This window comes from Ralstonia sp. VS2407 (assembly GCF_052950655.1).
Genome location: NZ_JBRFVG010000016.1, coordinates 1 through 57,671, shown reverse-complemented (window position 1 = coordinate 57,671; position 57,671 = coordinate 1). Strand labels below are relative to the sequence as shown.

Annotated in this window: 50 protein-coding genes (1 of these 50 running past the window's edge); 25 read left to right on the top strand and 25 right to left on the bottom strand. The window is 65.5% G+C overall.

Annotated features, from left to right (window positions below):
• A protein-coding gene (locus ACU8YE_RS21320; protein ID WP_440077750.1) for a YetF domain-containing protein crosses the window boundary here: on the bottom strand, positions 1-221 show its start. Its footprint begins 271 nt before the window's first position; the window shows 221 of its 492 coding nt (coding positions 1-221); the start codon lies at positions 219-221; the stop codon falls past the left edge of the window.
• 157 nt (positions 222-378) lie between these two features.
• Here ACU8YE_RS21320 and ACU8YE_RS21315 point away from each other — a divergent pair, with 157 nt between their 5' ends.
• Entirely contained in the window at positions 379-1,239 is an 861-nt protein-coding gene (locus tag ACU8YE_RS21315; RefSeq protein WP_260803503.1) for an SDR family oxidoreductase, read from the top strand.
• A 22-nt stretch (positions 1,240-1,261) separates the two neighbouring features.
• Here ACU8YE_RS21315 and ACU8YE_RS21310 read toward each other — a convergent pair whose 3' ends face one another.
• The 6 genes from ACU8YE_RS21310 to ACU8YE_RS21285 form a co-directional block, all read right to left on the bottom strand.
• A complete protein-coding gene (locus ACU8YE_RS21310; protein WP_446929541.1) occupies positions 1,262-2,398 on the bottom strand; it encodes a porin in 1,137 nt (378 codons plus the stop codon).
• Positions 2,399-2,513: 115 nt separating this feature from the next.
• Entirely contained in the window at positions 2,514-3,734 is a 1,221-nt protein-coding gene (mhpT, locus tag ACU8YE_RS21305; protein ID WP_260803505.1) for a 3-(3-hydroxy-phenyl)propionate transporter MhpT, read from the bottom strand.
• A 29-nt stretch (positions 3,735-3,763) separates the two neighbouring features.
• Positions 3,764-5,512 (bottom strand): tannase/feruloyl esterase family alpha/beta hydrolase, encoded by a 1,749-nt coding sequence (locus tag ACU8YE_RS21300; protein ID WP_260803506.1) that lies wholly within the window; start codon positions 5,510-5,512, stop codon positions 3,764-3,766.
• A gap of 60 nt (positions 5,513-5,572) precedes the next feature.
• Complete coding sequence (locus ACU8YE_RS21295; protein ID WP_446929558.1) at positions 5,573-7,477, bottom strand: feruloyl-CoA synthase; 1,905 nt, start codon at positions 7,475-7,477, stop codon at positions 5,573-5,575.
• Positions 7,478-7,558: 81 nt separating this feature from the next.
• Complete coding sequence (locus ACU8YE_RS21290; protein ID WP_446929540.1) at positions 7,559-9,022, bottom strand: aldehyde dehydrogenase; 1,464 nt, start codon at positions 9,020-9,022, stop codon at positions 7,559-7,561.
• A 33-nt stretch (positions 9,023-9,055) separates the two neighbouring features.
• A complete protein-coding gene (locus ACU8YE_RS21285; RefSeq protein WP_027679713.1) occupies positions 9,056-9,889 on the bottom strand; it encodes a p-hydroxycinnamoyl CoA hydratase/lyase in 834 nt (277 codons plus the stop codon).
• A gap of 189 nt (positions 9,890-10,078) precedes the next feature.
• Here ACU8YE_RS21285 and ACU8YE_RS21280 point away from each other — a divergent pair, with 189 nt between their 5' ends.
• The 4 genes from ACU8YE_RS21280 (at position 10,079) to ACU8YE_RS21265 (ending at position 16,677) form a co-directional block, all read left to right on the top strand.
• Complete coding sequence (locus ACU8YE_RS21280; RefSeq protein ID WP_316879810.1) at positions 10,079-10,552, top strand: MarR family winged helix-turn-helix transcriptional regulator; 474 nt, start codon at positions 10,079-10,081, stop codon at positions 10,550-10,552.
• A 161-nt stretch (positions 10,553-10,713) separates the two neighbouring features.
• The gene (locus ACU8YE_RS21275) at positions 10,714-13,920 is read left to right on the top strand and encodes an efflux RND transporter permease subunit (RefSeq protein WP_446929539.1); all 3,207 of its coding nucleotides are present in this window, start codon (positions 10,714-10,716) and stop codon (positions 13,918-13,920) included.
• Complete coding sequence (locus tag ACU8YE_RS21270) at positions 13,913-15,226, top strand: efflux RND transporter periplasmic adaptor subunit (RefSeq protein WP_433868355.1); 1,314 nt, start codon at positions 13,913-13,915, stop codon at positions 15,224-15,226. The genes ACU8YE_RS21275 and ACU8YE_RS21270 overlap by 8 nt, the downstream gene beginning before the upstream one ends.
• The gene (locus ACU8YE_RS21265; protein WP_446929557.1) at positions 15,226-16,677 is read left to right on the top strand and encodes an efflux transporter outer membrane subunit; all 1,452 of its coding nucleotides are present in this window, start codon (positions 15,226-15,228) and stop codon (positions 16,675-16,677) included. The genes ACU8YE_RS21270 and ACU8YE_RS21265 overlap by 1 nt, the downstream gene beginning before the upstream one ends.
• A gap of 3 nt (positions 16,678-16,680) precedes the next feature.
• Here the strand turns inward: ACU8YE_RS21265 and ACU8YE_RS21260 are convergent, their stop codons facing one another.
• On the bottom strand, positions 16,681-17,595 hold the full coding sequence (locus ACU8YE_RS21260; protein ID WP_446929538.1) for a hypothetical protein: 915 nt from the start codon (positions 17,593-17,595) through the stop codon (positions 16,681-16,683).
• 359 nt (positions 17,596-17,954) lie between these two features.
• On the opposite strand from ACU8YE_RS21260, the gene ACU8YE_RS21255 reads away from it, so the two are divergent.
• Positions 17,955-19,547 carry an N-acyl-D-amino-acid deacylase family protein gene (locus tag ACU8YE_RS21255; RefSeq protein ID WP_446929537.1) on the top strand — a complete coding sequence of 531 codons (1,593 nt, stop codon included), beginning with the start codon at positions 17,955-17,957 and terminating at the stop codon, positions 19,545-19,547.
• A 31-nt stretch (positions 19,548-19,578) separates the two neighbouring features.
• On the opposite strand, the gene ACU8YE_RS21250 is transcribed toward ACU8YE_RS21255, so the two are convergent.
• The gene (locus ACU8YE_RS21250) at positions 19,579-20,232 is read right to left on the bottom strand and encodes a helix-turn-helix domain-containing protein (protein WP_260803514.1); all 654 of its coding nucleotides are present in this window, start codon (positions 20,230-20,232) and stop codon (positions 19,579-19,581) included.
• 94 nt (positions 20,233-20,326) lie between these two features.
• Between ACU8YE_RS21250 and ACU8YE_RS21245 the strand changes: the two genes are divergently transcribed.
• From ACU8YE_RS21245 to ACU8YE_RS21230, 4 genes are read left to right on the top strand one after another with little or no spacing between them, the layout of a single operon-like run.
• A complete protein-coding gene (locus ACU8YE_RS21245) occupies positions 20,327-21,619 on the top strand; it encodes an MFS transporter (RefSeq protein ID WP_433868358.1) in 1,293 nt (430 codons plus the stop codon).
• Between the two features lie 11 nt (positions 21,620-21,630).
• The gene (locus ACU8YE_RS21240; RefSeq protein ID WP_446929536.1) at positions 21,631-23,154 is read left to right on the top strand and encodes an amidase; all 1,524 of its coding nucleotides are present in this window, start codon (positions 21,631-21,633) and stop codon (positions 23,152-23,154) included.
• Positions 23,155-23,178: 24 nt separating this feature from the next.
• Positions 23,179-23,535 carry a RidA family protein gene (locus tag ACU8YE_RS21235; protein ID WP_147218740.1) on the top strand — a complete coding sequence of 119 codons (357 nt, stop codon included), beginning with the start codon at positions 23,179-23,181 and terminating at the stop codon, positions 23,533-23,535.
• A 13-nt stretch (positions 23,536-23,548) separates the two neighbouring features.
• Positions 23,549-24,802 carry an NAD(P)/FAD-dependent oxidoreductase gene (locus ACU8YE_RS21230; protein ID WP_446929535.1) on the top strand — a complete coding sequence of 418 codons (1,254 nt, stop codon included), beginning with the start codon at positions 23,549-23,551 and terminating at the stop codon, positions 24,800-24,802.
• On the opposite strand, the gene ACU8YE_RS21225 is transcribed toward ACU8YE_RS21230, so the two are convergent.
• Genes ACU8YE_RS21225 through ACU8YE_RS21205 form a run of 5 tightly spaced genes read right to left on the bottom strand, consistent with a single transcriptional unit; the run spans position 24,799 to position 31,126 of the window.
• Positions 24,799-26,280, bottom strand: a complete 1,482-nt coding sequence (locus ACU8YE_RS21225; protein ID WP_440839884.1) for an NAD-dependent succinate-semialdehyde dehydrogenase — start codon at positions 26,278-26,280, stop codon at positions 24,799-24,801. The genes ACU8YE_RS21230 and ACU8YE_RS21225 overlap by 4 nt on opposite strands.
• A 20-nt stretch (positions 26,281-26,300) precedes the next feature.
• On the bottom strand, positions 26,301-27,386 hold the full coding sequence (locus tag ACU8YE_RS21220; RefSeq protein WP_260803519.1) for a tartrate dehydrogenase: 1,086 nt from the start codon (positions 27,384-27,386) through the stop codon (positions 26,301-26,303).
• A gap of 29 nt (positions 27,387-27,415) precedes the next feature.
• Positions 27,416-28,219, bottom strand: coding sequence for a 4-hydroxy-2-oxoheptanedioate aldolase (gene hpaI / locus ACU8YE_RS21215; protein ID WP_446929534.1), 804 nt, complete (start codon positions 28,217-28,219; stop codon positions 27,416-27,418).
• Positions 28,188-29,528, bottom strand: a complete 1,341-nt coding sequence (locus ACU8YE_RS21210; protein ID WP_440839886.1) for an MFS transporter — start codon at positions 29,526-29,528, stop codon at positions 28,188-28,190. The genes hpaI and ACU8YE_RS21210 overlap by 32 nt, the downstream gene beginning before the upstream one ends.
• 50 nt (positions 29,529-29,578) lie before the next feature.
• Positions 29,579-31,126, bottom strand: coding sequence for a UxaA family hydrolase (locus ACU8YE_RS21205; RefSeq protein WP_433868363.1), 1,548 nt, complete (start codon positions 31,124-31,126; stop codon positions 29,579-29,581).
• A gap of 161 nt (positions 31,127-31,287) precedes the next feature.
• Between ACU8YE_RS21205 and ACU8YE_RS21200 the strand changes: the two genes are divergently transcribed.
• Complete coding sequence (locus tag ACU8YE_RS21200; RefSeq protein ID WP_322017964.1) at positions 31,288-32,340, top strand: LacI family DNA-binding transcriptional regulator; 1,053 nt, start codon at positions 31,288-31,290, stop codon at positions 32,338-32,340.
• 3 nt (positions 32,341-32,343) lie between these two features.
• Here the strand turns inward: ACU8YE_RS21200 and ACU8YE_RS21195 are convergent, their stop codons facing one another.
• The 7 genes from ACU8YE_RS21195 to ACU8YE_RS21165 all read right to left on the bottom strand — a co-directional run bounded on the left by ACU8YE_RS21195 (position 32,344) and on the right by ACU8YE_RS21165 (position 39,664).
• Entirely contained in the window at positions 32,344-33,822 is a 1,479-nt protein-coding gene (locus ACU8YE_RS21195) for a M81 family metallopeptidase (protein ID WP_446929533.1), read from the bottom strand.
• A gap of 19 nt (positions 33,823-33,841) precedes the next feature.
• The gene (locus ACU8YE_RS21190; protein ID WP_414563211.1) at positions 33,842-35,104 is read right to left on the bottom strand and encodes a Zn-dependent hydrolase; all 1,263 of its coding nucleotides are present in this window, start codon (positions 35,102-35,104) and stop codon (positions 33,842-33,844) included.
• Positions 35,101-35,814: an ABC transporter ATP-binding protein gene (locus ACU8YE_RS21185; protein ID WP_446929532.1), complete on the bottom strand. Its 714-nt coding sequence runs from the start codon at positions 35,812-35,814 to the stop codon at positions 35,101-35,103. The genes ACU8YE_RS21190 and ACU8YE_RS21185 overlap by 4 nt, the downstream gene beginning before the upstream one ends.
• Complete coding sequence (locus ACU8YE_RS21180) at positions 35,811-36,581, bottom strand: ABC transporter ATP-binding protein (protein ID WP_446929531.1); 771 nt, start codon at positions 36,579-36,581, stop codon at positions 35,811-35,813. Before ACU8YE_RS21180 ends, ACU8YE_RS21185 begins: the two co-directional genes overlap by 4 nt.
• On the bottom strand, positions 36,578-37,546 hold the full coding sequence (locus ACU8YE_RS21175; RefSeq protein WP_446929556.1) for a branched-chain amino acid ABC transporter permease: 969 nt from the start codon (positions 37,544-37,546) through the stop codon (positions 36,578-36,580). The genes ACU8YE_RS21180 and ACU8YE_RS21175 overlap by 4 nt, the downstream gene beginning before the upstream one ends.
• Entirely contained in the window at positions 37,546-38,403 is an 858-nt protein-coding gene (locus ACU8YE_RS21170; RefSeq protein WP_316657288.1) for a branched-chain amino acid ABC transporter permease, read from the bottom strand. The genes ACU8YE_RS21175 and ACU8YE_RS21170 overlap by 1 nt, the downstream gene beginning before the upstream one ends.
• 61 nt (positions 38,404-38,464) lie before the next feature.
• Positions 38,465-39,664, bottom strand: a complete 1,200-nt coding sequence (locus ACU8YE_RS21165) for an ABC transporter substrate-binding protein (RefSeq protein ID WP_446929530.1) — start codon at positions 39,662-39,664, stop codon at positions 38,465-38,467.
• Between the two features lie 356 nt (positions 39,665-40,020).
• Here ACU8YE_RS21165 and ACU8YE_RS21160 point away from each other — a divergent pair, with 356 nt between their 5' ends.
• A complete protein-coding gene (locus ACU8YE_RS21160) occupies positions 40,021-40,860 on the top strand; it encodes a FadR/GntR family transcriptional regulator (protein WP_446929529.1) in 840 nt (279 codons plus the stop codon).
• Positions 40,861-40,864: 4 nt separating this feature from the next.
• Here the strand turns inward: ACU8YE_RS21160 and cynS are convergent, their stop codons facing one another.
• Complete coding sequence (cynS, locus tag ACU8YE_RS21155; RefSeq protein WP_232038881.1) at positions 40,865-41,308, bottom strand: cyanase; 444 nt, start codon at positions 41,306-41,308, stop codon at positions 40,865-40,867.
• Between the two features lie 145 nt (positions 41,309-41,453).
• Positions 41,454-42,533 carry a porin gene (locus ACU8YE_RS21150; RefSeq protein WP_446929528.1) on the bottom strand — a complete coding sequence of 360 codons (1,080 nt, stop codon included), beginning with the start codon at positions 42,531-42,533 and terminating at the stop codon, positions 41,454-41,456.
• A gap of 339 nt (positions 42,534-42,872) precedes the next feature.
• Between ACU8YE_RS21150 and ACU8YE_RS21145 the strand changes: the two genes are divergently transcribed.
• The 5 genes from ACU8YE_RS21145 to ACU8YE_RS21125 all read left to right on the top strand — a co-directional run bounded on the left by ACU8YE_RS21145 (position 42,873) and on the right by ACU8YE_RS21125 (position 47,920).
• Positions 42,873-42,989 carry a carbohydrate porin gene (locus ACU8YE_RS21145; RefSeq protein ID WP_446929555.1) on the top strand — a complete coding sequence of 39 codons (117 nt, stop codon included), beginning with the start codon at positions 42,873-42,875 and terminating at the stop codon, positions 42,987-42,989.
• 14 nt (positions 42,990-43,003) lie between these two features.
• A complete protein-coding gene (gene xylF / locus ACU8YE_RS21140) occupies positions 43,004-44,014 on the top strand; it encodes a D-xylose ABC transporter substrate-binding protein (protein WP_232038879.1) in 1,011 nt (336 codons plus the stop codon).
• 70 nt (positions 44,015-44,084) lie between these two features.
• Complete coding sequence (locus ACU8YE_RS21135) at positions 44,085-45,632, top strand: xylose ABC transporter ATP-binding protein (RefSeq protein ID WP_232038878.1); 1,548 nt, start codon at positions 44,085-44,087, stop codon at positions 45,630-45,632.
• 6 nt (positions 45,633-45,638) lie between these two features.
• On the top strand, positions 45,639-46,841 hold the full coding sequence (locus ACU8YE_RS21130) for a sugar ABC transporter permease (protein ID WP_232038877.1): 1,203 nt from the start codon (positions 45,639-45,641) through the stop codon (positions 46,839-46,841).
• A gap of 152 nt (positions 46,842-46,993) precedes the next feature.
• Positions 46,994-47,920, top strand: coding sequence for an NAD-dependent epimerase/dehydratase family protein (locus ACU8YE_RS21125; protein ID WP_446929527.1), 927 nt, complete (start codon positions 46,994-46,996; stop codon positions 47,918-47,920).
• 27 nt (positions 47,921-47,947) lie between these two features.
• Here ACU8YE_RS21125 and ACU8YE_RS21120 read toward each other — a convergent pair whose 3' ends face one another.
• Entirely contained in the window at positions 47,948-48,991 is a 1,044-nt protein-coding gene (locus ACU8YE_RS21120) for a LacI family DNA-binding transcriptional regulator (protein WP_446929526.1), read from the bottom strand.
• A 114-nt stretch (positions 48,992-49,105) separates the two neighbouring features.
• The gene (locus ACU8YE_RS21115) at positions 49,106-49,999 is read right to left on the bottom strand and encodes an EamA family transporter (RefSeq protein ID WP_433868372.1); all 894 of its coding nucleotides are present in this window, start codon (positions 49,997-49,999) and stop codon (positions 49,106-49,108) included.
• Between the two features lie 98 nt (positions 50,000-50,097).
• Here ACU8YE_RS21115 and ACU8YE_RS21110 point away from each other — a divergent pair, with 98 nt between their 5' ends.
• From ACU8YE_RS21110 to ACU8YE_RS21075, 8 genes are all read left to right on the top strand, one after another.
• A complete protein-coding gene (locus ACU8YE_RS21110) occupies positions 50,098-50,913 on the top strand; it encodes an AraC family transcriptional regulator (RefSeq protein WP_446929525.1) in 816 nt (271 codons plus the stop codon).
• 265 nt (positions 50,914-51,178) lie between these two features.
• Positions 51,179-51,712: a hypothetical protein gene (locus ACU8YE_RS21105; protein WP_446929524.1), complete on the top strand. Its 534-nt coding sequence runs from the start codon at positions 51,179-51,181 to the stop codon at positions 51,710-51,712.
• The gene (locus ACU8YE_RS21100) at positions 51,709-52,206 is read left to right on the top strand and encodes a hypothetical protein (protein ID WP_343621350.1); all 498 of its coding nucleotides are present in this window, start codon (positions 51,709-51,711) and stop codon (positions 52,204-52,206) included. The genes ACU8YE_RS21105 and ACU8YE_RS21100 overlap by 4 nt, the downstream gene beginning before the upstream one ends.
• Before the next feature lie 260 nt (positions 52,207-52,466).
• Entirely contained in the window at positions 52,467-52,823 is a 357-nt protein-coding gene (locus ACU8YE_RS21095; RefSeq protein WP_232038870.1) for a hypothetical protein, read from the top strand.
• A 168-nt stretch (positions 52,824-52,991) separates the two neighbouring features.
• Positions 52,992-53,276, top strand: a complete 285-nt coding sequence (locus ACU8YE_RS21090; RefSeq protein ID WP_440818760.1) for a hypothetical protein — start codon at positions 52,992-52,994, stop codon at positions 53,274-53,276.
• Entirely contained in the window at positions 53,273-53,539 is a 267-nt protein-coding gene (locus ACU8YE_RS21085; protein WP_260803540.1) for a hypothetical protein, read from the top strand. The genes ACU8YE_RS21090 and ACU8YE_RS21085 overlap by 4 nt, the downstream gene beginning before the upstream one ends.
• 7 nt (positions 53,540-53,546) lie before the next feature.
• Positions 53,547-55,169 (top strand): PepSY-associated TM helix domain-containing protein, encoded by a 1,623-nt coding sequence (locus tag ACU8YE_RS21080; RefSeq protein WP_446929523.1) that lies wholly within the window; start codon positions 53,547-53,549, stop codon positions 55,167-55,169.
• A 119-nt stretch (positions 55,170-55,288) separates the two neighbouring features.
• Positions 55,289-57,475 carry a TonB-dependent siderophore receptor gene (locus ACU8YE_RS21075; RefSeq protein ID WP_446929522.1) on the top strand — a complete coding sequence of 729 codons (2,187 nt, stop codon included), beginning with the start codon at positions 55,289-55,291 and terminating at the stop codon, positions 57,473-57,475.
• The last annotated feature ends 196 nt before the right edge of the window (positions 57,476-57,671 follow it).

Genomic DNA, 57,671 nt, shown 5'->3' with positions numbered 1-57,671 from the left:
ACCGTGGCCACAAACGGCGACGCGCCGACAATCGCGCGACTCAGCGTCGCCCCCAACAACACGGCGACAACGAAGTCGAACGGCGCACGCTGCCCGAAAGAGCGCCGGCCCGACAGGCGCACCAGCGCCAGCCCAATGGCGAACACGACCACCGCTCGCATCGCGGTTTGCAGCGGGTTGAGATCCTTCCCTTCGCCAAACAGGAACAGCAGCGTGTCCATGGCGCCTCCCGTGGTCGATGTGGAGTCTGTTCCACCAGCAGAGCAAGCGGCGTGCCGCACGGCATGCGCACGCGAGTGCATCTCACGCCGCGTTCAGGCGCAATGGCATGCCGTGTGCTGAAAGCCGGTGTATCCACCCTCTCAAAGCGAGCCCGCCATGCCAGACCAGCCACAGCAGCAACCGCCACAGCATCAAGACCGCCAGCCCGGCGCCGAGAGCGACATGACGCCACGCCCGCGCGCCGAAATGGAGAACTACATCGGCAGCGGAAAGCTGGCAGACAAGGTGGCCATCGTCACCGGCGGCGACAGCGGCATCGGGCGCGCCGTTGCCATCGGTTTTGCCAAGGAGGGCGCGGACGTGCTGATCGCCTACCTGGACGAACACGACGATGCCAACCAGACCTGCCGCCTCGTCCGCGCGACCGGCCGCCGCTGCGAAGCCATTGCCGGCGACCTGGGCGACGAAGCGCATGCCCGCGCGGTGGTCACGCAGGCGGTGGCGATGTTCGGCAAGATCGACCTCGTGGTCAGCAATGCCGCAGAACAGCACCCGCAGCAAAGCCTGGCAGACATCGATGCCGCTCAACTGGAGCGCACGTTCCGCACCAACGTCTTTGCGATGTTCTATTTGATCCGTGCCGCGCTGCCGCACCTGCATGAAGGCGCGCGCATCATCACGACCACGTCTGTGACGGCGTTCCGCGGCAGCGGCCATCTGGTGGACTACGCCGCCACCAAGGGCGCGATCGTGGCGTTCACGCGCTCATTGGCGCAGCAATTGGCGGACAAGGGCATCCTGGTGAACGCCGTGGCGCCGGGGCCGATCTGGACACCGTTGATTCCGTCCACCTTCGATGCCGAGCACGTCGCCAAATTCGGCAGCAAGGAGCCACTAGGCCGGGCCGGTCAGCCGGATGAAGTGGCACCCTGCTACATCTTTCTGGCGTCTGCCGATGCGAGCTACATGACGGGGCAGACGCTGCATCCGAATGGGGGGGAGATCGTCAATGGGTGACGGAGCGCCTCCCCTCCCTTCATCAAAACGCCGTCCGCATCCCCACCATCGCGCCGAGTTGGTTCACGCCCTTGGCGGGCGTGGTGCCGCCGCCTCCGCCGCTGACCGAATATTGCGCGTTAGCGCTGTTCCAGAGATAGCCCGTCTGCGCGTACAACGCGGTCCGCTTGGACAACGCATAAACGCCGCGCACCACAGCCATCGTCGTGCTGCGGCTCTGGTCGGCGTTGACGAGGCGGATCAGCCCTGCATCCAGCGTGAGCGCGCCCGAGAGTGGATAGCTGCCGTTGACGAAATACAGGTTCGAGCGCACGTCGCCGGCAACGGCCTGCACGTGGCGACCGATCCAGCCGACGCCAAGCTTGGCGTTACCGAGTTTCACGTAGCCGTTGGCGACGATGCGGCGGTCCTTGTCGCCCGCATCGGTAAGCGCGATGGGCGCGCTGCCGTTAAAGAACGATGCGGTGGCGCCGGTGCCGCCGCGCTGCTCTTCATAAGCGCCGGCCACGCCAAAGGTGGCCGCGTCGTATTTCACCATCGCCGACATGGCACGGCACGCCGATGCGTTGCCCGCCGCTTCCCCCGCACAGGTTCCGGACGCCGGCACACCGCCCGCCGCATCACGCCCGAACGAATACGTAGCGCCCACTGTCAGGCCGCTGAAGGTGCCTTTGTAAGCGATGGTGTTGTCCGTGCGCGCGTTGGGAATGTACGCGTCCAGTGAGCCGATGGCGTACTGGCTGGGGCCAAGGATGTCGGCGTCGGCCAGCGACAGAAACACCATGCTGTACTGGCGACCCAGCGTGACGGTGCCATAATCGCTTGCGAGCCCGACCCATGCCTGCCGACCGAACAGGCGGCCGCCCTGGCCGGAGGTGCCGGTGTCGGTGTTGAAACCGCTTTCCAGCGTGAACACGGCCTTCATGCCGTTGCCCAGGTCTTCCGCGCCGCGCAAGCCCCAGCGTGAGGGCAGCGTGCCCGTGACCGACGGGATGCGCGTGAGGCCGTTGCCGTTGGCATTGGCGTGGCTCACGTATTCGATGCCGGTATCAATCAAGCCGTAGAGCGTGACGCTCTGCGCGTTGGCCGCGCCGCTGGCGAGTGCGCTCGTGGCCGCTGCCAGTGCGAGACAGTGCGTGCGCAAGGTGGTGGTTTGCATGTGGGGCCCCTCCTAGGGTCGAGCCGGTCCCGCCCCCCATGTCTGGCGAGCCGGCAGTTTGGAATACGTGGGAAGGCGCCATCCGGGCGGACGGCGCGGAAAATGAATCGCTGTGTCAGTCCTGCACGCGCGGCCGCTTGAGCAGCAGCAGCGCAGCCAGCGCCGCGATGATGGTGACCGGGATGCTGGCGCCGATGATGGTGGTGGCGTGCTGCCCCATCGCCAGCAACTGGCCCGCCAGCAGCGGCCCTGCGATCGAGCCGAGCCGGCCCACCGCCACCGCCGCGCCCACGCCGGTGCCGCGCACGACGGTGGGGTAGTAGGCCGCTGCCAGTGCATACAGCACCGACTGCGCGCCGATCACGAACAGCCCGGCCATGAAGGCACCGGCCGACATCGACGCCATACCGCCCGCAGCGGCCAGCAACGACAGCGCCGCGATGATGCCGACATACATGCCCGACACCACCCAGCGTGGGCGCGCCGCGTCCATCAGCATGCCGATGCCCAACGCACCTGCGCCACCGCCGATGTTGAACAGGATCTGCACCATGCCCACCTGCGGCCGGCTCAGCCCCTGCGCGGCCATCAGCGAAGGCAGCCAGTTGAGCAGGAAATACAGCACGATCAGCGTGAAGAAATAGCTGACCCACAGGAACAGCGTGGCGGCCGTGCGGCGCTCGCCAAACAGCGCCCATGACACGGGCGGTGGCTGGATGGCGCCACGCTGTGCGCTGTCGAACCGGCGCGATTCCTGCAGCGTCAGCAGCAGCGGCACCACCACCAGCGGGCCGAAGCCGCCCACGTAAAAGATATGGCGCCAACCGGAATCGCCCGCGCTCAACATGCCGACCACCGCGGCGATGGCGCCGCCAAACGGGATGCCGCAATACATGACGCTCACGGCGGTGTTGCGCAGGCGTGTGGGTACTGCCTCAGCACACAGCGCGATCAGGTTGGGCATGGCGGCACCCAGGCCGATGCCGGTGGCCACGCGGATCATCAACAGGCTGTTGAAATCCCACACGTGCGCGGTGGCGATCGAAAAGATGCCGAACAGCGCCGTCGCCAGGATCAGCACGCGCTTGCGGCCGATGCGATCGGCCAGGCGGCCGCCCAGCATGGCCCCCGGCAACAGGCCGAACGTGCCGGCGCTGAATGCCAGGCCCATCTGCCCGACCGACAGGCCGAACTCACGCGCCATGCGCGGCGCGGCCACACCGATGGATTGCAGATCGAGCCCTTCAAGCAGCGCAACGATGAAGCACAGCGCAAGGGTCATGGCGACACCGGGGCCGACGTTCTCCCGGCTCAACGTCGTGGTGGTGGTTTGCATGGCGTCTCCTTCCGGATGTTGGGCGGCCGTCATTGGCAACTGAAGCTCGAGGCGTCGTTGATGTTGCCGGTGCCCGTATAGCGGGCGTTCTTCGGGTAGGCGCACAGCGGGCGCGTGCGGTCGTGGCCGGTTGCATTCCAGTCGCTGGGCACTTCGGCATTGGGCACGGCGTTGGCAGGGCCGCGCGCGGTGGCGACCACGCTGTCGGGCGCCACGCCGTGTTCCACCCAGGCCACCAGCGGCGTGAGCATGTCGAACTGGTCGGCGGTCGGCCCGCCCGCGCAGTGGTTCATGCCGGGCACCGGATAGAAGCGCGCGAAGTTGCTGGCATCGCCACCGTTGGCTGCGGCCAGGCGCTGGTACCAATCCGTCGTGTCGTCGGACGAGAACACCGGGTCGCTCGTGCCGTGATAGACCATCAGCTTGGCGCCGCGCCCCTTGAGCGTGCCGAGGTTGGTCTCATCGGGCGGCGTCATGAACGACCAGGCGGATTCGGTGTACGTGGCGTCGGTGGCGAAGATCTTCGGCGCGTCGGTGTCCATGTTGAACGCCAGGCCATACGCGGTGAGCGACGTGATGGCCGACGCCGGCTGCGGCGTGGTCGTAAACACGAACGCCAGGGCGGCGGGGTCGAGCTGGATCGAGTTGCCTTGCTTCCAGGCCGCCCAGTTGCTGCCGCTGATGCCGGCGTCAAATGAAAAGCCCGAGTACAACGCCTGCCCTGCGCTGTTGTGCGCGCCGGCAAACAGGTTGGCCATTACCGTCTTCTGCGCGGCGGTGAGGCAGGTGCCGTCACGGGCGCCGGTGCAGGTCGGCACATCGTTGGCGAGGCTGAAGGCGGTCTGGCAGGCCTTGAGGTTGTTGATCATGCCGTCGGTCGTGCCATCCAGCGCATCGCACTTGGCGAGCACGTGGCTGGCCACCATGGCGCGCTCGGTGGCGGTCAGAGACGTCGTGATGTCTGGAAAGCCAGCACTGGTGTTGGCTGTCGCCACCGTCGCCAGTTGCTGCGCGCTGTACACCTCGTTGATGGCCGCCTTGGGCAGGTGGAAGCCCGGGTCGCCCGCCACGATGCCGTCATACGCATTGGCCGAACGTGCAGCGGCCACCATCGCGTGACGCCCGCCGTTGGAGCACCCGCCAAAGTAGCTGCGGTCGGGCGCCTTGCCGTACACCTGCGCGATCATCGACTTGGCCATCGGCGTAAGTGTGGCGACGGCGTTGTAGCCGTAGTCGAGGCGGGCCTGCGGATCGCGCCCGAACAGCGGCACCTGGCTGCCGTTATGCCCCGCGTCCGAACTGATGACGGCAAACCCGGAGCCCAGCGCACTGCTGATGGGACCGCCGCCGAGCGTGCCGAGCGCAGTAACCACCGAGCCATCCAGCCCGCCGTTGGCCTGGTAGTAGAACCGGCCGTTCCACGCCTTGGGCAGGCGCATTTCAAAACCGATGGCGTAGGTCTTGCCATCCACCGGGCTCACCCGCGTGTTCATGGTGCCGGTGATCAGGCAGTGCTCGGGCACGGCGTTGCCGCCCACGCTCAACGTGCCTGCCGCCACGGTCGAGATGGCGGTGATGCTGGTGTTGGCAAAACTGAGCTTGCCGGCAAAACTCTCGCACGCGCTGGCGAGATTCAACCCCGTGGCGGGCGTGAGCTGTGGCAGTTGCGATGCCTGCGACGTTGATGCGTCGCCTGTGCTGTCGTCGTTGCAGCCGGCGCAGCTCAGCGCGAGGGCGAGCGCGGCCAGCGCCATGCCCCGTGACATGACGGTCTTCATGTGTCTTCTCCTGGGTGGATGAACCGGTCTTTGCCGGCTGGTCGGATTGCTGCGTTGGAATCAGCCCGCGCGGATGACAGCGGGATCGCCATCGCGATACAGCGTGTCGACCTGCGCGGCACGGTGGGCCAGCACGGCGCGCTGGTTGAGCGTGCCCTTGTCGGTGACCTCGCCCCGGTCCAGCGATGGGGGAGCGTCAAGCAAGAGCAGCCGCGCCACGCGCGTCGCACTGCCGGTGGCCGTGGCGTTCAGCTCGTGCAGCAGCGCGGCAAATGCGGCGCGCACGGCGGGGGCGGCCAGCACTTCGGCTGTGCTCGCGGTGGGCGGCAGGCCAGACAGGCCGCGGCATCGCTCCATTTGCGGAAACACCAGCAAGCCGATGTCGTCACGGTTCATGCCGGCAATCACCACGTCCTGCACATACGGCGCGCCCGCCGCGATCACGCGGGCGCGCAACGGCCCCACGCTCACGAAGGTGCCGGAGCTGAGCTTGAAGTCCTCCGCGATGCGGCCATCGAAGACGAGGCCTTTCTCGGGGTGCTCCGGATCGTAGAAACGCAGCGCGTCGCCGCTGCAGTAATAGCCGTCTTCATCGAAGACCGGCGCGGCAGGCTCTTCGCCCAGGCGCCAGTAGCCACGCATGACGTGCGGGCCGCGAAAGCGCGCCTCCAGCTTGTCGCCCACGGGCACGAGCTTGAGTTCGCAGCCCGGCGCCGGCGTGCCGACATAGCCCGAGCGCATGATCGGCGCGGTGGTGAACAAGCAGCACGGCGAGGTCTCGGTCATGCCCAGGCCGGCCATGATGCGGATGCGCTCGCCACAGTGCTGGCCGGTCACGCGCTCCAGCCTGTCCCATGCCTCTTGCGACAGCCCGGCACCGCCAAAGAAGTAGAGCTTCACGCGGGAGAAGAAAGTCTCGCGCAGCGCCGGGTCCCGTTCCAGCGCCAGCGCGAGTTCTTCCCACCCCTTGGGCACGTTGAAGTACGCGGTGGGTGCGATCTCGTGCAGGTTGCGCAGGGTTTCGTCGAATTTGCCGGGCACCGGGCGGCCGTCATCGATGTAAAGCGTGCCGCCGTTGTAGAGCACGATGCCAACGTTGTGGCTGCCGCCAAAGGTGTGGTTCCAGGGCAGCCAGTCCACCAGCACCGGCGGCTCCTTGGCAAATTCGGGAATGGTCTGGCGCAGCATCTGCTGGTTGCTGCACAGCATGCGGTGCGTGGTCGGCACTGCTTTGGGCACGCGCGTCGAGCCAGAGGTGAAGAGCACCTTCACCAGCGTATCGGGACCGGTCGCGGCCTGTGCGGCGTCTGCGGTCGTTATGGGCGTCTGCAGCAGCGTGTCGAAGGCTGTAGCGCTGCGCCGGGGCAATACGCCGTCGCGCGTGATGACCTCCACGCCGTGCGGCACCACCGCGCTGATGGCGTTGGCAAAGGCCGCGCCATCTGCGGCATAGACGAGCCCCGGTGTGAGCACATCGAACACATGCCGCAGCTTGCCGAAGTCCGTCGACACCAATGCATACGGCGGCGACACCGGCGCATACGGCACACCCGCCCACATGGCGCCCAGCGCCAGCTGCAAGTGCTCAAGATCATTGCCGGACAGAATCGCCAGCGGGCGCTCGGTGCTGACACCGCGATCCAGCAGCGCCTGGCCGATGGCGCGGGCGCGCTCCAGCATCTCGCGATACGTCAGCTTGATCCACGCGCCGTCGGTTCCACGGCGTGCAGCCAGCACACGATCCGGATGGCGCTGCGCGCCCGCGACCAGGCAGTCCGTCATGCGTTGCGGATGCTCGGCAAGCGCCTCGGTATTGCGCACGTGCCAGACACTGCGGTCACGCGCGTCCGTCTCGCAACGCGCAGGCGCATCGCTCACGGCGACCTGCCTGTAGGGGTGATTTGGCACACCTGCCGGGGGCGGCGTTTGGTGCCCGGGTTGAACCTGCCGGCCTTGAGCCTGCATTTCGACGTGATTCACGTCTTGTCTCCTGAATGCGCCGCCCGTTTTATGGTTGTGGTGGGCGGCTGCCGAACTTCAGATCGGTTAAATCGGATAGTGGCGCGGCGTATTCTGCAAGGTGATCCAGCGCAGCTCGGTAAATTCCGCAATCGACGCCTTGCCGCCAAAACGGCCGTAACCGCTGCTCTTCACGCCGCCAAACGGCATCTGTGCCTCGTCGTGCACGGTGGGGCCGTTGATGTGGCAGATGCCCGATTCGATACGCTGCGCGACTCGCATGGCGCGCGACACATCGCGGCTGAACACGGCGGCCGACAAGCCGTATTCACTGTCGTTGGCCAGGCGGATTGCCTCTTCATCGCCATCCACGCGCGCCACCGTCACGACAGGGCCAAACGATTCCTCGTTGTACAACCGCATGGCGGGCGTCACGCCATCCACGATGGCGGGCTGCACGATGGCGCCATCCATGTGCAAGCCGACGGGCAGCGCAGCACCGTGCCCGCGGGCGTCTTCCACCAGCGCCTGCACGCGCTTGGCCGCATCCACGCTCACCATCGCGCCCAGTTGCGCGGTGGCATCGGTCGGGTCACCCGCGCGAAGCGTGCGTGCCTTGGCGGCCAGCTTGTCGACGAGGGCCTCGGCAATCTTGCGATCGGCGATGACGCGTTCGGTCGACATGCAGATCTGCCCCTGGTTGAAGAATGCGCCAAACGCAATCGCTTCCACCGCGGCATCCAGGTCGGCGTCGTCCAACACCAGCACCGGCGCCTTGCCGCCCAGTTCCAACAGCGCAGGCTTCAGATGCCGCGCCGCATGCTGCGCGATGATGCGCCCCACGTGCGTCGAACCCGTAAAGTTCACACGGCGCACGGCCGGATGCGCGATCAGGCGTTCGACCACCTGGGCGGCATCGGCCGGCGCGTTGGTCACCACGTTGACCACGCCATCGCCCAGACCGGCCTCCTGCAGCACGGTGCCGATCAGCCGGTGCACGCCCGGGCACAGCTCCGATGCCTTGAGCACGACGGTGTTGCCGCATGCCAGCGGCATCGCCAGCGCACGCGTGCCCAGGATCACCGGCGCGTTCCACGGTGCAATGCCGAGCACCACGCCGCACGGCTGGCGCACGGCCATCGCAAAGTTGCCCGGCACATCCGAGGGGATGACGCTGCCGTCGATCTGCGTGGTCATGGATGCGGCTTCGCGCAGCATGTTGGCCGCCAGCATGACGTTGAAGCCGATCCAGTTGGGGCTGGCGCCGGTTTCGGCCGCGCCGGCGCGGATGAAGGCGTCGGTGTGCTGGTCCATCAAGTCGGCCGCCTTGAGCAGGCGCTTGCGGCGCTCGCCCGGCGGTAGCGCTGCCCACGCGGGAAAGGCATCGGCGGCAGCCTGGACAGCGGCGTCGGCATCCTCCAGCGTGGCCGCCGACGCGCGCGATGCGACCGCGTCGTTGACGGGGTTGCGGCGCTCGAAGGTGGCACCGTTGGCGGCCGGCCGGCTTTGTCCGCCAATCAGCAGGGTCACAAGCTGAGTCACGTCAGGCATGGGTTCGTCTCCGGGGGCGTTGGAGGGAGCGGATCAGGCGCGCTTGTACGCCTGCAGGCCCGGCTTGATCGACTTGTCGTCCAGGAACTGCTTGAGGCCCTGCTCGCGACCGCCCTCCGGGTCCCGCAGCGTGGCCTGGTCGAGCTTGGCGTACAGGTAATCCTCGTTCTGCTCCCACGTCAGTTCGCGGCTGCGCTTGAAGCCGTGCTTGGCGGCACGCAGCACCACCGGGTTCTTCTCCAGCAGCTTCTCGGCCAGCGCCACGGTGCGGGCGCGCAGGTGGGCACGCGGCACGCTCTCGTTGACGAGGCCCATGGCGGCAGCCTGCTGGCCGGTGAAGGTTTCGCCGGTCATGATGTAGTAAAGCGCCTGGCGGTGGCCGACGGTATCGGCCATGGCCTTGCTGACGAGGTTGCCCGGCGGGATGCCCCAGTTGATTTCCGACAGGCCGAAGGTGGCCTCGTCTGCGGCAATCGCCAGATCGCACGCCACCAGCGGCGAGAACCCGCCACCGAAGCACCAGCCGTTGACCATCGCGATGGTCGGCTTGGCATACATGCGCAGCAGCTTCCATTGCCACTGACAGGCATCGCGGCGAATCTTCTCTTGCAGGATCTCCGGGCCCGCGTCCACTTCGCGGAAGTATTCCTTCAGGTCCATGCCCGCCGTCCAGGCATCGCCCGCGCCGGTCAGCACCAGCACCTTGGCATCGGCATCCAGCTCCAGTGCTTCGAGCACCTGGATCATGTCCGAGTTGAGCGTCGGGCTCATGGCGTTGCGCTTCTCGGGGCGGTTGAACGTCACCCATGCAATGCCCTGGTCCACCTTCACGTCCACGGTCTGCCAGCGCCCTTGGTAATCAGCCATTTCCATCTCCTTGATCTGTCGGCTGCTTGAGACACCCGCCGCCTTGTGTGTGCGGCGTGTCTCAGCTTGGTGCCCATTTAATATCAGGTAACCTGATATAACAAGGAGATTATCATTGCCGTAAACCCTGATCCGAACGACACGTAGCAGAATGTGCGCATCTGCACAGGTGCACACCCACTCACATCCATGGCGGCCACACGAACCAAACGCAACCCACCTCAGCCCGCGCAAGAGGGGGCCCCGGCAACGTCTGCCCGACTGCCCTACCTGATCGGCCGCACTGACCGCATCGTCAAGCGGCGCCTGGGCGAAGCGCTCGCCCCGCACGGGCTGACGGTGCCGCAATTCACGGCGCTGTCCGTGCTGCACGCGCGCGGCAGCCTGTCGAACGCGCAACTGGCGGAACGCTCGTTCATGTCGCCGCAATCGGCCAATGAAGTGGTGAAGACGATGGAAGCGCGGGGCTGGGTGACGCGCACGCCCGATCCGACGCACGGCCGCATCGTCATGCTGGGCCTGACCGACGAAGCGCTCGCACTGCTGGCGCTATGCGACGAAGCCGTCAGCCGGTTGGAGAAGGAAATGCTGCAGGGAATCGACGTCGCGCACGCGGCATTGCTGCACGATCTGCTGCTGCAATGTGGGCGGAATCTGCGCTGAGCGGGCGCCTTCGGTTGCCCCGGCAGTCGCCGTTATTCAATGTAATAAAGTCTGATCATAGGAACATTCTGATCGACACCCCTCGGCGATAGAATGGCTGGTCGCCGCCGTTCGAGCGGCCTTCGCCCCCCTTCAACGCACCGCGGTTCTGAAACGCCTCCATGTGGATTGTCCAACTCGCGCTGCGAAGGCCGCTGACATTCATCGTCCTCGCCCTGCTGATCCTGCTGGCGACGCCGTTTACGCTGATGCGTACGCCCACGGACATCTTTCCGGAAATCGACATTCCGGTCGTCAGCATCATCTGGAATTACAACGGCCTGCCCGCCAAGGAGATGGCCGACCGCATCGTGTCTGTCACGGAGCGCAGCCTGACGACCACCGTCAACGACATCGAGCACATCGAGTCGCAATCGTTGAACGGCATCTCGATCGTCAAGGTGTTCTTCCAGCCGACGGCCAACATCCAGACCGCGCTGGCGCAGATCGTTTCGGTGTCGCAGGCGCAGGTGCGGCAGTTGCCACCGGGGACGACGCCGCCGCTGATCATCAAGTATTCGGCGTCGAGCATTCCGATCCTGCAGTTGGGCCTGTCGAGCAACACGCTGTCGGAGCAGGAACTCAATGATGCGGCGCTGAACTTCCTGCGCCCGCGCCTGATCACGGTGCCCGGCATCGCTGTGCCGTTCCCGTATGGCGGCAAGAGCCGGCAGATCACGGTCGATCTCGACACGCAGAAGCTGCTGGCGCAGGGCCTGACCCCCGTGGACATCGTCAACGCGGTGGGCGCGCAGAACCTCATCCTTCCGGCCGGTACGCAAAAAATCGACGCTACCGAATACGGCGTCACGCTCAATGGCACGCCGGGCAGCATCGCCGCACTCAACGCCATTCCGGTCAAGACCAGCAACGGCGCCACGCTGTACCTGGGCGACGTGGCCCATGTGCGCGACGGTTTCTCGCCGCAGACCAACGTGGTGCGCCAGGACGGCCAGCGCGGCGTGCTGCTGTCGATCCTGAAGAACGGCGGTGCGTCGACGCTGGATATCGTCAGCAACATCTACAAGCTGCTACCCACCGCCGCGGCGGCGCTTCCGCAAGACATCAAGATCACGCCGCTGTTCGATCAGTCGCTGTTCGTGAAGGCGGCCATTGAAGGCGTGATTCGCGAGGCGCTGATCGCCGCATGCCTGACGGCCGCCATGATCCTGCTGTTCCTCGGCAACTGGCGCAGCACGGCCATCATTGCGGTGTCGATTCCGCTGTCGATCCTGTCGTCGATCATCGTGCTGCATCTGCTGAGCGAAACCATCAACCTGATGACGCTCGGCGGCCTGGCGCTCGCGGTGGGGATCCTGGTCGACGATGCCACCGTCACCATCGAGAACATCGAGCGCCATCTGCACGAGGGCAAGGAGCCCATCACCGCCATCCTGGACGGCGCGGCCGAGATTGCCGTGCCGGCCTTCGTGTCGACCCTGTGTATCTGCATCGTGTTCGTGCCGATGTTCTTCCTCACGGGCGTGGCGCGTTACCTGTTCGTGCCGATGGCCGAAGCGGTGATCTTCGCCATGCTGGCGTCGTATGTGCTGTCGCGCACGCTCGTGCCGACGCTGGTGATGATGCTCATGACCGGCCACACGCAAGACGCCACGAAAGCCGACGCAAAACCAGGCACATTCGGCCGCATCTACCGGGCGTTCAACACGCAGTTCGAGCACATGCGCGGCAACTACGCCGCCATTCTGGGCGGGTTGCTGGAGCGCCGCCGCATGTTCGCACTGTCGTTCCTGGGCTTCTGCGTGGCGTCGTGCGCGCTGTTCCTGGTGCTCGGCCGGGATTTCTTCCCCGATGTGGATGCCGGGCAAATCCGCCTGCACATGCGGGCACCGTCGGGCATGCGCATTGAAGAAACCGCACGCCTGGCCGACGAGGTCGAAACCGCCATCCGCGAAATCATTCCGAAAAAGGAACTGTCGACGATTCTCGACAACCTGGGCGTGCCGAACTCCGGGATCAACCTGTCGTACAGCAACGCCGGCACCATCGGCACGCTCGACGGCGAAATCCTGATCGCGCTGCAGGAAGGCGAGCGCAAGCCCAGTGCTCAGTACGTCCGCCGCCTGCGAGAAGAACTGCCCAAGCGCTTCCCGGGCGTGGAGTTCGCCTTCCAGCCTGCGGACATCGTCAGCCAGATCCTGAACTTCGGCCTGCCATCGGCCATCGACGTGCAGTTCTCGGGCGCCGACGTGGCCACCAACAAGCAGCTCGCGGGCATGCTGGCCAACCGCATCAAGCAGATCCCGGGGGCGGTGGATACGCACGTGCACCAGCGCTTCGACCAGCCCACGCTGGCCCTGAACATGGACCGCACCCGCATCCAGCAGGTGGGCCTCGAAGGACGCGACGTGGCGCAGAACCTGCTGGTGTCGCTCAGCTCGAGCTTCCAGACCTCGCCCACGTTCTGGCTGAACCCGATCAACGGCGTGGTGTACCAGGTGGCCGTCACCAGCCCGCAGTACCGCATCGACTCGCTCGACGCACTGCTGCGCACGCCGGTGGCAAGCTCGCGCGGTGGCGCCGCACAGGCAGGCGGCCCGCAACTGCTGGGCAACCTCGTGCAGGTGAGCCCTGCCGTGCAGCCGCAGGTCGTCTCGCATTTCAACATCACCCCCGTGGTGGACGTGTACGCCGCCGTGCAGGGCCGAGACCTGGGCGCCGTCGCCAAGGAAGTGCAGAGGGCCGTCGATGACATCCGCCCCAAGCTGCCGCGCGGCGCGCAGGTCACGGTGCGCGGTCAGGTGAAGACGATGGAATCGTCCTTCATCGGCCTGGGTGTGGGGCTGGTGATGGCGATCGTGCTGGTGTACCTGCTGATCGTCGTGAACTTCCAGTCGTGGATCGACCCGCTCATCATCGTGACCGCCCTGCCGGCCGCGCTGGCGGGCATTGCCTGGATGCTGTTCGTGACGGGGACGACGCTGTCGGTGCCGTCCCTCACAGGCGCGATCATGACGATGGGCGTGGCGACGGCCAACTCGATTCTGTTGATCTCGTTTGCGCGTGAGCGATTGGCCGAAGGCATTGCGCCGGTGCAGGCCGCGCTGGAAGCGGGTGCCACGCGCCTGCGCCCGGTGCTGATGACGGCCCTGGCGATGATCATCGGCATGGTGCCCATGGCATTGGGCCTGGGCGAAGGCGCAGAACAGAACGCGCCGCTCGGGCGCGCGGTGATCGGCGGTCTGCTGTTCGCGACCGTCTCGACCCTCTTCTTTGTTCCGGTGGTGTTTGCCAGCGTGCACAACAGATTGCAGCGGCGCGCCGCCCGGCGTAGTCACGATTTGCGGGGAAGCGAAGGACATGTCTGAGCAAACATCCGGTGCCCATTCCGGGGCGCACTCTGGACACTTGGCGGACGGCCCGCCCCACCACGTCGTCACGGTGGACCCGATCGAACAGGTAGACCGCGGCCCTGCCATGCGCCGCGCACGCTGGGTCGTGATTGTCGTGGGGGTGCTCCTTGCGCTGGGCGCTGCGCGCACGCTGGTCGGCCGCTACTACAACGCGCACGCACTGGAGCGGCAGGTGAACGTGCAGACCAGCCGCTACGTCACCACCATCGCCCCCAAACCGGCTCACACCACTCGCGAACTGACGCTGCCCGGTACGCTGCAGGGCTATGTTGAATCGCCCATCTATGCGCGCACCAGCGGTTACGTGCTGCGCTGGTTCAAGGACATCGGCACCCACGTCGACAAGGGCCAAGTGCTGGCGCTGCTCGACACGCCGGAAGTCGACCAGGAACTGAACCAGGCACAGGCCACGCGCAACCAGGCCGCCGCACGCAAGGCGCTGGCGCAGACCTCACTTACGCGCTGGCAGAACCTGCGCCAGAAAGACGCCGTCTCGCAACAGGAACTGGACGAGCGCACCAGCGCCGCCAACCAGGCCCAGGCCGACCTAGCCGCTGCGGAAGCCAACGTGCGCCGCCTGCAGGAGCTGCAAGGCTTTCGCCGGGTGGTGGCGCCGTTTGCGGGCGTGGTGACCAAGCGCAATGTCGATGTCGGCGCGTTGGTCAATGCCGGCAACGCGGGCGCCAACCGCGAGCTGTTCACGCTGGCGCAGACCGATCCGCTGCGCATCTATCTGTATGTGCCGCAGGCCTATTCGCAGCAGGTGAAGGTCGGGCAGGATGTGGCCGTGACGCTGGCCGAGCTGCCGGGCCAGACCTTCCACGGCACCATCGCGCGGGCCTCCGGCGCCATCGACGCCACCACGCGCACCATGCAGGTGGAAGTACAGTTGCCCAACAAGGACGGGCGCCTGCTGCCCGGCGCCTATGTGCAGGTCGCCATCCAGGGCACAGCCGGCGGCGACGCAGCTGGCGCCAGCGCAAAGGCAGATGCACCGGTCGCATTCACGGTGCCGACCAACACGCTGCTCTTCCGCAAGGAAGGCCCGCGCATCGCCGTGGCAGAAAACGGCCACGTCGACCTGCGCCCCGTCACCATCGGACGCGACTACGGCCGCACGGTGGAAATCATCTCCGGCCTGAAGGCGACGGACGCGCTGATCCTCAACCCGGCCGATTCCATCGAGCAGGGCGAAGCGGTGACCATCGTCACGCCGGCCCCGGCATCGGCGCCCGCGGCCTCCGCGCCGCACGCATCATGATCTGCCGACCGCGGCTACGCACCACCGCGCTGGCGGCCTCGTTGATCGTCTCGCTGGCCGGCTGCTCGCTCGCGCCGACCTACGAGCGCCCCGCCATGGACGTGCCGGCGCACTGGCAAACCGAAGCACCGTGGCGTGCCGCGCAACCCGCCGACGCCGCGCCCAAAGGCCCGTGGTGGCAGCGCTTCAACGATCCGCAGCTCGACAAGCTGGTCACGCAGGCGCTGGCGCATAACCAATCGCTCAAGGTCGCGCTGTCGAACCTGGAGCAGGCGCAGGCGCAGACGCGCGTGGCGCGTGCCAGCCTGCTGCCGACCATCACGGCCAACAACAACGACTCGCGTACGCGCACGTCGTCGGAACGGCCGCTCTCGTCGTACACCAGTCCGACCATGTCGACCATCCAGAGCGATTTCGTGCTGCGCGCCGACGCGAGTTACGAAGCCGACCTGTTCGGCCGCGTGCGCAACACCGTCGCCAACGCGGCGGCGAGCGAAGAACAGGCCGGCGCCAATTTCGAGAACTTCCGCCTGCTGCTGGCCGCGCAGGTCGCCACCACCTGGTACAACCTGCGCGAGACCGATGCGGAAATCGCCGTGGTGCAGGAAGGTCTGGCGCTGCAGCATAAGGCGCTCGATTTCGTCACCTCACGGCATCAGGATGGCGTGGCTTCGGGCCTCGACCTCGCGCAGCAACAGGCGCTCGTCGACAGCACCGCCACGCAGGCCGAACTGCTGACCAAGCAACGCGCGCAGTATGAACACGCGCTGGCGACGCTGGTCGGCACACCCGCACCCGCCTTCCATATCGACCCGACGCCGCTCAAGGGCACGGCACCGCAGATTCCGGTGGCGCTGCCGTCTGACGTGATCGAGCGCCGCCCCGACGTGGCCGCCGCTGAACGCGGTGCCGCTGCCGCGAACGCACAAGTTGGCGTGGCACGCGCGGCGTTCTTCCCGAGCGTGATGCTCAACGGCGGTGCCGGTTGGGAAAGCCGCGATCTCGCCCTGCTGTTTTCTGCGCCCACGCTGCTGTGGTCGTTCGGCACGCAGATCGCCCAGACGGTGTTCGACGCCGGCCGCACGCGGGCGCGCGTGGACATTGCCAATGCGGCCTATCAGGGTGCGATCGCCAACTACCGTCAGACGGTGCTGGGGGCGCTGCAGGAAGTGGAAGATGGACTGGCCGGCCTGCAATCGCTGGACCGTGCGGCAAACCAGGCGCGCCATGCCGTGGAAAGCGCCCGCAAGGTCTACGACATTGCCAGCGTGCGGTACGAAGGCGGGCTCGCAACCTCGTTGGACGTGATCACCGCGCAGCAATCGCTGCTGAACAACCAGCGCACGGCCGTGCAGATTCTCGGCCAGCAGATGACGACGAGCGTGTTCCTCGTCAAGGCGGTAGGCGGCGACTGGAACCAGGCCGCAGCCGCGCCGACGGCCAACCGGTAGACGTCAGGCAACGCGGCGCAGAAAACCCGCGCCAACAAAGAGGCCCCCGAGCCAGCTGAGCGTGAGCGCCACCGCGACGAGCAGTTCAAGCAGATCGGTGCCGTCGCCAGGCACGCGCAGCGCCAGCGCAATCACCGCGGCCATCAGCACGCCGGCGGCCAGCAGGCTTACCAGCAGCGCGCCCAGCCCGGTCGACAACGTGCGCACGACCGGCGGATGCACATGCGCCGGCGGACACAGCTCTGACATGCGCGCACGCACATAGGCCGCCGTGCGGGTGCTGTCGGTGGCATCGGCGTGATGCCGCATGACGTGCATCCAGGTTCGGGTGTCCAGCACGCCGGAACTCAGTTCCTGTGCAACGCGCCGCAAGGCTGCGCGCTCGCGTGCGTGGTCGGTGGCGTCAGAGGGCGTTTCATTGGGGGCGGGCTTGTCGAACACGGCCGGTGCTGCAGCAGGATCGGCCAGCCGCACCTCATGCCGATAGGTCACGCGCACGCGGCGCGAAAACCACATATACACTGCCGTGCCGATGAGCAGCAGCGCCTCCGCCGCCAGCAGCAGCATGATCGGCATGCGCCCTGCCGTGCCGCCGGAGGCTTGTGTCGTCCAGGCATGAATGCCGCCGCTCATGGCCAGCGTGGCCAGCAACTGGAGCAGGCCGTATCCGAGCCACACCATCGGAAACCAGCGCACGCGCAGAAAGGCCAGGGTGACGAGCCCCATCGGAAAGACGAGCCCAGCCAGTGCCGGCGCCGCCCGGGCTGCCCCACCGTTGGCCTCGCCGAGCGTGAGCATCATGCCCATCGCCAGCACGATCGCCAGCGCCGGCAGCGTGTTCAGCCACAGCAGTGTCACGAGCCAGCCGCGCACGCCGTACAGGCGATGCGCCCGTGCGCGCGCCGCCGAAATTGCCATCCAACTCTCTTGCATGAAGCTCCCCGACCGGGTCTGCCATGCGTCGCATGTGGCGCAGCATGACTTCTGAATTTTCGCGATTGTGTCACCGGGGCAAGTCAGTTGCCCCCCTCCAAAGTGGGGACAGCCGCACATTGTTGCCAATGTCTTGCCGCATCCAATGCTGGCAAGGCTTTGCGGGTGATTAGTTGTTCTTAATTCAGATATTGATAACGCTGAGTGTTGTATTGGCGTCTGCGCGCAAGCGCTCCGGCACCGCGAACCCCTGCATGTCCGTTCCGCATACCGGGCCGAACCATTTGCATGCGATGTGGGCAACAAGGCTCCGTACACTCGCTGCAAACCACAAGGAAGCCGATATGCGCCCACACCGTCTGCTGCAGTGCCTGCTGTCCGCCCTCACCTTGAGCCTTGCGCTCACTGGCCCCGCCCAAGCCGCGCCGGAGCCTGAACCGGTCGACATCCTGATCCGCAATGGCACCGTGGTCGATGGCAGCGGCGGTGCGCCGTTCGTGGCCGACGTAGGCATCCGTAATGACCGCATCGTGCTGGTGCAGCCCTCCGCCGCGGGCGTGCAGGCGAAGACGGTGCTCGATGCGCGCGGGCTGGTCGTGGCGCCGGGCTTTATTGATCCGCATACGCACGCCTATCACAACCTCATCTCCAAAGACCGACACCAGAACCTGCCGTACCTGCTGCAAGGCGTGACGACGGTGGTGATCGGCAACGACGGCATCGTGCTCGAAGGCGACGGGCCGGATCTCGACCGCATCGGGCCGACGCTCAAGGCGCTGGACGCCAACCGCATCGGCACCAACGTGGCCATGCTGGTGGGCCACAACGCTGTGCGCCACCGGGTGATGGGCGACGTGGCGCGCGCACCCACCGGCGACGAACTCAAGGCCATGCAGGCGCTGATGGAAGACGGCATGCGCGACGGCGCCTTCGGCATGTCGACGGGCCTCGTCTATACGCCTGGCGTGTTTGCCAAGACCGACGAGGTGGTGGCGCTGGCCAAGACCGTGGCCGCGCGTGGCGGCATCTACGACACGCACCTGCGCGACGAGGGCAACTTCCGGACCGGCCTCATCAACGCTGTGAAAGAGGCGCTGGACATCGGCCGGCAGTCGGGCATCCCGATCCATATCTCGCACATCAAGGCGCTGGGCGTGGATTCGTGGGGCAAGAGCGCGGAGGTCATCGGGCTGATGCGTGAATCGCAGGCCAGCGGCATGAACGTATCGGCAAGCCAGTATCCGTACACGGCGTCGAGCACGCACATCATTCCGGCGCTGGTGCCGGGCTGGGCACGCGACGGCGGCAACGACGCGCTGCTCAAGCGCCTGGAAGACCCGGCCACGCGTGCGCGCATTGCCACCGACATGGAAAAGGCCATGCAACAGCGCAACGGGCCGGCGGCGCAGGTGCTGATTTCCACCAAGCCCGAGTACAACGGGCAATCGCTCGAAGCGCTGGGCAAGAAGCTGGGCGTGAGCCCTGTCGATGCGGCCATCAGCGTGATCCAGCACGGCGGCACGAACATCGTGTCGTTCAACATGAGCGACGCCGATCTGGAAGCGTTCATGAAGCAGGACTTCGTGGTGGGTGGCTCCGACGGCATTGCCGGGCACCCGCGTGAGGCCGGCACCTTTGCACGCCGCATCGGTGAATACGTCACGCGCAAGCACGTGATGACGCTGCCGTTCGCCGTTCGCCAGGCGAGCGCCCGCACCGCTGAGATCTTCGGCATCAAGGACCGCGGCACGGTGCAGGCGGGCAAGTTTGCCGATCTGGTCGTCTTCGACCCGGCCACTTATGCCGACCGCGCGAGCTATGAACAGCCGGGGCTGCCGCCTGTGGGCGTGCGCTGGGTGCTCGTCAACGGCGCGGTGGCCGTGGCCGACGGCAAGGCGGTGCCGGATGTTCTGGCGGGGCGGGCGCTGCGCAAGTGAGTCAGTCACGCGGCGCGCGCGGTGACGAAGCTCAGATCACGTCGCCGAGTTCGCGCACGTCGGTGCCGGTGCAGCACGCGAGTATCTCGGCGTCTTCCTTGCTGACTGACAGATAGACGTGGCCGACTGCGCTGTCGAAGTACAGGCTGTCGCCGGGCGCCAGGCGAAAGGCGTCGCCGTTCTCGAAGCGCAGTTCGATCTCGCCGCCCAGCACGAAGACGAATTCCTCGCCGGGGTGGCGGATGTAATCGGGAAAGTCGTCGACCGAGCGCGCGCGGATGTGTGCGCGCATCGGCAGCATGCGTTTGCCGGTTAGCGCGTCGGCCAGCATGCCGTATTCGTAGTTCGGCGTGTCATAGATGACCTGGCCGCCCGACGGCGTAAACGTCGGGCGTAATGGTCCGGCATCCGGCGTGCGGCGGCGGCCCAGCAGTTGCTCGAACTCCAGCCCCAATGCCTGCGCCAGGCCGGCAAACTTCTCATACGTCAGTGCAATGTCGCCGCGCTCGGCCTTGGAGATGGTCGACAACGCCACGCCAGAGCGCTCCGACAGCTCCTGCAGCGTCAGCCTGCGCGCCTTGCGTGCCTCGCGAATGCGCGCCCCCACCTCCTGGTGATTGAGCTGCGCCGGTGCCTCGTCGATGGGGGGATCGGCCTGGACGGCCACTTTTGCGCTGGATGCCACGCACGTCTCCGGGTTTTCTCGTATACGAGAATTTGATTTTTCTCGTATACGATAACTCAAACCCTCCCCAGCCTCCAACCTAGGAGAGCAGCCCGTGTCGACACTCGCCCTCGACAGCCGCCCCGCGCTGTCACGCACGCAAGTCATTGCCGCTACCACCATCGGCACTGCGCTGGAGTTCTACGACTTCACGATCTATAGCTACTTCGCCATCCAGATCGGGCAACTGTTCTTTCCATCGGCATCGCCGGTGAACCAGTTCCTCCTGTCGATCGGAGTGTTTGGCGTGGGCTTTGTGGTGCGGCCGCTGGGCGGCGTGATCATCGGTGCCTATGCTGACCGCGTCGGCCGCAAGAAGGCGATGGTGCTGACCATCATGATGATGGCGCTGTCGTGCGCGCTCATCGCCACGGCGCCCACATACGCCACGGCGGGCATCTTCGCGCCGATGATCGTGCTGGCCGCGCGCCTGATGCAGGGCTTTGCAGCCGGCGGCGAATTCGGGCCCGGCACCACGCTGCTGGTCGAATACGCAAGCGACCGTACGCGAGCGTTCTTTGCGAGCTGGAACTTTGCGGCAACCGCACTGGGCCTCGCGCTGGGCGCGGCAGTCGCCACGCTCATCAACGTGACGCTGCCCAAGGAAGCGGTGCTCGCCTGGGGCTGGCGGCTGCCGTTCCTGCTGGGCATTTTTGCGGCCCCGGCCGGCATGCTGATCCGCCGCCGGCTGGAAGAAACGCTCGACCGCCGCGATGCGGCACCCAGCCACGCCAAGCCGCAAGGCGCGCTCAAGGCAGCACTGACCACGCACCTGAAGCTGACCATTCTCGGCACCTTTGCTGAGCTTGGCGGCTCGGTCTCGGTGTACATCACCGCGTTTTTCCTGCCGAGCCACGCGGTGCGCACGCTGCATATGTCGCCAACGGCGGCGGTGGCTTCCGGCGTGGTCAGCTCGCTGGTGCTGTTTGTCGCCGCACCGATTGCCGGACGCCTGGCCGATCGCTACACCCGCAAGCGCCTGTTGGTCACCGCGCGCGTCATCATGCTGCTGGCGGTGTACCCAGCGTTTGCCTTCCTGAGCGTGCATCCAACGCCGCTGGCGCTGTACGCGGTATCTGCATTGCTGGCGATATTCGTGGCCGCGCAGATCGTGCCCGTGCTGGTGATGATTCCGGAGCTGTTTCCCAAGCACGTACGCGCCACCGGCATTGCACTCACGTATGTGGTGAGCGCATCGTTCTTCGGCGGGTTCTCACCGTTCATCGCGAGCTGGCTGGTGGAGCGCACCGGCAACCCGCTGGCGCCGGCGTGGTATGTGGCGGCGGCGTGCCTGGTGTCACTGGTGCCGGTGATCTGGCTGCGCGACCGCACGGGCGAAGCGCTTTAAAGGGAATGCATATGTCGCACAACGAACAACTTGTCAGCCTGTCTGCGGTGGAACTGCGCCGGCTGATCGGTGCCAAGGAAATCTCGCCCGTCGAGTTGCTCGACGCCTGCATCGCCCGCATCGAAGCCATCAATCCTGCCGTCAATGCCGTCACGGCCACGTGCTTTCCGCAGGCGCGCGAAGCCGCAAAAGCCGCAGAGCGCGCCGTGCTCAATGGCGAACCGCTGGGCCTGCTGCATGGCCTGCCGCTGGGCGTGAAGGATCTGGAAGACACAGCGGGCTTACTGACGACCTACGGCTCGCCCACCGCGCGCAGCAACGTGCCGACGCAAGACGTCTTGCTGGTCGAACGCCTGCGCGCTGCCGGCGCCGTGCTGGTGGCCAAGACCAACGTGCCGGAGTTCGGTGCCGGTGCCAACACGCGCAACCCCGTGTGGGGCGCGACAGGCAACCCGTTCAACCCGATGCTCAATGCCGGTGGTTCGTCGGGCGGCGCGGCGGCGGCGCTGGCGTGCGACATGCTGCCCGTTTGCACGGGCTCCGACACCGGCGGCTCGCTGCGCATTCCTGCCTCCAAATGCGGTGTCGTCGGCTTTCGGCCATCGCCGGGGCTGGTGCCGAATTCGCGCAAGAAACTCCGCTGGACGCCCATTTCGGTGGTCGGCCCGATGGGGCGCACGGTGGCCGAAGCCTGCCTGCAACTGGCCGCCACGGCTGGGTTGTCGGCAAGCGATCCGCTCAGCTTCCAAGTTGATCCGCTGCGCTTTCTCACGCCCGCGCCGCTCGATCTGTCCACACTGCGCGTCGGCTGGACGGAAGACTTCGGCAGCTGCGATGTCGACGCCCGCATCCGCGCGGTCTTCCGCGAACGCATTGCCGCCATCGCGCCGATGGTCCGCTCATGTGAACCCGTGCAGTTCGACCTGGGCGAAGTGCACCGCTGCTTTGATGTGATCCGCGCAGAGAGCTTCGTCGCCGGCCTGCACGATGCTTATGCGCGCGACCCGGCATCGATTGGCCCCAACTCGCGCGCCAACTACGAGCTGGGCGCCGCGATGACGCTTGCCGATTGTGCGTGGGCGCAGGCTGAACAGACGCGCATCCTCAAACGCTTTCAGGCGGCATTCAGTCAGTTCGACGTGATCCTGTCGCCCACAACGCCGGTGTCGCCGTTTCCGTGGAGCGAGCTGTACGCGACACACATCGATGGCCGCGCGCAGGAGAACTATTACCGCTGGCTGGCGCTGACCTACGTGGTCACGCTGACCACGCACCCGGCGCTGTCACTGCCGTGCGGCGTTGACCACGCCGGCATGCCGTTCGGCCTGCAGATCGTCGGGCCTTTCCAAGGAGATCGCAAGACGCTTGCCGTGGCGCATGCGCTCGAGCAGGCTTTCGACGCGTCTGCTACGCTGCGGCGGCCGCGTCCGGACCTAGCCAAGCTTGCGCAGCCGACGCCGGCGCTCCAATCCATCGTCACCGCGCCGCCGGTGTTCGATGCCGCCACAAGCGGCATGGGCACCTCGGCCGTCTGAACCTACAACGGACCTCTTCCCGACATGACCGACATCCAACGCCTCCACACCAACGCCCGCATGAGTCAGATCGTGATCGCCAACGGCATCGTGCACCTGGCCGGGCAAGTACCCGACATCGACTTCAAGTCGGTCACCGAGCAGACCAACAACATCCTCGAGCGCATCGATGCCCTGCTGGCCGAAGCAGGTGTCGACAAGACGCGATTGATTTCCGCCAACATCTGGCTGACCGACGCCAAGCACTTCGCCGAGCTGAACGCCGCGTGGGAAGCCTGGGTGCCGGCCGGCCACGCGCCGACGCGCGCCTGCGTGCAGTCGGGCCTGATGCGCCCGGGCATTGACGTAGAGATCGCCGTCACGGCGCTGGCCAAGGGTTAAGGAGCCGGCCGCCATGCGCTTTGACACCCTTGTGCTGGGCGCCGGCATTGTCGGCGTATCGGTGGCGGTGCATCTACAAAAACGCGGACGCGCCGTCGCCCTGGTGGACCGCCGTGCGCCGGGCTTTGAGACGTCGTTTGGCAATGCCGGGCTGATCCAGCGCGAGGGTGTGTATCCGTATGCATTCCCGCGCGACCTGTCGACGTTGTTGCGTTATGCGAGCAACACGTCGGCGGACGTGCATTACCACCCGGGCGATCTGCCCCGGCTGCTGCCCTTTCTGTGGCAGTACTGGCGCAACTCGCACCCCGCGCGCCACGCGGCGATTGCGCGTGCGTATGCGCCGCTCATTGCGCACAGCGTGAGCGAGCACCGCGCGCTGGCCGAAGCCGCCGGCGCCGCGCGTCTGATCCGCCCAAGCGGCTGGATCAAGGTGTTCCGCAATGCCGCCACGCAGGACAAGGAAACCCGCAACGTCGAGCGTTGGCAGCGCGAATACGGTGTCGCGTTCGAAGCGCTCGACCCGGCGCGCCTCCGCGCGGCGGAGCCTCATCTGGACACATCGCTGCTGGGCGGCCTGCGCTATACGGAAGCGGATTCCGTGAGCGACCCCAACGCGCTGGTCACGGCCTACGCGAAATACTTCGAGCAACTCGGCGGCCGCCTGTTTGAAGCGGATGCCAACACGCTCACGCCCAACGCACCGTGGCTGCTGCAAACCAAGGAAGGCGAGCTGCGCGCGGACAATGTCGTCATCGCCATGGGCCCGTGGGCGGACGTCATTACCTCGCGCCTGGGCTACAGCCTGCCGCTGGCCGTCAAGCGCGGCTATCACATGCACTACGCGCCCGCGCCAGGTGCGCAGTTGAACCATCCCGTGCTCGATGCGGACGGCGGTTACGTGCTGGCACCGATGGCGCGCGGCATCCGCCTGACCACCGGCGCAGAACTCGCGCACCGCGATGCGCCAAAGACGCCCGTGCAGCTCAACGCGGTGGAGCCCGTCGCCCGTAAGCTGTTTCCCCTGGCCGAGCGGGTGGATGCGGAACCGTGGATGGGCGCCCGCCCCTGCACGCCCGACATGTCGCCGATCATTGGGCCGGCGCCGCACCATCCAAGCCTGTGGTTCGCGTTCGGCCATGCACACCACGGCCTGACGTTGGGGCCCATCACCGGGCGCTTGATTGCAGAAATGATGACGGGCGAGATATCCACCGTGGATGTTCGCCCGTTCCGTGCACAACGCTTCTGGGATTCAGCGCGCTAGCTCAACCCGCCCTGGCACAGGTACTTGATCGACAGATAGTCGTCGAGCCCGTACTTGGAGCCCTCGCGGCCGTAGCCCGACTCCTTCACGCCGCCAAAGGGCGCCGCCTCGCTGGCGAGCGCGCCTTCGTTGATGCCGACGATGCCCGCTTCCAGCGCGCGTGATACACGCTCGATGCGGCGGATGTCTTGCGTGTAGAAGTACGAGGCCAGCCCGAACGGCGTGTCGTTGGCGGCCTGCACGGCTTCGGCTTCATCGACGAAGCGGAACAGCGGCGCAACGGGGCCGAACGTTTCCTCGCCGCACAGGGCCATGCCGCTGTTGGCGTCGGCCAGCACGGTGGGCGCATAGAAGTGTTCGCCAACTTCTGGCAAGCGCTTGCCACCGGCCAGCACGCGCGCACCGTTGGCAACGGCGTCGTGCACGTGGCGTTCGATCTTGTCGACGGCGCGGGCGTTGATCATCGGGCCGATCTGCGCATCCGGATCGGTGGCCGGCGCGACTTTCAGCGCGGAAACCCGCTCGGCCAGCATGGCGCCGAAGCGCTCGTACACGCCGGCCTGCACGTAGACGCGATTCGGGCACACGCAGGTCTGGCCGCCGTTGCGGAACTTGGCCGCCAGCAAACCCGTGATGGCCGCATCGAGGTCTGCGTCGTCAAACACGATGAACGGAGCGTTGCCGCCCAGCTCCAGTGACAGCTTCTTCAGCGTGCCCGCCGACTCGCGCGCCAGATACTTGCCCACCGGCGTCGAGCCCGTGAAGGTGATTTTGCGCACGCGGCTGTCTTGCAGCCAATCGGCTACGGCCTCGATGCCGCGATCACGCGAGGCGGAAATCATGTTCAGCACGCCCGGGGGCAACCCCGCTTCCTGCGCGAGCTGCGCCAGTGCCAGCGCCGTGAGCGGCGTGTCTTCCGCCGGCTTGGCGACCACGGTGCAGCCCGCCGCCAGCGCCGGCGCGATCTTGCGCGCAATCATCGCCAGCGGGAAATTCCACGGCGTGATGGCCGCCACGATACCCACGGGCTCCTTGACGGCGCTCATGCGTTTGCCGCGCTGCTGCTGCGGGATGAGGTCGCCGTAGATGCGCGTAGCCTCGTCTGCAAACCACGCAACGTACGACGCGCCGTACATGACCTCGCCGCGCCCTTCGGCAAACGGCTTGCCCTGCTCCAGCGAAATCAGCCTCCCCAGCGCATCGGCATTGGCAACGATGGCCGCGTGCCAGCGGCGCAAGATGGCAGCGCGCTCTGCCGGCAGCGTGTCGCGCCATGCGGGAAAGGCGCGTGCTGCCGCATCGGTGGCGGCACGCGCATCAGCGGCGCTGCTGTCGGGCACGTTGGCGATGAGGCTGCCGGTGGCAGGGTCCGTCACCGCAAAGCGTGCGCCGTCGGTGCCGGCGACCCACTGGCCGTCGATCAGGTTGTCGGTGCGCACGAGCCCCGTCTGGCGGAGTTGGTCAAAGCTGAAAGCCATCGTCGATTCCTTCAATCCGCTCAACCGAGGTGCGCGGCAATCGCCTCGCCCAACTGCGTGGTATTGGCGGTGCCGCCCAGGTCAGGCGTGCGCGGGCCGTCCTTGAGCACGGCTTCGATGGCCGCGACGATGGCGTCGTGCGCGGCACGGCCTTCGCCCTGGCTTTCGGTCAGGAAGTCCAGCATCAGCGCCGCCGACCAGATCATCGCGATCGGGTTGGCGATGTTCTTGCCGTAGATGTCCGGCGCCGAGCCGTGCACCGGCTCGAACAGCGAGGGGAACGTGCGATCGGGGTTCAGGTTGGCGGAAGGCGCCAGGCCGATCGTGCCCGTCGTCGCGGGGCCAAGATCGGACAGGATGTCGCCGAACAGATTGGTGGCGGCCACCACATCGAAGCGCCCCGGCTGCAGCACGAAGCGCGCGGTCAGGATGTCGATGTGCTGCTTGTCGAGCGTGACGTCCGGATAGTTTTGCGCGACTTCATCCGCGCGCTTGTCCCACCACGGCATGCTGATGGCGATGCCGTTGCTCTTGGTGGCGAGCGTCACGTGCTTGCGCTCGCGGCTCTGCGCAAGGTCGAACGCGAACTTGAGCAGCCGTTCTGCGCCCTTGCGCGAATAGACCGATTCCTGGATGACGATCTCGCGGTCGGTGCCTTCGTACATGATGCCGCCGAGCGATGTGTATTCGCCCTCGGTGTTTTCGCGCACGACGTAGTAGTCAATGTCGCCCGGCTTGCGATTGGCGAGCGGGCACGGCACGCCTTCAAACAAACGCACCGGGCGCAGGTTGATGTACTGATCGAACTCGCGGCGGAACTTGAGCAGCGAGCCCCACAGCGAGACGTGATCAGGCACCGTAGCCGGCCAGCCGACCGCGCCGAACAGGATGGCGTCCATGCCTTGCAGTTGCTGCTTCCAGTCGTCCGGCATCATCGTGCCGTGCTGCTGGTAGTAATCACAACTGGCCCAGTCGATGTGCTGGGTTTCGATGCTGATGCCGAAACGGCGCGCGGCGGCTTCGAGCACGCGCAGGCCTTCGGGCATCACTTCGCGGCCGATGCCGTCGCCTGGGATCACGGCGATCCGGTAAGTCTTGCGGGTCATGTCAGATCCGGTAGGAAGAGGAAGAAGAATCAGGCACCTTGCGGCGCGATGAACTCGCGGGCGAGCTTACGGGCGCCATTGGCGAACATCAGGATATCAACACCGGTGGCAACGAAGGTGCAGCCCAGCTCCAGATAGTGACGTGCAAGCGCCGCATCGGACGTCAACGTGCCAGCGGCCTTGCCCGACGCAACAATCGTGCGTACGGCGTTGTCGATGGCAGCCTGCACATCCGGGTGGCCTGCATTGCCACGGTGGCCCATCGACGCTGCCAGATCCGCCGGGCCGATGAACACGCCGTCCACGCCATCCACATCGCAGATGGCTTCGAGGTTTTGCAGCGCGGTGACGGTCTCCGCCTGGACGAGCAGACACGCTTCGTCATCGGCAACCTGCAGGTAATCGGTGCGGGCGCTCCAGCGCGATGCGCGGCCCACGGCACTGCCCACGCCGCGAATGCCGCACGGCGGATAGCGCACCGCGCGCACGAGTTCGCGCGCCTCTTCCGCCGTGTCGACCATTGGCACCAGTAGCGTGCGCGCGCCGATGTCGAGCAAGCGCTTGATGAGCGATGGATCGCCGTTGTACGGGCGCACGATGGGCTCGGCGCCGTACGGCGCCACCGCCTGCAGTTGCGCGAGGATCGTGCGTACATCATTCGGGGCGTGCTCGCTGTCGATCAGCAGCCAGTCGAAGCCGGCAGTGGCACTCACCTCCGCCAAGTACGGATCGCTCATCGCCAGCCAGAAGCCGATCTGGCGTTGCCTGGCGGCCAGCGCGGCCTTGAAACTGTTCGGGCGGTTAAGCGCGCGCGTTTGCATTGCGTTGGTCATGCGAATGGAGTGTTTCAGAAATGGGCTCGAAGCTGATGGGTTCCACCTTGCCGAGCAGGAAGAGGTAATTCAGGATCGCGAGGCCGATCAGCGCGGCGGAAAATACCAGCGCCGGAATGAACGAACCCGTGGCGCCCACGATGGCGCCGGTGACGATCGGGCCGACCACGCCGCCCATGTTCGACACGCTGTTCTGCAGGCCCGCCACCATCGACACGTTGTTGCCCGGTGCCACATCGGCCGGCAGCGCCCAGACTTGCGACGCCGCCACCGTCGTGCCCGACTTGGCGATGCACAGCAGGATGACCGCCACCACCGCCGATTGCGCGAACGCCGCCAGCCCGATGCTCGACGCCATCACCAGGCCGATGATGAGGAACAGCTTGCGTGTGGCCGTGAGCGACAGCTTGCCCGAGGCATACACGCGGTCCGACGCCCAGCCCGCAAACACCTCCACGAACATCGACACGAACAGCGGCAGCGATGCCATGAGGCCCATCTGCATCAGGCCCATGCCGCGCTCCTTGACGAGGTACGTCGGCAGCCACGTGATGAAGAAGTATGAGTTGTAGTTGATCATGAAGAAGCCGATGCACATCGCCCAGATGTTCCGGTGCGTCAGCAGCTTCGTCCAGGGCACCTTGGGTTCATCCTTGCTACGAGCTGGCGGCAGGCCGCGCTGGATGTGGGCCAACTCGGCAGCGTTCACGCCCTTGTGCGCTTCGGGCGTTTCCTTGAACACCGCCCACCACACCACCGCCCACACAATGCCCAGCGCGCCCGTCACCGCAAAGGTGATCTTCCAATCGAACATCACCAGCAGCCACGCGATGAGCGGCAAGGCGACAGCGCTGCCCAGCTTGGAGCCGCTATCGAAAATAGCGGCCACCGTGGCACGTTCCTGCTTGGGGAACCAGCGCCCAGTGATGCCTGCGCTGCTCGGGTACGCACCCGCCTCGCCGATGCCCAACGCCACACGCAGGCCCACGAGCGACTTGAAGCCGTTTGCCAGGCCTGTCAACGCCGTCGCAACGGACCACCACAGCACCGCAAAGCCCAGCACCTTCTTCTGCCCGAAGCGGTCGGCCAGAATGCCCGCCGGCAACTGCAACAGCGCATACGACCAGAAGAACGCGGACATGACGACGCCCATCTCCACCGCGCTCAGGTGGAACTCCTTCTGGATGTGCGGCGCGGCGGCCGACAGCACGGTACGGTCGATGTAGTTGATGGCAATCGCCGCCCACATGAGGCCGGCGACGACCCAGCGCACTTTGGAGCGCGGGCCGCCCTGTGATGTGTCCTGCATGGTTTGTCTCCTGTTTTGTAATAGGTGATGCGAGCCTTCGAGTCGAGGCGTTAACTCACGATGCCCATGTGCCAAGGCACGAATTCATGGTCTCCAAGACCGAGCAGTTCGCTCTTGGTGCGCTCGCCCGAGGCGGTGCGCAGGATGTGCTCGAAGATGTCCTGGCCCATCTCTTCCACCGAACGTTCGCCGTCGAGAATGCGGCCGCAGTTGATGTCCATGTCTTCTTCAAGCCTGCGGAACATGGGCGTGTTGCTGGCGAGCTTGATCGTCGGTGCGGGCTTGGAGCCGAACATCGAGCCGCGCCCCGTGGTGAAGCAGATGAGGTTGGCGCCGCTGGCAATCTGGCCCGTCACGGCGACCGGGTCGTAGCCGGGCGAATCCATGAAGACAAAGCCCGCGCGGTCGATGGGCTCGGCGTATTCGTACACGGCCTGCAGCGGCGTGGTGCCGCCCTTCATGGCCGAGCCGAGCGATTTTTCGAAGATGTTGGCCAGACCACCCTGCTGGTTGCCAGGGCCGACCACACCGTTGAACTGGCCGTTGTGGCCGCGCGTGTAGTTCTCCCACCAGGCGAGCCGATCGAGCAGCTTCTGGCCGACTTCCGGCGACACCGCGCGGCGCGTGAGCATCGTTTCTACACCGTGGATTTCCGGCGTTTCCGACAGGATGGCCGTGCCGCCATGGCGCACCAGCAGATCCATCGCCGCACCGAGCGCCGGGTTGGCGGTAATGCCCGAGAAACCATCGGAACCGCCGCACTCCAGGCCGATCTTGATATGACTGGCCGATACCGGGCGGCGAACGATGTCGTTGGCCGCCGGCAGCATCTTCTGGATGGCGCTGATGCCCGCCTCGATGGTGGCGCGCGTGCCGCCCGTGTCCTGCATCACCAGCGTGTGCATCAGCTTGCCGGCTGCCAGGCCTTGGCTCGTCATCAAATCCGCCACCTGGTTGCGCTCGCAGCCCAAGCCGACGATCAGCACACCCGCCAGGTTCGGATGCCGCGCATAGCCCGCCAGCGTGCGGCGCAGCACATCGAAATGCTCCGACGGCGAAGACATCCCGCAACCGCTCGTCTGCGCAAACGCCACCACGCCATCCACATTGGGAAACGGCGCGAGGCGCTCCGGCGTGAACCACGCCGCAATGTTCTTGATGACGGTGGACGAGCAATTGACCGACGCCAGGATGCCGATGAAGTTGCGCGTGGCCACGCGGCCATCGGGCCGCACGATGCCATTGAACGTAGCGCGCTGCGCCTCCGGGATGTAATCGACCGGGCGCACATCCAGGCCAAAGCCGGGGTCGCGTGCGTAATCGATCAGCTCGACGTTGTGCGTATGAACGTGCTCGCCGGCTTCGATGTCGCGCGCTGCCCGGCCAATGATCGTGTCGTACTTGCGGATGGCTTCGCCCTGCGGGATCCGCCGCGCGGCGATCTTGTGACCGGCCGGCACCTGCGCGCGCAGGCGCACCGTCGTGCCGTTGATCGACAGGTTCGCCCCAAGCGACAGCCCTTCGCGCGCAATCAGCACGTTGTCTGCCGCGTTCAACTGAATCAGCGGCCCAGCGTACGTTGGGGTTGCCTGCAACATCCTTTGCTCCTCCGGGCTGTCTTCTGGTGCAGCCGTCGTTTATCGTCAGTTTTCATGTTACCGGTTTATGTAACCGGTAACATTTGCGCAATCGTAGACGCGTTTTGCGATAATTGCTAGCCCCTTTTTCCCTGTGTTTCCCTAATCGGCCCATCGATCACGTGACCAAGCCCACCACCGTGTCCCTCGTAGATACCGCGCCCCCCGCCACACGCCGCGCGCGCAAGAGCACCGGGCGCGTCACATTGAGCGACCTTGCCAAGCTGGTGGGTGTGACCAAGGTGACGGTGTCCCGCGCGCTGAACACGCCCGAGCTGGTGTCGGGCGACACGCTGGCACGCGTGCGCGAAGCGGTGCGGCAGACGGGCTACACACCGGACCTTGTGGCGGGATCACTGGCATCCAACCGCAGCCGGTTGGTCGTTGCGCTCATCCCGACGATTGCGGGCAGCGTGTTTCAGGAAACGGTGGCCGCGCTCACCACAGAACTGGCTGCGGCGGGCTATCAGTTGCTGATCGGCCAGAGCGGCTATGACGAATCACGCGAAGATGCGCTGCTCGATGCCATCGTCGGACGGCGCCCTGCGGGCATCGTGCTGACCGGCGTGGTGCACTCGGCCAGCGTGCGGCAGAAGCTGCAGGCTGCCGGCGTGCCGGTGGTGGAAACGTGGGACATCACGCGCAACCCGCTGGACATGCTGGTGGGTTTCTCGCATCAGAAGGTCGGCCAGGCGGCGGCGCGCTATCTGAAGCAGCGCGGCGCGAGACACCCCGCCGTCATCACGCCGAGCGACCGCCGCGCACAGGCGCGCGCGCAAGCCTTCGTGAAGGCGTTTGGCTCAGAGGCCGACATTCCCGTGATTGCCGCCGAATCCCCCGCCAACCTGGGCGACGGCCGGCGTGCGCTGGGCACATTGCTCGCGCAGCATCCGGACACCGATGCCATCTTCTGCGGCGCCGACATCCTTGCGCTCGGTGTGCTGATGGAAGCGGAACATCGGGGCATTGCCGTGCCCGGCCAACTTCGCGTGGTCGGCTACGGCGACCAGGTGTTCGCCAAGGACACCACGCCTGCGCTCACGACCATCCGCATCGACGGAACGGGCATCGGCAAGCTGGCGGCAACGTTGCTGATCGATCGCATCGAACACGGCGACGAAGAACGCCGCACGGTCGATGTGGGTTTCACGCTCGTTGAGCGCGACAGCGCGTAGCGCTCAGGCAGTCGCCGCTTCTGCATCGAGCGGAAACACGGGCCGCTGCACCTTCGCAAACGGAAAGCGCGCGTAGTCTGAACTCGTTACGCCGCCGCCGTCGCACTCCACCACGGCTTTTGCGATGGGCACGAACACGGGCCGGCAATACATCCGCGACTTCAACAGCACGAAGCGCGCGGCATGCGGATCCACGCCGATGTGCGTGAAGATGCCGAGGTCCCAATGCTCCTGCGGCGTCTCCGTGACGACGATCTGCGCGGCGCCGATGTCGAGCAGCGCCGTTCGCCCCATGCGGATGCGCTGGCCCGTATAGGTCGGCCCCGTGATGGTGTATTCGCCGTCGCTGATGGCGACGACCTTGCCCGTCAGCGCGCGCGGCACCGGGTAGATGCCCAGTTGGGTGAGCGGCACCTTGTCGCCTATGGGCAGCGTGACCGTGGCACCCTCGCCCGCCTCGATCATCGCCGCGACGGCTTCCGGATCGCACACCGGCCCGACAGCGATGCCGCTCAAGCCTTGCTTCAACGCTTCGTGCAGGACGTGCATGTCGTCGCACGTGCCGCCGGACATGCAGTTGTCGCCGTGGTCGAGCAGCAGCACGGGGCCGCTGCCCGATGCGTCCGCCAACTTGGCTGCGCGCGCAATCGATTCGGTCAGCGGTTCGGAGCGGTATACGAACCCTTCGCGGTCGGCCCAGATGGCATCGGCAATCCGTTGCGCTGCAGCGTCGGCGGCATGTTTGTCGCCGTTGCCGACCACCACGATGGAAAGGCACGGGGCGGCTATGTCCGCCAGCCCGAATCCGGCCAGGATCGACACGGCCAGCATGCCGTCCTGCTCGGCCTGCCTAGCCAGCGCCACAGCGCGGTGCATCGCGCCTTCATCGGTGCGGCTGCGCAGCGTGTGCGTGACCAGCGGCAAGCGGCGCCATGCCAGCACAGGGTTCGCACGCCCGGCCAGCTTGTCGAACAGCAGGCGCCCTGCGTGCTCGCCGGTTTCGTACATGTCGACATGCGGATACGTCTTGAAGCTGACGGCGATGTCGGCCAAGTCGATGAACTTCTGCGTGAGGTTGCCGTGCAGGTCCAGCGCGACGGCAATCGGCACATCGGGCACGACCGCGCGCAGGCGTTCGAGCAGGTCACCTTCACCGTCGTCGCTGTTCTCCGCGACCATCGCGCCGTGCAGGTCGAGCAGCAGCGCATCACACCCGGGCGCAGCCGCGACAATCGCGTCGCACAACGTGCTGTACGCGTCGGCTGCCACGCGTCCGCTGGGGTTCGCACCGGCAACGACGGGCACGACGATTTCCGCACCGGCCGCCTCGGCCAGATCGATGAACGCACCGGCCGCCGTGCGCGTGCCCTTGGCGGCGCGATAAGCGTCATCGCCGTAGTGCGGATGGAACGATGCCAGCGGTGTCGGCACCGGCGAGAACGTATTGGTCTCGTGATTGAAGCGGGCGATCAGGATACGCATGGGCGGTCGGGTGGTGGTGTCAAACGCGGCCGGCGGCCTGCAGCATCGCGTGCAGCAGCACGTTGGCCCCGGCTTCCAGATGTTCGGGGCGGGCGTCTTCGATCTCGTTGTGGCTGATGCCGTCCTTGCACGGCACGAAGATCATCGCGGTGGGGGCCACGCGGGCAAGGTAGACCGCGTCGTGGCCTGCGCCGCTGATCACATCCATCTCTGACAAGCCCAGCTTGCGGGCTCCGCTGCGCACTGCGTTCACAAGCGTGGCGTCAAACGGCTGCGGCGGGAAGTAGACGACCTGGCGCAAGGCGATATCGATGCCGCTGCGTGCGCGCAGTTCGGCCACTGCCTCATGCAGTGCCGCGTCCATGTCGGACAACATCGCATCGTCGGCGGCACGAAAATCGATCGTCATCGATACTTGGCCCGGAATCACGTTGCGCGAATCCGGATGCACGCTCAGACAGCCCACCGTGGCGCGCGCATGCGGCGGGCGCTCGAGCGCGATGCGGTTGGCAATGCCGACCAGTTCTGCGGCGGGCAGCAACGCATCGCGGCGCAGCTCCATCGGCGTGGGGCCGGCGTGCGCCTCCATGCCGGTCAGGACCACGTCGTACCAGCGCTGGCCAAGCGCGCCCGTCACCACGCCGATCGTCGTGGCGTGCGCCTCCAGCACCGGCCCTTGCTCGATATGCGCTTCAAAGTAGGCGCCAACCTGCCTGCCGCCAACTGGCTCGGCGCCCGCGTAGCCGATGCTGCGCAGCGCCTCGCCCACGGCCACGCCGTCGCGGTCTTGTGCGGCCAGCACGGCGTCCAGCGCAAACTCGCCGATGAACGCGCCGGAGCCCATCATCACCGGCACGAAGCGCGAACCTTCTTCGTTGGTCCACACGGCCACTTCGATGGGCGCTTCCGTTTCGATGCCCGCGTCGTTGAGCGTGCGCACGACCTCGATGCCGGCAAACACGCCGTAGTTGCCATCGAACTTGCCGCCGGTCGGCTGCGTATCGATGTGGCTGCCCGTCATGACGGGCGGCAGCGCGTTGTTGCGTCCCGGCCGGCGCGCGAACAGGTTGCCGATGGCATCGACGCGCACGGTGCACCCAGCAGCCTTTGCCTGCGCGACAAAGAAATCACGCCCCTGGCGGTCGAGATCCGTCAGCGCCAGGCGCCGCACGCCACCCTTGGGTGTCGCGCCAATGCTGGCCTGCTGCATGAGCGTGTCCCACAGGCGCGCGCCGTTGATACGGAGTTGAGTCTCTGTCGTCATCATTTCTCGCAAGTTCATGCAGCCAGGCCGACACCAAGGTAGCGGTCCTTGATGGCGTCGTCGGCGCGGAAGGCTGCGTTGCTGCCGGTGTAGACCACGCGGCCCTGTTCAATGATCACGTGGCGGTCAGCGAGCTGCGTGCAGACCTCCAGGTTCTGCTCGACCAGCAGGATGGACACGCCCGCCTGCTTGATGACCTTCAGCTGCGCGACGATCTCTTCCACGATGACGGGCGCCAGACCTTCGACCGGCTCGTCGAGCATCAGCAGACGCGGATGGTTCATCAGCGCGCGGCCGATGGCCAGCATCTGCTGCTCGCCGCCGGAGAGATTCGCGCCGCCGTTGCGCCGCCGCTCGTGCAGGCGCGGGAAGATGCGGTAGATGTCGGCCAGCTGCCACGGAGAATCGCGCCGCGCGCCGAGCTTGAGGTTCTCTTCCACCGTCAGCAGCTTGAAGATGCCGCGATGCTCGGGCACGACGCACAAACCCTGCGCGGCAATGCGATGCGCCGGCTGTCCGGCAATGTCCTTGCCCCGAAAGCGCACATGCCCACGCGGCGTCACCACACCGGCGATCGCCTTGAGCGTGGTCGACTTGCCCGCGCCATTGCGGCCGAGCAGCGTCACGAGTTCACCCTCGCCCACCGATAGCGCCACGCCCTGCAGCACGTGGCTCTTGCCGTAATAGCCGTGGAGGTCTGCAACGTCGAGAATCGCCGTCGTCGTCATTTCTTGCCTCCCGTGATCATGTTGCCGAGATACGCGGCGCGCACGCGCGGGTCCGACCGCACGGCGTCGGGCGTGCCCTCCATGAGCACCTTGCCCTGCTGCATGACGGTGATCGTGTCGGAGATGTCCATCACGATGTCCATGTTGTGTTCGATCAGCACGACGGTGTGGTCCTGCGCCAGGCCGCGAATGAGCGTCTTCATGGCGGGCAAATCGTCTACGCCCATGCCGGAAGTCGGTTCGTCGAGGAAGATCGCGCGCGGATTGGCGGCCAGCGCCATGCCGACTTCCAGCCGACGCTGCTGACCATGCGAGAGCGCGGCGGCCGGCGTGTCGGCCAAGCGCGGCAATTCAAGGCGATCGAGCACGCGGTCGACCGTATCGCTGCAGGCAAGATCGCCCTGCGGCAGGCGCCAGCCGTGCATGGCGCGGCGTGGCGTGGTGCCGAGTGCCGCCAGGCGCAGGTTCTCGCGCACGGACAGGCTCGGGAACAGGCTCGTCACCTGGAACGAACGCGCGATGCCGCGCTGCACGCGCTGGAAGTCTGCCTCGCGCGTCACGTCGTGGCCATCGAAGACGATGGTGCCGCTGGTGATCATGCGCGTGCCCGTGAGCATGTGGAACAGCGTGGTCTTGCCCGCGCCGTTGGGGCCAATGACGGAGTGGACCGTGCCGGGCATCACACGCAAATCGACGCCGCCCAGTGCGGTGAACTTGCCGTACTGCTTGACGATGCCCGTGGCTTGGAGGATGGGCGTGGTGGTCATGCGCGCTCCTCCTGCACCGCCGGTGCGTTACGCGGTGCACGCACGCGTTGCCACAGCTTCTGGCCGAGCGCGAACAGCCCGCGCTGCATGAACAGGCTCACCGCGATCAGCAGGAAGCCGAGCAGCATCAGCCAGCGCGGCCACAGGCTGGAAAGCCAGTCCGACAGCAGCACATAGAACGCCGCCCCCAGCACCGAGGCAAACACGTTGCCCGTGCCGCCGATGACGGTCATCACCAAGATCATCTCGCTGACGTGGTAGTCGATATTGGCCAGCGGCGCGATGCCCGTGAGCATGGCGTGCAGCGCGCCGGCCAACCCAGTAACGGCACCGGAAATGACAAACGCCAGCAGCTTGAATGCGCGCACGTTGTAGCCGACGGCGAGCGCACGTTCTTCGTTGTCGCGGATCGCCAGCAGCGTGCGGCCGAATACCGATTCCGTCACGCGCTGCACGAGGAAAAACACGACAAGGAACAGCACCGCGACGAACGCGTAGAACGCCCACGGCGACGCCGCAAACGCCGGGCGCGGGATGTCGAGCAGGCCGTTATCGCCACCCGTGAGCGATGGCGTGGTGTAGGCCAGGAAATAGAACATCTGCGAGAAGGCCAGCGTGAGCATGACGAAGTACGTGCCGCGCTGGCGGATGGCGAACCACCCAACCACCGCCGCCACGATTGCTCCGACAACCACGGCCAGAACAAGCGCCACCGGCATCGGCAGCGCCAGTTGCGTGAGACCGATGCCCGCGGCATAGCTGCCGAGCCCGAAGAAGATGCCCTGCCCGAACGACAGCAACCCCGTGTAGCCGAGCAGCAGGTTGCAGGCCATCACGGCCATCGCATAGACGAGCACTTCGGTGGCCAACGTGCCGGACGTCAGCACCAGCGGCAGCAACAGCGTCACGCCCAGCGCCAGCCACCAGAAGCGGTGACGCGACAATCCCTGGAATGCGGCTTGCATCATCCCCTCCCCAGCAGGCCGTGCGGGCGCAGCAGCAGCACGGCTGCCATCGCCACGTAGATCATCAGCCGCGCGCCCTCGGGCCACAGCGTGCTCATCAGGCTCTGCACGATGCCGACCAGCAGGCCGCCGACCAGCGCTCCCGCAAAACTGCCCATGCCGCCCACCACCACAACCACGAAGGCGACGCCGAGTGCCTCCACCCCCATGAAGGGCTCCGCGCCGCGAATGGGCGCAGCCAGCACACCGGCCACCGCCGCCGTGGCCGCACCCAGCGCAAACATCAGGCTGAACAGGCGAAACACGTTGATGCCGAGCAGCGACACCATCTCGGTCGATTCACTGCCCGCGCGCACCGCGCTGCCCAGGCGCGTGCCCTCCAGCAGCCACCACAGCCCGAGCGCCAGCACGGCGGTAAAACCGATCACGAAGAGGCGATATTTCGGATAGACGAAATCGCCCCACATCACCACGCCCTGCAGCGCGTCGGGCGTCGGCACATCCACGCCCAACGGCCCCCACGCGACGATGATGAGTTCCTGCACCACCAGCGCCAGCCCCACGGTGACGACGATGTGGAACTCGTGCGCCTGCGCATACACGTGGCGCAGCAGCACCTTCTCCGTCACCCAGGCAAGCGCGCCGATGACGATGGGCGCGAGCACAAGCGCCAACCAGAAATTCATGCCTAGTTGCAGGGCCTGAAAGCAGAGATACGCACCGAGCGCATAGAACGCGCCGTGGGCAAAATTGACGAAGCGCAACAGCCCGAAGATGATCGACAGCCCCACCGCCAGCAGGAAGTAGAGCATGCCGATCCCCACGCCGTTAACGACCTGGAGCAGGTAGACGTTCATTGGAATCGCAGGTGGAGAGACGAGCACCCGCACCCTACGTTGAGTGCGGGCGTATGACGCATCAGGTCAGCTTGCACTGCGTCTGTTCGACCGGCAGGAAGGCTTTGCCCACCGACACCACTTCGGCAAAGTCGTCCTTGTCCTTCATGCGGCTCTTGGGCTTGCCCTTGAGCAGGTAGTAGTTCTTGAGCACCTGGTGGTCGGCTGCACGAATTTCTTCGGGGCCCGTCAGGCCGTCGTACTTCATGCCCTGCAGCGCGGCAATCACGGCCTTCGGATCGGCGCTGCCGGCCTTGATCATCGCGTCGAGCAGGATCTTGGTGCAGGTGTAGGAGCCCGCGAGGCTGTAGTTCGGGTTGGACTTGAACGCAGCCTGCGTGCGTTTCACCAGATCGTGGTTGGCGGGCGTATCCACGTCGTGCCAGTACTGCGCGCCAAAGTACACGCCATCGCACAGGTCGGCGCCGAGCGATTCGAACTGCTCCAGGCCAGACGCCCACGCCACCAGGATCGTCGTGTTCTTCTTCATGCCAAAGCTCACCGCCTGGCGCAGCGTGTCGGACGATTGCGAGCCGAAGTTCAGGATCAGCAGCACGTCGGGCTTGGCGGCCATCGCGTTGGTCAGGTAACCGCTGAATTCCTTCTCGGTGAGCGCGTGGTAGCTGTTGCCCACATGCTCGATGCCCTTTTCCTTGAAGATGTTCTTGGCCGCCGAGAGCAACCCGTCGCCAAACACGTATTGCGGCGTGATGGTGTACCAGCGCTTGGCCTTGGGCATCGATTCGATCAGCGGGCGCACGGTGCGCTCGATGGCGCCGTAGGTCGGCACCGACCAGCGGAAGGTCGCGCGGTTGCAGTCCTTACCGGTAATTTCATCGGCCCCTGCGGTGGTGATGAACACGCCGCCAAACTTCTCCGCCTCCTTGCCCATCGCCAGCGATTCGGACGACAGGATGCCGCCCGCGAAGTAGCGCGCATTCTTCTGCTGCGCGAGTTCCTGCACCTTGCGCACGGCCGTGGCCGGCTTGCCTTCGGTGTCGAGCACGCTATACGCCAGCGGCCGGCCGAGCACCTTGCCGTATTGCTCCACGGCCAGCTTCATGCCGAGGTCGGCAAACTTGCCGTTGGCGGCAAACGGACCGGACATCGGCACCGGGCAGCCCAGTTCGATGGCATCGGCCGCCCACGCAGAACGGGCCTGCAGCAGCGAGGCGGGCACGGCGGACAGCGCCGCCAGTTTGAGCAAGTCTCGACGATTCAAAGCGCACTCCTTGGGTTCGTGTGGATGACAGAACAGCGCTCGGAGCCACCACCGACGGCAGCTTCCTCCTAGCCTTGACCGGCGAGGTTTTCGCCGACCATCACGTCGAGCAAGAACCAGACCAGTTTCTTATATTTGTTATGATAAATAGGCGAAATCATCATAGAAGCCGCGTCCACGCCGCGTCAACGACGACGAGGTCGGTGTTTACGCCAAGGTGTGTGCGATGGAGGTGCCGGGCGACGATGCGGAAACGCGGTGCGTGCGCACGATCGAAGGGCATGCATGCACCACTTCGGGCAGCCCGTGCAGCACAACCCGGCAGTTAGAATGCGCGCAACTAGGAACGGACATTCATGGCCACACTCGGAGCAGGCAAGACGGCGTCAATCGGCATCCGCAAGCAGAAGCGCGCCGACCTCGTTGCAGAAGAACTGAAGCGGCTGATCACGCAGCGCAACCTCAAGCCCGGCGACAAGCTCCCGCAGGAGATCAAGCTGCAGGAAACCTTCGGGGTGAGCAAGGGCACGATTCGCGAGGCGCTCAAGTCTTTGGAGGTGCAGGGCCTGGTGAGTGTGAGCACGGGGCCCGCCGGCGGCGGCACCATCGTCGAGGTGCCGCTGGACCGCACGTTCCAGCTCATGCAGAACTATCTGTTTTTCAAAGACATCGGGATTGCAGACGTCTACACCGTGCGCCGGCTGCTTGAACCAGAGCTGGCCGCCGGGGCGGTGCCGCATCTGACGGACGGCGACTTCCGCGCACTTGAGCACACCATCGACCTGTGCGACCCGGCTTCTGCCAAGGCCGCCGCGCCGCTCGACCAGCGTCAGGAAGACCTCAGCTTTCACGACATCCTGGCCGCAGCCAATCCCAACCCGATGCTGCGGTTCTGCTGCGAGCTGATCAACGAAATGATTCGGCAGCTTGTGGTGTTCGGCAACGAAACGTCACCGAAGGACCACGCCAAGTTCGGCGCGTCCAACGTCAAGTTCCACCGGCAGATTCTGGATGCGGCACGCGCGCGCGACGCCGAGACCGTGCGCGAACTCATGAGCACGCACATGGAAGACTGCACGCATCACGTCACGCGAATGAAGGGCCGGGTGCACGGCCGCCTCGTGCTCGATTCCGAGATGCCGCGCCGCCATCGTCCCGTGCTCGACGAACACGACGACAGCGGCCACGAAGACTGATCGCTCAGTAGGTTTTGTACGGCAGGAACTTGCCGCTCATGACGATGCGCACGCGATCGCCCTTCGGGTCGGGCTCGCGGGTGAGGTCCATGTTGAAATCGATCGCGCTCATGATGCCGTCGCCAAACTCTTCGTGGATCAGCGCCTTGAACGTTGTGCCGTACACGCTGACGAGTTCGTAGAAGCGGTAGATCAGCGGATCGGTCGGCACTGCCGTGGGCAGCGACCCCTTGTACGGTGGCACCTGCAGCAGCGCGATGGCCTCTTCAGGCAGATCCAGCGCCGCGCCAACGGCCTTTGCCTGCGCTTCGGTCAGCGTCATCTGGCCGAGCAGCGCTGCGGTGCTCCATTCCTTGCTGTGGCCGATGAGCTCGGCCAACTGCGTCCACGTCAGTTTCTTTTTGATCTTCTGCAGGACGATCAGATCCGTTACGTCTTCGCGTTGCATGGCGGCTCCCTGGGTTGGCTGAGAAAGTGCAGCCCGCGACATGAGCAAGGTCAATGCCAACCAGGGAACGCCGCGCCTGCTTTGCGGAGGTTGCGCAGATGACGGCCATGCCGCCATCGCGCTTTGAGGCGTGACGCGAAGCGCGTCAGAACCAGTGCATGATCCCGGTGTACACGCCTTGCTGGCCCGAACCCGGCGACGGCTTGCCGCCGCCCGCCTCAACCGAGAAAGACGCATTGCTGCCGTTCATCACGGTACCGATGGTGCCGTACAGCAGCGTGCGCTTCGAGAAGTAGTAGTTGGCGCCCACCGTCAGCAGCGTGCCATTTCCGCCGCCCTGGTTACGGTTCGCCCTGTATGCACCGCCGATCAAGGTCAACGCTGGTGTGACCTGATAGTTGGCCCCCAGCCAGTAGGTTTGCTGATGGGTCGCGCCGCTCGGGTTGTCCGCATCCGCAACAGTGGCGCCACCCGACTGGATACGGCTGTAGCCGCCGAACAGCTTGACGTCACCGATCTGATAGGTGCCACCTGCCGTGAACAGGCGGGAAGCCGTATAGAGGTTGGTGAACTCGCCGTTGGTGTCGCGAATTTCTTCGTAGAACGCCTTGAGCATCAGCGGGCCGCTCTGGTAGGCCAACGCACCGGCAAGCTGCCTGCCGGCATTGAAATGCCCTGCGGTTCCGTTCAGGCCCGCCTGGGCACGGAACGAGAAGCCGCCCCAGGTCGGCGAGTTATAGGTGATCGCCTTCTGGCGCGAGCCCCAGGTGCGATTGGCCTGCAGCGTCTCGGCGCCCATGTTCTGCAGACCCATCGGGTCAATCGACCATGTCTCGCCATCGGGGATGCCCATGGCGCGGCCCAGCAACAGCGTGCCATACGTCTTGCTCGACAGCCCGACGACCGCGAAACGATTGAACAGCGCGTCCGACGAACCGGAACCCGAGTTGAAGCCGTTCTCGAGGTTCATCACGGCAGACAGCCCGCCACCCAGATCCTCGGAACCCTTGAGGCCCCACATGCTGGTCCCCCATTGGTTGCCGCCGTACTGCAGGTTGCTGGCGGTGCCGTTTGCTGTCGCGATCTTGTTCGTGTAGTCGATGCCGCCGCCGACGCGGCCATACAGCGTGACACTGCTCTGCGCGGCAGCCAGGCCGCTGGTCGCTGCCAGCAGGGCTGCAGCGGCCGCGATGGCAATCCGCTGGGATGGGTTCTTGATACGCATAGCTTTCGTCTCCTCAATTTGGCGTTGTCTTTGTTCGTTCGAGCCGAGTCTCTTGGCGGGCCCGGACAGGAGAATGAGGAGAATTGACAGCGCTGTCAATGTAGGGAGTTGCCCTAGTTCTTTGCCAAGGCACGTCACTGCAAGGCGTTGGAGACAATCGCGTGTGGTGCCTCGGACCTAGGGCAAATCCCGAGATTGACAGCGCTGTCAATTTTGACCATTCTCCAGTCCCAACCGGCCCGTGAACCGGATGCCGGTGCCGGCCAAAACGCCCTTGCGCGTGATGGCGACGAATCTCCATGTGCGCGAGCCGTCCTGCGGCTGGCCACAGAGCCGTCGATGTACTTCCGTCCTAATCTGCAGTACATCTTGCATCCGGACGGCACCAGCCAGAACAAGAACGCGTTCGTGATCAGGCTGACAGCCGGCAAGCGTTCTGAACGACAACATCAATGAAGAAGGAGACATTCATGCTTTCCCGCGTACTGAACACCATTGCCGCTGCCGCGGTCCTCACTTTCGCAGCCACCTCGGCCCACGCCAGCAAGGAAGCCCCGGTGATCGGCTTCTCGATCGACGACCTGCGCGTGGAGCGCTGGACGCACGACCGGGACTACTTTGTCGAATCGGCCAAGAAGCTGGGCGCGACCGTGAACGTGCAGTCGGCCAACGCCAACGAAGCCAAGCAGATCGCCCAGATCGAAAACCTGATCGCCCAGAATGTCGACGTGCTCGTGATCGTGCCGTTCAACTCCAAGGTGCTGGGCAACGCCATCGCCAGCGCCAAGAAGAAGGGCATCAAGGTGGTGTCGTATGACCGCCTGATCCTGAATGCCGACATCGACGGCTACGTGACCTTCGACAACGTGAAGGTGGGCGAGCTGCAGGCGCAGGGCGTAGTCAAGCTGGCACCGAAGGGCAACTATTTCCTGCTGGGCGGCGCCGCCACCGACAACAACGCCCGCCTGCTGCGCGAAGGCCAGATGAAGGTCCTCAAGCCGTACGTCGACAAGGGCGACATCAAGATCGTCGGCGAGCAATGGACGCCGGAGTGGGACCCCTCCAAGGCGCAGAACATTGTTGAGAATGCGTTGACCGCAAACAACAACAACATCCAGGGCATCGTCGCCTCCAACGACGGCACGGCCGGCGGCGCCATCCAGGCGCTGGCACGCCAGAAGCTGGCAGGCAAGGTGCCGGTGTCGGGTCAAGATGCCGACCTGGCCGCCGTGCGCCGCGTGGCTGAAGGCACGCAAGCCATGACGGTGTACAAGCCGATCAAGGAAATTGCCGCCACCGCCGCCGAGATGGCCGTCGACTTCGTCAAGGGCACCACGCCCAAGTTCAACACCAAGCTGAACAACGGCAAGAAGGACGTCGATACCGTGCTGCTGACCCCGACGCTGCTGACCAAGGACAACCTGGATAGCACCGTCGTCAAGGACGGCTTCTACACGCATCAGCAGATCTTCGGCAAGTAAGCAGCCGGTGCAGCAGTCGGTCGTCGGTCATCGGCGGCCAGTGGTCAGTCGTAGTCAGTAGGAGAACGCCATGAGCAGTAACGGCACCCTGTTCGAGATGCGCAACATCGTGAAGTCGTTCTCCGGTGTGCGCGCGCTCGACGGCGTCAGCCTGGCAGTCAAGCCGGGCGAGTGCGTCGGATTGTGCGGGGAGAACGGCGCCGGGAAATCGACCCTCATGAAGGTGCTGTCGGGGGTCTACCCCTACGGCACCTTCGAAGGCGAGATCCTGTGGGAAGGTGAGCCGCTGCACGCGCATTCCGTGCGTGACAGCGAGCGCGCCGGCATCGTCATCATTCATCAGGAACTGATGCTGGTGCAGCAGCTCTCCGTCACGGAGAACATCTTCCTCGGCAACGAGATCACCAAGCCGGGGGGCCGCATGGACTACGACGCCATGCACGCCAAGGCGGAAGAGCTGCTCGCCCGCCTGCGCCTGACCGACGTGAACGTGGCCGCGCCCGTGATGAACTACGGTAGCGGCCACCAGCAGCTCTTTGAGATCGCCAAGGCGCTGGCCAAGAACGCGCGGCTGTTGATCCTGGACGAGCCGACGTCTTCGCTGTCCGCCAAGGAAATCGAGGTGCTGCTGTCCATCATCGACGACCTCAAGCGCAGCGGCGTGGCGTGCGTGTACATCTCGCACAAGCTCGATGAGGTCAAGCGCGTGTGCGACACCGTCACCGTCATCCGCGACGGCAAGCACATCGGCACGCGCCCCGCCGCCGAAATGACCATCGACAACATCATCACGATGATGGTCGGTCGCGAAATGACATCGCTCTTCCCCAAGGTGGAACACACCGTGGGCGAAGTCGTGATGGAAGCGCGCAACGTCACCTGCTGGGATGTCACCAACCCGAACCGCAAGCGCACCGACAACGTGAGTTTTGCCGTACGCCGCGGCGAGATTCTCGGCGTTGCCGGTCTGGTGGGCGCAGGGCGTACGGAGATGGTATCGGCGCTGTTCGGCGCCTACCCTGGCCGCTCCAGCGCCGAGATCATCATCGAAGGCAAGCCGGTCAAGGTCAGCACACCCGCGCAGGCGATTGCCAACGGCATCTGCCTGGTGCCCGAAGACCGCAAGCGCCACGGCATCGTCCCGCTGATGGCCGTGGGCGAGAACATCACGCTCGCCACGCTGGCTCAGTACGCACGCGGTTTGCGTGTCGACAAGGGCGCCGAACTCACCACCGTCGACCGCGAAATCAAACGCCTGCGCATCAAGACCGCAAGCCCCGCACTGGCGATTGCCAGCCTCTCCGGCGGTAACCAGCAGAAGGCCGTGGTCACGAAGATGGTGCTGGCGATGCCGAAGGTGCTCATCCTCGATGAGCCCACGCGCGGTGTCGACGTCGGCTCCAAATACGACATCTACAAAATGATTGCCGACCTGGCCGCCAGCGGCGTGGCGATCATCATGGTTTCTTCCGAGATGCCGGAAATCCTTGGCATGAGCGATCGTGTCCTGGTCATCGGCGAAGGCCAGTTGCGCGGCGACTTCGTCAATCAAGGCTTGACCCAGGAGCGCATCCTGGCTGCTGCAATCAACGCTGAACCCGGCCGCCAAGCGGCTTGAATTGCCATGTCCAATATCCTGCAATCCCAACTCGCCCGCCAAAACGGCGGCAATGGCGGCCCGCGCCTGGATGGCCGCGCCATCCAGCAACTGTTCGTGCGCTACAAGGTGCTGGCGCTGCTGCTGGCCGTCGCACTCATCTGGATCTTCTTCTACTTCCAGACCAACGGCACGTTCCTCAAGCCCAACAGCATCTCCAACCTGTTCCTGCAGATGTCGGTGACGGGCATGCTGGCCTGCGGCATGGTGTTCGTCATCATCGCAGGTGAGATCGATCTTTCAGTCGGCTCGCTGCTGGGCCTGCTGGGCGGGCTGGTCGCCATCCTGACCGTCAACCTCGGATGGAACACCTGGCTGGCTGTGGGCACGGTGCTCGTGGCGGGCGCGGCCATCGGCGTGGTCAACGGTTTCATCACGACCAAGCTGCGTGTGCCGTCGTTCATCGTTGGCCTGGGCGGGATGCTGGCCTTCCGTGGCTTGCTGCAATGGAGCACCGACAGCGTGACGATTGCCCCGGTGCCTGATGACCTCGGCAACCTCGCGCAGGGCTTCGTGCCGGCATGGCTGTCGTGGTCGCTGGCCGCCGTCATCGTCGTGGGCTCGGTTGTGCTGACCGTGCGCCGCCGTCGCGAGCGCGCTCGCCTATCGCTCTCGCTCACGCCGATCTGGGCGGACGGGCTGAAGCTGCTGGCCATCGCCGCCGCCTCGTTCGGCTTCGTTGCGGTGCTCAACGACGCCAGCGGCGTGCCGCTGCCCGTGCTGATCCTGCTGGTGCTGCTGGCCATCTTCTCGTACGTCGCAACACAGACCGTCTTCGGCCGTCACGTCTATGCAGTGGGCGGCAACATGGAAGCCACGCGCCTGTCCGGCGTGAACGTCGGCCGCGTCAAGCTGCTGGTGTTCGTGCTGATGGGCCTGATGTGCGCGTTCGCGGGCATCATCACCACGGCCCGTTCGGCCGCAGGTTCGCCCTCCGCCGGTGTGGGCGGCGAACTGGATGCCATCTCGGCCTGCTTCATCGGCGGCACGTCGATGCGCGGCGGCTCGGGTACGGTGTACGGCGCGCTGATTGGCGCGCTCGTCATGGCCAGCCTCGACAATGGCATGCAGCAGATGAACGTCGACGCCTCGTGGCAGATGATCGTCAAGGGTGTGGTGCTGGTGGTCGCAGTGCTGATCGACGTGCTGTCGGGCTCCAATCGCGGCTGACCTCGGCGGCTGACGTCGGCAGACGCCACACAACTCCTGGGCCCGTCTGGGCCCCCTCCTGATCTCGAACGACACGGCGGCGCGCGATGGTGTTGCAGCGCCAGCCGCCGGTCGCGCCTTTCTTTCCTTCATCCCGAACGGAATTCCACATCGTGGCTGACTACCAAACCCCTGCTCGCGTTCTTGTGACCGGCGTCGCTGGCAACCTAGGCCGCAAGGTCGTCGAGGCACTGGCCTCCGCCCCGTGGTGCACCTCCATCATCGGCGTCGACTGGGTTGCACAGAACATCGAGTTCTCTCCGCAAGCGGCCCAACGTTTCCAATGGGTCAAGGCCGACCTGACGCAAGCCGATGGTGCATGGACGGATCTGCTGAGCAACGTCGATGCGGTCATCCACCTGGCTGCCATCCACTCCACGCCAGACGCCACGTGGGAGCAGGCGCTGGCCTCCTACGGAATGACGCTCAATGTGCTGCAGGCCGCCGCCACGCACGGCGTGCGCCGCTTCGTGTTCGCCTCGTCCAACCACGCGATGGGCGCATACAAGGACCAACCCCTGGCTGGCACCATCGGCCCCGGTAAGCTCACCGCCGAGCTGCCGCCCGCCCCAGGCACGCGCTGGAATAACGGCACTGAAGACGTCTACTCACTCGCCTACGGAACGTCCAAGGCAATGGGCGAACGGCTCTGCAAGGCAGTGGGCGCCGTCTGCGCAGCCAACGGCGGCAAGCTGTCGATCGTGTCGCTGCGCATCGGCTGGGCGCTACCCGACGAGAACGACCCCAACGACATCAACTATTCCGGCACCGCCGGCACACCCGTGCCGACGGAGCTGCCCGATGAGGCCAGCCGCACCGCACTGCGCTGGTTCCGCAACATGTGGCTCTCGAATGGGGATTTGCGCCGGCTTTTCCTGTGCTCCATCACGGCCGACCCGGCGCGCTGGCCAGCACCGGCCATCGTCGTGAATGGCGTGTCGAATAACAGAGGAATGGATTGGGGCCTGGAGACCGGGCGCGAGTTGCTGGGGTATGACCCGCAGGATGACTTGTATGGGTTGATCGAACAACCAGCCTGATCGCCGCCTTGGCGCCGGCCAGACCGCTCAACGCGTCGCCGGCGCGCAAGTCGATTCCCGAATCACCAGCTCATACTGCAAGTTTTCGTGCACCGAATGCGGCTTCAGCCCCGGCAGATGCGGACGATGAATCGCAATGAGCTGTTCCACAGCCGCATGCGCCATCGCCTGGATCGGCTGGCGCACGGTGGTGAGCGCTGGCCAGAGCTGGCGTGAGAGCGGCGTGTCGTCGTAGCCGCAAATGGAGAGTTCTTCGGGCACCTTGATGCCGCGCGCCTGGGCCACCCGCAGCACGCCGGCGGCCATATCGTCGTTGCCCGCGAAGATGGCGGTGGGACGTGGCTCGCAGGACAGCAACCGCTCAGCGCAGGCCACGCCAGACTCGAACGAGTGCTCGCCCTGCTCGACCAATCGTTCGTCGACTTCGATGCCGGCCTGCGCCATCGCGTCGCGATAGCCGAATACGCGCTGATACGCCGCGCCATGGGCCGGGTCGCACACCACGAAGCCGATGCGGCGATGCCCGAGCCCGATCAGGTGCAGCGTCATGTCGCGCGCGGCAGCGCGGTCTTCGGTGTTGACGGACAGCCCTTTGTGTTCGCGGTCGGCGGGAGCCAGGCGCACGTAGTCGATGCCGGCTTCATCCAGTGCCGTAATGAGCGACGGCACGTCCGACACCGGCGGCGTCAGGATGATGCCGGCCAGGGCACGCTGGCGCGCACTCTGGATGATCTGCTGGGCGAGGTTCGGGTCGCGGTAGTTGCAAGGGGTCAGCAGCAGGCTGTAGTCGAGCGCCTGGCAGGCTTCGAGCGCGCCATGCTGAATGTTGACGATGTAGTTGTCGGAGGGGTTGTCGTAGACCAGCGCGATGATGTCGGCGCGCTTGCTGGCCAGTCGCCGGGCAGCCGGGTTGGGCCGGTAGTCGAGCGCCTGCATCGCCTCGACCACCTTCGCGCGCGTCTTCTCGCTGATGTTGGGCTCGTGATTCAGCACGCGCGAGACGGTCTTGATGGACACGCCCGCATGCGCGGCAACATCATCGACGGTGACAGCTCCTGCGTTGCGCTTCATGGTCTGACGATGGTCTGGCGAGAGTGGTTCTGGAACACGGAACGGGCGCCATCACGCGCCCGTCAATGTGTTCGATTTTACCGCCAACCCCCGCGCGGCGCGGCCGAAAAAAAACTAACGGGCGCTCAATCCCGAACGGCCGATCGGCAACCGGACGATGCCTTGCGCCAGGCTCACGCCCAGCAGAACGAGGCCGCCCCCGATCCAGTGATACCCGTGCACCGTCTCACCCAGCATCACGGCAGCCATACCGGCCGTGAAGACCGGCATCAGGTTCATCAACACCGCCGTACGCTCGCTGCCGATGCGCTTGAGCCCCTGCATCCACAGATACGACGCGGCGATCGACGAAGCAATGCCGGCATAGACCACCAGCCCGATGCCCTTGGCCGGCACGGCCAGGCTATGCGCCGTCATGGCCAGTGGCACGAGCATCACGACGGCCATCAGTACCTGCACGTACAGGTTGAGCCACTGCCCGAACGGCAGCGCCCAACGACGATAGAGGATGTTGTAGAGCGCATATGCAGTGGCGCCGGCAAGCACCAGCACGTCGCCGTGGTTGATGCCGCCGTCGAACAGGTTGGCCGGCTCTCCGCGCCCCAGCAGATACAGGACGCCCAGGAGCGACACCACCACGCCCGTCACGGCTTGGGCCCCGACCGGCTGGCGGAATACCACCACATTCAGCATCAGCCCGAGCATCGGGACCAGCGCCCCGATCACGCCCATGTTGGTCGCGCTCGTGCTGTGCGCCGCGTAATACGCCAGGCATTGGTACATCACCATGCCGAGCAGCGCGAGCACCGCAAAGCGCCGCCACTGCGCCAGCACAGCCCGACGTTGACGCCACAGCGGCCGCGCGCAGAACGGCGTGAGCACGATGGCCGCCAACAACCACCGGTAGAACGAAATGGCCGCCGGGTCCACTACCCCGGCCGCGGCCTTCGACACGATCGTGTTGGCGGCCCAAATCAGCACCGCCATCAAGGGATACAGCACAGGCACGACGGCCTCCTCGAACACTGGAAGACGGCAGTGTAGTAATGTCCGGTTCAAAACATATACTTCGAACCGGACAACATCACCCCTCGAAAGCGACAACCGTGGCTGACACTCTGTACACCGCCTACCGCGATGCCGATCGACGGGTGCCGCAAGGAGCCCCGTTCTACTTTCGCTACGACCATTTCGAGCCGGAAACCGATATCGAGCCGCACACGCACCCGTGGGGCCAGATCAACCGCATCAGCCTCGGGTTGATGGAGGTGGTGGTCGATGGCCGCCGGCTGACGGCACCCGCCGAATACGTGATCTGGGTGCCGGCCAACCAGCCCCACTCGGCATCGATCCGGCAGGCGACGGACTTCCTCTCTGTGTACATGGCCGAACCGCTTGCGCAGCGGCTGCCGCCCATGGCCTGCCTGATTCCGCAGACGCCGCTGGTGCGCGCGCTCTTCGAAGACTTCGCCACGCGCCGCGTCACCACCATGACCGACGAATGGGACCTGCGCCAGTTCGAGCTTCTGGTTGAAACGTTGGTGCGCGCCGGCCACGCCGACAGCTACCTGCCCGACAGCACCGATCGCCAGCTCGAGCCCATCCTGCACGCCATCCGCCTGGACCCGGCCGAGGCCACCACGCTGCAGCAATGGGCCGAACGCGTGCACAGCACCGAACGTACCCTTGCGCGCCGCTTCCAGACCGAACTGGGTATGAGCTTCGTGCAATGGCGCAACCGCGTGCGCCTGCTGCGGGCGCTGGTGTGGCTCAAGGAAGACCGCCCCGTGCAGGACATTGCGCTCGCGCTCGGCTATGGAACACCCTCGGCGTTTATTGCGATGTTCCGCAAGCAGGTGGGGTTTTCGCCCGAGCGCTATCGCCGGCAGATGTGCGGCGAGACCGAACGCTCCGGCGCATAGGCCATCGGCATCAAGGTGCGGAAGCGCGTGGAATCGTGCGCGCGCTGCGACGGTTCGAACCGCAAGCGAATGGGCCCGGTATCGGCACGGGTACGGAGGGTTTTAATGCGTTGGCCACGCAGTTGAAGGGGCTTTGCCCAGGCTGGGCACTGGCAACACTTCGCTGCAACAACTCAAAACAATTGTGAGAAACCGCGCCGCATCGCCGTTTGCGGGCCGCCATGTCCTTTAGAATTCGCTCTGTTGCAGATTTGGAAGTCCACACATGCGCACACCTCGGTTCGCATCTGCCCGGATGCTGGGCAGCGCGCTCACCCTGAGCACGTTGGCACTCAGCGGCTGCAGTTCACTGATGTCGGAAGGCACGACCACGGCGGCCGGTATCGGGGGTGCAGCCCTCGCCGCCAAGGTGACCGACAACGCCGCGGTGGCCACCGGCATCGGGCTGGGCGTACAGGCCGGCGCACGGGCCGCGTTGCAGCACAGTCAGCGCGTTGTCCACACCGAAACGCAAGACCACATCGCGCAGATTGCCGGGGCGCTGGCCGACAACACTGTCGGCAACTGGCAGGTCAAGCACCGCATTCCCTTGGAGCCCGACGAACACGGCCGCGTGGTGGTCACGCGTTCGATCAACGCGCCGCTCGTCAACTGCAAGGAAATCCTCTTCACCGTGGACGGAGTTGAAGACGGCGCCGCAAAGGTCGACTTCTTCGTCGCGTCGATCTGCCATGACGGCAAGCAATGGAAGTGGGCGACGGCAGAACCGGCCACGGCGCGATGGGGATCGCTGCAATGAGCCGCGCGCGCTGGTTTGCCGCAGCGTGTGCGGGCCTGATGACTGGCTGCTCGTCGGTCGGGCCGTTGACCGGCGCCGCGGCGGGCGTGGCCACCGGCACCGTCACGGGAAACCCGGCAGTGGCTTATGGCGTGGCGGTGTCGGTCAACGCCGCGACCGATGCGTCGATCAAATACGCAACGCGCAAATGGGCCGCCAGCGAGCAGGATGCGCTGGCCATGGCAGTCGGGCGGTTGAGTGACAGCACGCCTTCGCTCAACTGGTCGCTCGAACGCATGATGGGCCTGACCAAGGCGCACGGCCAGGTCGTGTTGGTGCGCACGTTCACGACACCGCTGGCCACCTGCCGCGAGGCCGTGCTGACCGTTCAGGAAGCCCAAGCGCCCAAGAATACGCCCGGTGCCGGTTACACGATCTATGCGTGCCAGAACGGCAGCACATGGCAATGGGCCAACGCCGAGCCCGCCGTGCCGCGCTGGGGCAACCTGCAGTAGCGCGCTTCGTCCATCGGCGCTGAGCAGCCACGCGCGCGGCACTCGCCTAGACGCTCCCCGGCGCCGAATTAAGCATCGGTCAGACGAGACATTAGAAAGTTTCACCTCAGATTGTTGCAGAACGGGCCGTTCTGGGGGATGCGCTTTCTGCGCGCCCTCTCTACGATGCGGGCGCGCTTTCGATGCGGGGGCAGCGCGTCAGCCATATGCGCTGTGGCATCGAAGCGGCTTTCCAAACTCCATCAATAAGAAGGACTTTCATGTTTCGCATTTTCGTATCCGGTATTGCCCTTTCTCTTGCCCTGTCTGGTTGCGCGGTCAGCGTCGGCAGTGGAACGGGCGTTGACAAGATTGCCGACGCCACGCAGGAATCGTTGCAAAAGCAATTCGTCCCAGGCGTCGCCAAACGTGAGGACGTAGCGCTCGAGCTGGGCGCGCCGAGCGACAAGGCGGCGGCCGGCGGTCTCGACATCTGGAACTATCGTTACGCGCGAAACGCGGCGATCGGCGTCGTGTTTGTCGGGATTCCGATTGGTTCGAAGAAGATCGCCTCGTTCTACTTCGACGATGCCGACGGCGTGCTCAAGAAGATCGAATACAAGGTCCTGCAGCAGTAACCCCTTTCTCGCCTGCCGTGCCCGCCACCTTGGTGCGGGCGCGGCATGGCCAACATCTCCTTTCCGCAGTACGTCAATTCCCCCAATGGCAACGCGCGAACAAGGCTGGCTTGTTAAATTTAATACGAATCATTATCATTTGTGTTCTCAAATAAATTGAACACTGCCATGCACGGTATTGCCCTCCTGCTCGGGCTGCTGGCGGCGGGCTGCCTGTATGCGGCCGTGCCCAACCAGGTGTTGCTCGCGCCCGCTTCGCGCCTGCGCAGGCGCGTCCTGTGTAGCGTTGCCGTTGCGTTGTCGGTCATCGCCGTGGTGCTGTGGAACGACGTGCTCGGCTGGGCGGGGGCTGTTATCGCGGTGGTGCTGGTGGTCACGGGTGCGTTGTCGCTGTGGCCCATGGTGGGTGCGTGGATGCAGCTACGGCGTGCAGGCGTTGAGGCGCGGTCATGAACGGCATGGGCACCAAGTGGCTGGCCGGTACCGTTCTGGGGCTGCCGCTGTCGGTCGCGCTGTGCACGCTGTCGATTCTGTGGCTGCCGGGCGGCTGGGAAAGCGGCGTCATCGGCGCGCTGCTCGCGTGCCTGCCGCTGTGGGCCGTAATCATCAGCGTGAGCGTGCTGTTTTCAACCAGCGCCCGCGCGTGGAGCGTGCTGGCGGCCGCCAACGCGGTTTCGTTCGGCGTGCTCTGGCTACCGCGCCTGATGGTGACCTGACCTCGCCATGAAATCGACGACCTTGCGTCTGTATCAGACGCTGCATACCTGGGTGGGCCTGATAGCGGGTTGGGCGCTATTCATCGCGTTCTTTGCGGGGGCGCTCACCGTGTTCCATGAAGAACTGCATGCGTGGCAGAACCCGCTGCGCGCCAGCCATGCGGCCGTCGCCACCACCCCTGCCGATATCGACCACTTCGTAAACGCGCTGGTCCGCACGCATCCGGCCGCTGCGGCCAGCGCGTACGTCATCTTCCCGAACGAGGGCGAGCCGGATTTCTCCGCGTATTGGCAGACCAGCAAAGGCGATTGGCAGATGACGACCGGCAGTGGGCTGGCGGCTGGCAAGACCTCGCCGAAAGACCTGTCGATCGAGCCATCGAGGGGCGAGCTGGCCAATTTCCTGAACCGGCTGCACTACTCGCTGGGTCTGGACGCGCCGGGCATGTACTTCATGGGCGTGATCTCGGTGCTCTACGGTGTGGCGCTCATCTCAGGCGTGCTGCTGCACCTGCCGCGCCTGAAGAAGGATTTGCTGGCCGTGCGCCCAGGGCGCAATCTCAAGCGCTTCTGGATGGACATGCACAACGTGCTCGGACTGTTCAGCCTGCCCTTCCACCTCATCTTCGCGATCACAGCGCCGGTGCTGTGTCTGAGCATCGTGCTGATGACCGTGTTCAACACGGTGGCGCTCAACGGCAAGCTGTTCGACGCGGTGCCGCGTGTAACCACGGCGGCGGGCACGGTGGTTACGGCCAACCGCGCAGCGCCGATGCTGCCAGCCGAGCAACTGCTGGCCCGTGCACGCGAGTTGACCGACCCGAACTTCACCATCAAGTCGATTCACTACCAGCACATTGGCGATGCGAATGCCGTGGCGGAGCTACGCGGCAGCAGCACACGAGCGGTCGGCGACTACGGCTCGGTGGCGATTCACGCAGCGGCCAACCAACCCAACAGCGGCAAGCTCGTCGGCAACCAGACGCCCGATGCGCGCGACACCAACCACGCCATTTACAGCCTCGTCTACGGCCTGCACTTCGGCACTTACGGCGACATCGCGCTGCGTCTCGCGTATCTCGTGATGGGACTGGCGGGGGCCTTTGTCTTCTACTCGGGCAACCTGCTGTGGATCGAATCGCGCCGCAAGCAGCGCAAGGCAGAGCAACCGCGCCTGCATCAACTGCTGGCCCGCGCCACGGTGGGCGTGTGCATCGGATGCTGCGTCGGCGTAATGGCGACATTCCCGGCGGCGCTGCTGTGGCCGGAGCGTTCGGCGGGCGTGACGTACTACACCGTGTTCTTCGCGGCGATTGCCTGGGCGATGCTGCGGCCGCCAGCACGCGGCGCCGTGGAACTGCTGAGCGCTGCCGCCATTGCAGCAGTGCTAGCGCCCATCACCAATGCCGTCGTCACCGGCGACCACCTGCTGCGCACGATGGCGCGTGGCGATTGGATGGTGGCCGGTTTCGACCTGGGTGCACTGGCGCTTGCGTGCGGCTTTGTCGGCCTTGCGCGTGCGACGCTGCGCCGGGCGCGCCACGGTGCGCCTGATTCTGTCTGGGCCACACCGGTGCGTGAAGCGCGCGTCGGCAATGACCTGCATCCGAGCGTCGCCAGAGAGCCATAGCTCCACACGCTCCGCACCAAGAAACCACAACACCCGCACAGAACTCCGCGCATGCCGAACGTCGGCTCGCGCGTGACTGCGCACGCCTGTCCACAACATTGATCCAGGGGAGCTTGATCATGCGAGCCGTTGCTTTACCACCCGCTTCACGTCGTTCCATCAACCGCCTTCGCCCAACGCCGCTGGCGCGGCGGCTCGCGCTGGCATTCGTCGCCATGGGTGCAGGCGCATCGGCGTACGCGCAGCAGACCACCACGCAGGTCGACCTGCCCGCCACGCAAGTCACTGCCGGCAAACCTGCTGCCTATGGCGCAAAGCAGGCCAGCACCGGCGCACTGGGCGACAAGGCTGTGCTCGACACGCCGTTCACCATCAACGTTGCCACGCAAGAGCTGATCCAGAACCGTCAGGCGCAGACCATCGGCGAGGTGTTCAAAGGCGATCCGGCGGTCACCGCCAACAACGACGGGTACATTGGCGAGGCGTCGAACATCACCATCCGCGGCCTGCAGCTCGACTTACTGGAGGGCTACAAGGTCGACGGCCTGGCCGTGCCCAACTGGGGCAGCGATGTGCCGCTCGAACACTTCGAGCGCGTGGAACTGCTCAAGGGCCTGTCGGGCTTCATGTATGGCTTCGGCACGCCCGGCGGCATCGCCAACTTCGTGACCAAGCGCCCGACCAACACCTTTGGCGGCAGCGCCACGTTCGGCTTTACCAGCGGCGGCACGCTCAAGGAATCGGTCGATGTGGGCGGGCGCTTCGGCCCGACCAAGGCCCTGGGCGCGCGCCTGGGTGTGGTGCATGAAGAAGGCGACACCTTCGTCGACGGCGGCCATATCAAGCGCGACTCCGCATCATTGGCGCTCGATGCGCGCATCACGCCGGATCTGCAGTGGTCGTTCGACGGCCTGTACATGCAACGCAACGTGCAGGGTGCCTACTACGGCATCATCCCCGGCCAGGATTTTGGTGTGCCGGTCACGGAGTTCGTGCGCACGCCGCGCGCCATTGACGGCAGCCAGCGTGTGTCATCACCAGGCTCGTATTACGAGACCGAGATCAAATCCGTCGGCACCGAACTGAACTGGGCCGCCACGCCCGACTGGAACGTGCGCGCCGCCTATCGCTACACGCAGCAGAACCGCGGCAACGCCGACAGCGCGATCCAGCTGACAGACAACGCAGGCAACTTCAGCGAGCTGCAGTACAGCTCGTACCAGCGCTACCAGTACAGCCAGGCGCAGGTGATGGCCAACGGCAAGGTGCGCACAGGCCCGATCGAGCATGAACTCGTCTTCGGCACCTCGTGGCAGAGTCTCACGCAAGCCACGGGCGGCTTTGCTTCCACGCTGCTCGGCACGGGCAACTTGTACGACACGTCGGCGTTCGTGTCGTCCGGGGCGACACCAATGCGGGTGCCTGCGTCCGACGGTCTGGCTCGCACATCCAGGATCGATCAGACCGCCATCTTCGCCAGCGATACGGCCAAGTTCAACGAGCACTGGTCGGTGCTTGGCGGGTTGCGCTATACGCGTTTCAACCAGACGGGCTACAACGCCGACGGCAGCACCTCCGCCAAATACACCCGCGAGCCGATCACGCCCACGCTGGCGGTGATGTTCAAACCCGTCCAGCCGGTGACGCTTTACACAAGCTACGTGGAATCGCTTGAGGCCGGCGCCACCGCACCCATCACGGCACTCAACGCGGGCACGGTATTCGGGCCGCTCAAGAGCAAGCAGATTGAGGTGGGCGCCAAGGCCGAACTCCACGACTGGACATTCGGCGCGGCGCTGTTCCAGGTGCAGCGCGGGCTGGCGTATCTGCGGCCGGATAACGTCTATACGCAAGACGGCATGACGCGCTATCGCGGGCTGGAGTTGAGTGCACGCGGCAAGCTCGCGCGTAACTGGACGCTGCTGGGCGGGGTGCTGTTCATGAACTCAGAGAACACGGAGTCCGATGCGTCCGTGCTGGGCAAGCGCGCCTACGGGTCGCCGCGCTTCAAGGCGACGGCCTATGTGGAATATGCCGTGCCGCCGGTGCCGGGGCTCGTGCTGTCGGCAGGTGGGCAGTACGTCGGCAACTCGGCGCTTGAGGCGGACAACAGCAACATCGTGCCGGGGTATCACACGTTTGATGTGGGGGCGCGGTATTCGACCAAGGTGGGCGGCAAGCCGGTGACGCTGCGGTTCAACGTCGACAACCTGACGAATGAGAAGTACTGGTTGCCGAGCTGGGGGTTCATTCTGGTGCAGGGGGCGCCTCGGACGTTTAGGGCTAGTGCTACGGTTTATTTTTGATTTTTTTGTTTTGGTGTTGGTGGTGCATCTCTTGTTTCATCCCCTGCCGGGGCTGACTCACTTTCTTTGGTCTTGCCCAAAGAAAGTAAGGGCGGTTTCAAGCCCCAAGTGCAACAGCGGGGTCAATGACGATTCCCTGCTTGGCGCAGTTCTCAATAAAGGCTTCTGCTGGAGTGCGCCAGCCGAGGGTTTTACG

Excerpts from the sequence above, each read along its gene's own strand:
- ACU8YE_RS21260 (WP_446929538.1), bottom strand. The coding sequence starts at position 17,595 with ATGGCAATTTCGGCGGCGCGCGCACGGGCGCATCGCCTGTACGGCGTG.
- ACU8YE_RS21100 (WP_343621350.1), top strand. The coding sequence starts at position 51,709 with ATGAGCCGCGCGCGCTGGTTTGCCGCAGCGTGTGCGGGCCTGATGACT.
- ACU8YE_RS21300 (WP_260803506.1), bottom strand. The coding sequence starts at position 5,512 with ATGAAGACCGTCATGTCACGGGGCATGGCGCTGGCCGCGCTCGCCCTC.
- ACU8YE_RS21180 (WP_446929531.1), bottom strand. The coding sequence starts at position 36,581 with ATGACCACCACGCCCATCCTCCAAGCCACGGGCATCGTCAAGCAGTAC.
- ACU8YE_RS21225 (WP_440839884.1), bottom strand. The coding sequence starts at position 26,280 with ATGGCTTTCAGCTTTGACCAACTCCGCCAGACGGGGCTCGTGCGCACC.
- ACU8YE_RS21150 (WP_446929528.1), bottom strand. The coding sequence starts at position 42,533 with ATGCGTATCAAGAACCCATCCCAGCGGATTGCCATCGCGGCCGCTGCA.
- ACU8YE_RS21235 (WP_147218740.1), top strand. The coding sequence starts at position 23,179 with ATGACCGACATCCAACGCCTCCACACCAACGCCCGCATGAGTCAGATC.
- ACU8YE_RS21185 (WP_446929532.1), bottom strand. The coding sequence starts at position 35,814 with ATGACGACGACGGCGATTCTCGACGTTGCAGACCTCCACGGCTATTAC.
- ACU8YE_RS21220 (WP_260803519.1), bottom strand. The coding sequence starts at position 27,386 with ATGACCCGCAAGACTTACCGGATCGCCGTGATCCCAGGCGACGGCATC.
- ACU8YE_RS21170 (WP_316657288.1), bottom strand. The coding sequence starts at position 38,403 with ATGAACGTCTACCTGCTCCAGGTCGTTAACGGCGTGGGGATCGGCATG.
- ACU8YE_RS21205 (WP_433868363.1), bottom strand. The coding sequence starts at position 31,126 with ATGTTGCAGGCAACCCCAACGTACGCTGGGCCGCTGATTCAGTTGAAC.
- ACU8YE_RS21095 (WP_232038870.1), top strand. The coding sequence starts at position 52,467 with ATGTTTCGCATTTTCGTATCCGGTATTGCCCTTTCTCTTGCCCTGTCT.
- ACU8YE_RS21105 (WP_446929524.1), top strand. The coding sequence starts at position 51,179 with ATGCGCACACCTCGGTTCGCATCTGCCCGGATGCTGGGCAGCGCGCTC.
- ACU8YE_RS21190 (WP_414563211.1), bottom strand. The coding sequence starts at position 35,104 with ATGAACTTGCGAGAAATGATGACGACAGAGACTCAACTCCGTATCAAC.
- mhpT (WP_260803505.1), bottom strand. The coding sequence starts at position 3,734 with ATGCAAACCACCACCACGACGTTGAGCCGGGAGAACGTCGGCCCCGGT.
- ACU8YE_RS21240 (WP_446929536.1), top strand. The coding sequence starts at position 21,631 with ATGTCGCACAACGAACAACTTGTCAGCCTGTCTGCGGTGGAACTGCGC.
- ACU8YE_RS21285 (WP_027679713.1), bottom strand. The coding sequence starts at position 9,889 with ATGGCTGATTACCAAGGGCGCTGGCAGACCGTGGACGTGAAGGTGGAC.
- ACU8YE_RS21175 (WP_446929556.1), bottom strand. The coding sequence starts at position 37,546 with ATGCAAGCCGCATTCCAGGGATTGTCGCGTCACCGCTTCTGGTGGCTG.
- ACU8YE_RS21275 (WP_446929539.1), top strand. The coding sequence starts at position 10,714 with ATGTGGATTGTCCAACTCGCGCTGCGAAGGCCGCTGACATTCATCGTC.
- ACU8YE_RS21160 (WP_446929529.1), top strand. The coding sequence starts at position 40,021 with ATGGCCACACTCGGAGCAGGCAAGACGGCGTCAATCGGCATCCGCAAG.
- ACU8YE_RS21145 (WP_446929555.1), top strand. The coding sequence starts at position 42,873 with ATGTACTTCCGTCCTAATCTGCAGTACATCTTGCATCCGGACGGCACC.
- ACU8YE_RS21295 (WP_446929558.1), bottom strand. The coding sequence starts at position 7,477 with ATGCAGGCTCAAGGCCGGCAGGTTCAACCCGGGCACCAAACGCCGCCC.
- ACU8YE_RS21120 (WP_446929526.1), bottom strand. The coding sequence starts at position 48,991 with ATGAAGCGCAACGCAGGAGCTGTCACCGTCGATGATGTTGCCGCGCAT.
- ACU8YE_RS21075 (WP_446929522.1), top strand. The coding sequence starts at position 55,289 with ATGCGAGCCGTTGCTTTACCACCCGCTTCACGTCGTTCCATCAACCGC.
- ACU8YE_RS21270 (WP_433868355.1), top strand. The coding sequence starts at position 13,913 with ATGTCTGAGCAAACATCCGGTGCCCATTCCGGGGCGCACTCTGGACAC.
- ACU8YE_RS21080 (WP_446929523.1), top strand. The coding sequence starts at position 53,547 with ATGAAATCGACGACCTTGCGTCTGTATCAGACGCTGCATACCTGGGTG.
- ACU8YE_RS21090 (WP_440818760.1), top strand. The coding sequence starts at position 52,992 with ATGCACGGTATTGCCCTCCTGCTCGGGCTGCTGGCGGCGGGCTGCCTG.
- ACU8YE_RS21290 (WP_446929540.1), bottom strand. The coding sequence starts at position 9,022 with ATGCCTGACGTGACTCAGCTTGTGACCCTGCTGATTGGCGGACAAAGC.
- ACU8YE_RS21255 (WP_446929537.1), top strand. The coding sequence starts at position 17,955 with ATGCGCCCACACCGTCTGCTGCAGTGCCTGCTGTCCGCCCTCACCTTG.
- ACU8YE_RS21280 (WP_316879810.1), top strand. The coding sequence starts at position 10,079 with ATGGCGGCCACACGAACCAAACGCAACCCACCTCAGCCCGCGCAAGAG.
- ACU8YE_RS21085 (WP_260803540.1), top strand. The coding sequence starts at position 53,273 with ATGAACGGCATGGGCACCAAGTGGCTGGCCGGTACCGTTCTGGGGCTG.
- ACU8YE_RS21195 (WP_446929533.1), bottom strand. The coding sequence starts at position 33,822 with ATGCGTATCCTGATCGCCCGCTTCAATCACGAGACCAATACGTTCTCG.
- ACU8YE_RS21130 (WP_232038877.1), top strand. The coding sequence starts at position 45,639 with ATGTCCAATATCCTGCAATCCCAACTCGCCCGCCAAAACGGCGGCAAT.
- ACU8YE_RS21310 (WP_446929541.1), bottom strand. The coding sequence starts at position 2,398 with ATGCAAACCACCACCTTGCGCACGCACTGTCTCGCACTGGCAGCGGCC.
- ACU8YE_RS21210 (WP_440839886.1), bottom strand. The coding sequence starts at position 29,528 with ATGCAGGACACATCACAGGGCGGCCCGCGCTCCAAAGTGCGCTGGGTC.
- ACU8YE_RS21230 (WP_446929535.1), top strand. The coding sequence starts at position 23,549 with ATGCGCTTTGACACCCTTGTGCTGGGCGCCGGCATTGTCGGCGTATCG.
- hpaI (WP_446929534.1), bottom strand. The coding sequence starts at position 28,219 with ATGACCAACGCAATGCAAACGCGCGCGCTTAACCGCCCGAACAGTTTC.
- ACU8YE_RS21135 (WP_232038878.1), top strand. The coding sequence starts at position 44,085 with ATGAGCAGTAACGGCACCCTGTTCGAGATGCGCAACATCGTGAAGTCG.
- xylF (WP_232038879.1), top strand. The coding sequence starts at position 43,004 with ATGCTTTCCCGCGTACTGAACACCATTGCCGCTGCCGCGGTCCTCACT.
- ACU8YE_RS21315 (WP_260803503.1), top strand. The coding sequence starts at position 379 with ATGCCAGACCAGCCACAGCAGCAACCGCCACAGCATCAAGACCGCCAG.
- cynS (WP_232038881.1), bottom strand. The coding sequence starts at position 41,308 with ATGCAACGCGAAGACGTAACGGATCTGATCGTCCTGCAGAAGATCAAA.